Annotated in this window: 53 protein-coding genes and 1 pseudogene (1 of these 54 only partly in view); 22 read left to right on the top strand and 32 right to left on the bottom strand. The window is 73.5% G+C overall.

All coding sequences use genetic code 11. From position 1 onward, the window contains the following. Both ABLM29_RS02915 and ABLM29_RS02910 read left to right on the top strand, forming a co-directional pair. Positions 1 to 688: the 3' portion of a hypothetical protein gene (locus ABLM29_RS02915; protein ID WP_349712267.1), read on the top strand. The gene continues 359 nt to the left of window position 1, outside the view; the window shows 688 of its 1,047 coding nt (coding positions 360–1,047); its start codon lies beyond the left edge, outside the window; it ends in the stop codon at positions 686 to 688. A gap of 93 nt (positions 689 to 781) precedes the next feature. After that, on the top strand, positions 782 to 1,312 hold the full coding sequence (locus ABLM29_RS02910; protein ID WP_349712266.1) for a P-loop nucleotide/nucleoside kinase family protein: 531 nt from the start codon (positions 782 to 784) through the stop codon (positions 1,310 to 1,312). Positions 1,313 to 1,352: 40 nt separating this feature from the next. On the opposite strand, the gene ABLM29_RS02905 is transcribed toward ABLM29_RS02910, so the two are convergent. Then, positions 1,353 to 1,613, bottom strand: coding sequence for a metal-sensitive transcriptional regulator (locus tag ABLM29_RS02905; RefSeq protein WP_349712264.1), 261 nt, complete (start codon positions 1,611 to 1,613; stop codon positions 1,353 to 1,355). A gap of 220 nt (positions 1,614 to 1,833) precedes the next feature. Here ABLM29_RS02905 and ABLM29_RS02900 point away from each other — a divergent pair, with 220 nt between their 5' ends. Both ABLM29_RS02900 and ABLM29_RS02895 read left to right on the top strand, forming a co-directional pair. Then, positions 1,834 to 2,235, top strand: a complete 402-nt coding sequence (locus ABLM29_RS02900; RefSeq protein WP_349712262.1) for a carboxymuconolactone decarboxylase family protein — start codon at positions 1,834 to 1,836, stop codon at positions 2,233 to 2,235. A 50-nt stretch (positions 2,236 to 2,285) separates the two neighbouring features. Beyond that, positions 2,286 to 2,474: a DUF8730 family Cys-rich protein gene (locus tag ABLM29_RS02895; protein WP_349712259.1), complete on the top strand. Its 189-nt coding sequence runs from the start codon at positions 2,286 to 2,288 to the stop codon at positions 2,472 to 2,474. 9 nt (positions 2,475 to 2,483) lie between these two features. On the opposite strand, the gene ABLM29_RS02890 is transcribed toward ABLM29_RS02895, so the two are convergent. Then, complete coding sequence (locus tag ABLM29_RS02890) at positions 2,484 to 3,404, bottom strand: LysR family transcriptional regulator (protein WP_349712258.1); 921 nt, start codon at positions 3,402 to 3,404, stop codon at positions 2,484 to 2,486. A 75-nt stretch (positions 3,405 to 3,479) separates the two neighbouring features. Between ABLM29_RS02890 and ABLM29_RS02885 the strand changes: the two genes are divergently transcribed. From ABLM29_RS02885 to ABLM29_RS02875, 3 genes are all read left to right on the top strand, one after another. Continuing rightward, positions 3,480 to 4,835, top strand: a complete 1,356-nt coding sequence (locus tag ABLM29_RS02885; protein ID WP_349712256.1) for an FAD-dependent oxidoreductase — start codon at positions 3,480 to 3,482, stop codon at positions 4,833 to 4,835. A gap of 61 nt (positions 4,836 to 4,896) precedes the next feature. Beyond that, entirely contained in the window at positions 4,897 to 5,595 is a 699-nt protein-coding gene (locus ABLM29_RS02880; RefSeq protein WP_349712255.1) for a SatD family protein, read from the top strand. Then, positions 5,592 to 6,554, top strand: a complete 963-nt coding sequence (locus ABLM29_RS02875) for a 2-hydroxyacid dehydrogenase (protein WP_349712254.1) — start codon at positions 5,592 to 5,594, stop codon at positions 6,552 to 6,554. Before ABLM29_RS02880 ends, ABLM29_RS02875 begins: the two co-directional genes overlap by 4 nt. Before the next feature lie 107 nt (positions 6,555 to 6,661). Here ABLM29_RS02875 and ABLM29_RS02870 read toward each other — a convergent pair whose 3' ends face one another. Further along, entirely contained in the window at positions 6,662 to 7,615 is a 954-nt protein-coding gene (locus ABLM29_RS02870) for a carbohydrate kinase family protein (RefSeq protein ID WP_349712253.1), read from the bottom strand. A 158-nt stretch (positions 7,616 to 7,773) separates the two neighbouring features. On the opposite strand from ABLM29_RS02870, the gene ABLM29_RS02865 reads away from it, so the two are divergent. Continuing rightward, a complete protein-coding gene (locus ABLM29_RS02865) occupies positions 7,774 to 8,994 on the top strand; it encodes an AGE family epimerase/isomerase (protein WP_349712251.1) in 1,221 nt (406 codons plus the stop codon). 188 nt (positions 8,995 to 9,182) lie between these two features. Here the strand turns inward: ABLM29_RS02865 and ABLM29_RS02860 are convergent, their stop codons facing one another. Both ABLM29_RS02860 and ABLM29_RS02855 read right to left on the bottom strand, forming a co-directional pair. Next, positions 9,183 to 9,713, bottom strand: a complete 531-nt coding sequence (locus tag ABLM29_RS02860) for an RDD family protein (RefSeq protein ID WP_349712250.1) — start codon at positions 9,711 to 9,713, stop codon at positions 9,183 to 9,185. Further along, on the bottom strand, positions 9,710 to 10,201 hold the full coding sequence (locus ABLM29_RS02855) for a hypothetical protein (protein WP_349712249.1): 492 nt from the start codon (positions 10,199 to 10,201) through the stop codon (positions 9,710 to 9,712). The genes ABLM29_RS02860 and ABLM29_RS02855 overlap by 4 nt, the downstream gene beginning before the upstream one ends. Positions 10,202 to 10,270: 69 nt before the next feature. On the opposite strand from ABLM29_RS02855, the gene cls reads away from it, so the two are divergent. Next, the gene (gene cls, locus ABLM29_RS02850; protein WP_349712246.1) at positions 10,271 to 11,752 is read left to right on the top strand and encodes a cardiolipin synthase; all 1,482 of its coding nucleotides are present in this window, start codon (positions 10,271 to 10,273) and stop codon (positions 11,750 to 11,752) included. Between the two features lie 40 nt (positions 11,753 to 11,792). On the opposite strand, the gene ABLM29_RS02845 is transcribed toward cls, so the two are convergent. The 14 genes from ABLM29_RS02845 to ABLM29_RS02780 form a co-directional block, all read right to left on the bottom strand. Continuing rightward, complete coding sequence (locus ABLM29_RS02845; RefSeq protein WP_349712244.1) at positions 11,793 to 12,581, bottom strand: prepilin peptidase; 789 nt, start codon at positions 12,579 to 12,581, stop codon at positions 11,793 to 11,795. A 1-nt stretch (position 12,582) separates the two neighbouring features. Then, positions 12,583 to 14,844, bottom strand: coding sequence for a hypothetical protein (locus ABLM29_RS02840; RefSeq protein WP_349712243.1), 2,262 nt, complete (start codon positions 14,842 to 14,844; stop codon positions 12,583 to 12,585). Further along, entirely contained in the window at positions 14,841 to 15,539 is a 699-nt protein-coding gene (locus tag ABLM29_RS02835; protein ID WP_349712241.1) for a PulJ/GspJ family protein, read from the bottom strand. The genes ABLM29_RS02840 and ABLM29_RS02835 overlap by 4 nt, the downstream gene beginning before the upstream one ends. Continuing rightward, a complete protein-coding gene (locus ABLM29_RS02830) occupies positions 15,530 to 16,021 on the bottom strand; it encodes a type II secretion system protein (RefSeq protein WP_349712239.1) in 492 nt (163 codons plus the stop codon). The genes ABLM29_RS02835 and ABLM29_RS02830 overlap by 10 nt, the downstream gene beginning before the upstream one ends. After that, complete coding sequence (locus ABLM29_RS02825) at positions 16,018 to 17,223, bottom strand: type II secretion system F family protein (protein WP_349712237.1); 1,206 nt, start codon at positions 17,221 to 17,223, stop codon at positions 16,018 to 16,020. Before ABLM29_RS02825 ends, ABLM29_RS02830 begins: the two co-directional genes overlap by 4 nt. Position 17,224: 1 nt before the next feature. Beyond that, entirely contained in the window at positions 17,225 to 18,994 is a 1,770-nt protein-coding gene (locus ABLM29_RS02820) for a GspE/PulE family protein (RefSeq protein ID WP_349712236.1), read from the bottom strand. Then, positions 18,991 to 20,109 carry a type IV pilus twitching motility protein PilT gene (locus tag ABLM29_RS02815; protein ID WP_349712233.1) on the bottom strand — a complete coding sequence of 373 codons (1,119 nt, stop codon included), beginning with the start codon at positions 20,107 to 20,109 and terminating at the stop codon, positions 18,991 to 18,993. Before ABLM29_RS02815 ends, ABLM29_RS02820 begins: the two co-directional genes overlap by 4 nt. A gap of 84 nt (positions 20,110 to 20,193) precedes the next feature. Beyond that, positions 20,194 to 20,544: a competence type IV pilus major pilin ComGC gene (locus ABLM29_RS02810; protein WP_349712230.1), complete on the bottom strand. Its 351-nt coding sequence runs from the start codon at positions 20,542 to 20,544 to the stop codon at positions 20,194 to 20,196. Between the two features lie 206 nt (positions 20,545 to 20,750). Then, positions 20,751 to 21,866 carry an AI-2E family transporter gene (locus ABLM29_RS02805; RefSeq protein ID WP_349712228.1) on the bottom strand — a complete coding sequence of 372 codons (1,116 nt, stop codon included), beginning with the start codon at positions 21,864 to 21,866 and terminating at the stop codon, positions 20,751 to 20,753. Then, positions 21,863 to 22,453, bottom strand: coding sequence for a potassium channel family protein (locus ABLM29_RS02800; protein ID WP_349712226.1), 591 nt, complete (start codon positions 22,451 to 22,453; stop codon positions 21,863 to 21,865). Before ABLM29_RS02800 ends, ABLM29_RS02805 begins: the two co-directional genes overlap by 4 nt. Next, the gene (locus ABLM29_RS02795; protein ID WP_349712224.1) at positions 22,450 to 24,564 is read right to left on the bottom strand and encodes an alkaline phosphatase family protein; all 2,115 of its coding nucleotides are present in this window, start codon (positions 24,562 to 24,564) and stop codon (positions 22,450 to 22,452) included. Before ABLM29_RS02795 ends, ABLM29_RS02800 begins: the two co-directional genes overlap by 4 nt. A 77-nt stretch (positions 24,565 to 24,641) precedes the next feature. Further along, positions 24,642 to 25,655, bottom strand: a complete 1,014-nt coding sequence (locus tag ABLM29_RS02790; RefSeq protein ID WP_349712222.1) for a DUF389 domain-containing protein — start codon at positions 25,653 to 25,655, stop codon at positions 24,642 to 24,644. 109 nt (positions 25,656 to 25,764) lie between these two features. Next, positions 25,765 to 26,148: an SHOCT domain-containing protein gene (locus ABLM29_RS02785; protein WP_349712220.1), complete on the bottom strand. Its 384-nt coding sequence runs from the start codon at positions 26,146 to 26,148 to the stop codon at positions 25,765 to 25,767. Between the two features lie 165 nt (positions 26,149 to 26,313). Continuing rightward, positions 26,314 to 28,632 (bottom strand): molybdopterin-dependent oxidoreductase, encoded by a 2,319-nt coding sequence (locus tag ABLM29_RS02780; RefSeq protein ID WP_349712218.1) that lies wholly within the window; start codon positions 28,630 to 28,632, stop codon positions 26,314 to 26,316. A gap of 261 nt (positions 28,633 to 28,893) precedes the next feature. Between ABLM29_RS02780 and ABLM29_RS02775 the strand changes: the two genes are divergently transcribed. Next, positions 28,894 to 29,565 (top strand): nitroreductase, encoded by a 672-nt coding sequence (locus ABLM29_RS02775; RefSeq protein WP_349712216.1) that lies wholly within the window; start codon positions 28,894 to 28,896, stop codon positions 29,563 to 29,565. Further along, entirely contained in the window at positions 29,562 to 30,368 is an 807-nt protein-coding gene (locus tag ABLM29_RS02770; protein ID WP_349712214.1) for an enoyl-CoA hydratase-related protein, read from the top strand. Before ABLM29_RS02775 ends, ABLM29_RS02770 begins: the two co-directional genes overlap by 4 nt. A gap of 165 nt (positions 30,369 to 30,533) precedes the next feature. Here the strand turns inward: ABLM29_RS02770 and ABLM29_RS02765 are convergent, their stop codons facing one another. The 4 genes from ABLM29_RS02765 to ABLM29_RS02750 all read right to left on the bottom strand — a co-directional run bounded on the left by ABLM29_RS02765 (position 30,534) and on the right by ABLM29_RS02750 (position 33,856). Continuing rightward, complete coding sequence (locus tag ABLM29_RS02765) at positions 30,534 to 31,442, bottom strand: crotonase/enoyl-CoA hydratase family protein (RefSeq protein ID WP_349712212.1); 909 nt, start codon at positions 31,440 to 31,442, stop codon at positions 30,534 to 30,536. Between the two features lie 11 nt (positions 31,443 to 31,453). After that, positions 31,454 to 32,632, bottom strand: coding sequence for a thiolase family protein (locus ABLM29_RS02760; protein WP_349712210.1), 1,179 nt, complete (start codon positions 32,630 to 32,632; stop codon positions 31,454 to 31,456). A 152-nt stretch (positions 32,633 to 32,784) separates the two neighbouring features. After that, entirely contained in the window at positions 32,785 to 33,105 is a 321-nt protein-coding gene (locus ABLM29_RS02755; protein ID WP_349712208.1) for a branched-chain amino acid transporter permease, read from the bottom strand. Further along, positions 33,098 to 33,856, bottom strand: a complete 759-nt coding sequence (locus tag ABLM29_RS02750; RefSeq protein ID WP_349712206.1) for an AzlC family ABC transporter permease — start codon at positions 33,854 to 33,856, stop codon at positions 33,098 to 33,100. Before ABLM29_RS02750 ends, ABLM29_RS02755 begins: the two co-directional genes overlap by 8 nt. A gap of 80 nt (positions 33,857 to 33,936) precedes the next feature. Here ABLM29_RS02750 and ABLM29_RS02745 point away from each other — a divergent pair, with 80 nt between their 5' ends. Continuing rightward, positions 33,937 to 34,377 carry an Lrp/AsnC family transcriptional regulator gene (locus tag ABLM29_RS02745; protein ID WP_349712205.1) on the top strand — a complete coding sequence of 147 codons (441 nt, stop codon included), beginning with the start codon at positions 33,937 to 33,939 and terminating at the stop codon, positions 34,375 to 34,377. Between the two features lie 28 nt (positions 34,378 to 34,405). On the opposite strand, the gene ABLM29_RS02740 is transcribed toward ABLM29_RS02745, so the two are convergent. Beyond that, a complete protein-coding gene (locus ABLM29_RS02740) occupies positions 34,406 to 35,986 on the bottom strand; it encodes a cation:proton antiporter domain-containing protein (protein ID WP_349712203.1) in 1,581 nt (526 codons plus the stop codon). A gap of 138 nt (positions 35,987 to 36,124) precedes the next feature. Between ABLM29_RS02740 and ABLM29_RS02735 the strand changes: the two genes are divergently transcribed. Then, positions 36,125 to 37,222 carry an NAD(P)H-binding protein gene (locus ABLM29_RS02735; RefSeq protein ID WP_349712202.1) on the top strand — a complete coding sequence of 366 codons (1,098 nt, stop codon included), beginning with the start codon at positions 36,125 to 36,127 and terminating at the stop codon, positions 37,220 to 37,222. A 21-nt stretch (positions 37,223 to 37,243) separates the two neighbouring features. Here the strand turns inward: ABLM29_RS02735 and ABLM29_RS02730 are convergent, their stop codons facing one another. Together ABLM29_RS02730 and ABLM29_RS02725 are read right to left on the bottom strand one after the other, a co-directional pair. After that, a complete protein-coding gene (locus ABLM29_RS02730; protein WP_349712200.1) occupies positions 37,244 to 39,406 on the bottom strand; it encodes a DUF5005 domain-containing protein in 2,163 nt (720 codons plus the stop codon). A 10-nt stretch (positions 39,407 to 39,416) separates the two neighbouring features. Next, the gene (locus ABLM29_RS02725) at positions 39,417 to 39,980 is read right to left on the bottom strand and encodes a sugar O-acetyltransferase (RefSeq protein ID WP_349712199.1); all 564 of its coding nucleotides are present in this window, start codon (positions 39,978 to 39,980) and stop codon (positions 39,417 to 39,419) included. Positions 39,981 to 40,074: 94 nt separating this feature from the next. Here ABLM29_RS02725 and ABLM29_RS02720 point away from each other — a divergent pair, with 94 nt between their 5' ends. Next, the gene (locus ABLM29_RS02720) at positions 40,075 to 40,575 is read left to right on the top strand and encodes a pyridoxamine 5'-phosphate oxidase family protein (protein ID WP_349712198.1); all 501 of its coding nucleotides are present in this window, start codon (positions 40,075 to 40,077) and stop codon (positions 40,573 to 40,575) included. Between the two features lie 42 nt (positions 40,576 to 40,617). Next, on the top strand, positions 40,618 to 41,598 hold the full coding sequence (locus tag ABLM29_RS02715) for a DUF2332 domain-containing protein (protein WP_349712197.1): 981 nt from the start codon (positions 40,618 to 40,620) through the stop codon (positions 41,596 to 41,598). A 118-nt stretch (positions 41,599 to 41,716) separates the two neighbouring features. Here ABLM29_RS02715 and ABLM29_RS02710 read toward each other — a convergent pair whose 3' ends face one another. Together ABLM29_RS02710 and ABLM29_RS02705 are read right to left on the bottom strand one after the other, a co-directional pair. Continuing rightward, the gene (locus tag ABLM29_RS02710) at positions 41,717 to 43,309 is read right to left on the bottom strand and encodes a GMC oxidoreductase (protein ID WP_349712196.1); all 1,593 of its coding nucleotides are present in this window, start codon (positions 43,307 to 43,309) and stop codon (positions 41,717 to 41,719) included. A gap of 159 nt (positions 43,310 to 43,468) precedes the next feature. Beyond that, complete coding sequence (locus tag ABLM29_RS02705) at positions 43,469 to 44,956, bottom strand: long-chain-fatty-acid--CoA ligase (RefSeq protein WP_349712195.1); 1,488 nt, start codon at positions 44,954 to 44,956, stop codon at positions 43,469 to 43,471. A gap of 227 nt (positions 44,957 to 45,183) precedes the next feature. On the opposite strand from ABLM29_RS02705, the gene ABLM29_RS02700 reads away from it, so the two are divergent. Beyond that, positions 45,184 to 45,963, top strand: coding sequence for a MerR family transcriptional regulator (locus ABLM29_RS02700; protein WP_349712193.1), 780 nt, complete (start codon positions 45,184 to 45,186; stop codon positions 45,961 to 45,963). Positions 45,964 to 46,021: 58 nt separating this feature from the next. Here ABLM29_RS02700 and ABLM29_RS02695 read toward each other — a convergent pair whose 3' ends face one another. Both ABLM29_RS02695 and ABLM29_RS02690 read right to left on the bottom strand, forming a co-directional pair. Beyond that, positions 46,022 to 46,306, bottom strand: a complete 285-nt coding sequence (locus ABLM29_RS02695; protein WP_349712192.1) for a BBE domain-containing protein — start codon at positions 46,304 to 46,306, stop codon at positions 46,022 to 46,024. Positions 46,307 to 46,511: 205 nt separating this feature from the next. Further along, positions 46,512 to 47,144 (bottom strand): TetR/AcrR family transcriptional regulator, encoded by a 633-nt coding sequence (locus tag ABLM29_RS02690; protein WP_349712191.1) that lies wholly within the window; start codon positions 47,142 to 47,144, stop codon positions 46,512 to 46,514. Between the two features lie 46 nt (positions 47,145 to 47,190). Here ABLM29_RS02690 and ABLM29_RS02685 point away from each other — a divergent pair, with 46 nt between their 5' ends. Then, positions 47,191 to 48,747 carry an MFS transporter gene (locus ABLM29_RS02685; RefSeq protein ID WP_349712189.1) on the top strand — a complete coding sequence of 519 codons (1,557 nt, stop codon included), beginning with the start codon at positions 47,191 to 47,193 and terminating at the stop codon, positions 48,745 to 48,747. Between the two features lie 25 nt (positions 48,748 to 48,772). On the opposite strand, the gene ABLM29_RS02680 is transcribed toward ABLM29_RS02685, so the two are convergent. Continuing rightward, the gene (locus ABLM29_RS02680) at positions 48,773 to 50,296 is read right to left on the bottom strand and encodes a catalase (protein ID WP_349712188.1); all 1,524 of its coding nucleotides are present in this window, start codon (positions 50,294 to 50,296) and stop codon (positions 48,773 to 48,775) included. Between the two features lie 177 nt (positions 50,297 to 50,473). Continuing rightward, positions 50,474 to 51,790 carry an aspartate aminotransferase family protein gene (locus ABLM29_RS02675; protein ID WP_349712186.1) on the bottom strand — a complete coding sequence of 439 codons (1,317 nt, stop codon included), beginning with the start codon at positions 51,788 to 51,790 and terminating at the stop codon, positions 50,474 to 50,476. Positions 51,791 to 51,978: 188 nt separating this feature from the next. Here ABLM29_RS02675 and ABLM29_RS02670 point away from each other — a divergent pair, with 188 nt between their 5' ends. From ABLM29_RS02670 to ABLM29_RS02650, 5 genes and pseudogenes are all read left to right on the top strand, one after another. Next, on the top strand, positions 51,979 to 52,986 hold the full coding sequence (locus ABLM29_RS02670) for a phosphotransferase enzyme family protein (protein ID WP_349712184.1): 1,008 nt from the start codon (positions 51,979 to 51,981) through the stop codon (positions 52,984 to 52,986). A gap of 66 nt (positions 52,987 to 53,052) precedes the next feature. Then, a complete protein-coding gene (fabG, locus tag ABLM29_RS02665) occupies positions 53,053 to 53,838 on the top strand; it encodes a 3-oxoacyl-ACP reductase FabG (protein WP_349712181.1) in 786 nt (261 codons plus the stop codon). Between the two features lie 30 nt (positions 53,839 to 53,868). Then, on the top strand, positions 53,869 to 54,663 hold the full coding sequence (locus ABLM29_RS02660; protein ID WP_349712179.1) for a GntR family transcriptional regulator: 795 nt from the start codon (positions 53,869 to 53,871) through the stop codon (positions 54,661 to 54,663). A 143-nt stretch (positions 54,664 to 54,806) separates the two neighbouring features. Then, on the top strand, positions 54,807 to 55,463 hold the full coding sequence (locus ABLM29_RS02655) for a fasciclin domain-containing protein (RefSeq protein WP_349712176.1): 657 nt from the start codon (positions 54,807 to 54,809) through the stop codon (positions 55,461 to 55,463). A 127-nt stretch (positions 55,464 to 55,590) separates the two neighbouring features. Then, positions 55,591 to 55,977 (top strand): annotated as a pseudogene (locus ABLM29_RS02650) (hypothetical protein); the annotation flags it as partial.

Genomic DNA, 55,977 nt, shown 5'->3' with positions numbered 1-55,977 from the left:
GTGGAACACGCCTGAGCGGATCACGGTCGACTCCCGCGACTACGCCGCGCTCAAGGAAGCGACCCCGAGCGCCGACCTGGGTCCTTTCGAGCCGGGCGTGTCCTACCTGGACCTCGAGGCGGTGGCCGACGACAGCTCCGACCTCGTCGCGATCGTCGTCGGGCAGGGCGTACCCGACCTCCACCAGGTGGCCGACGACCTGCCCGAGTCGCTGGACGACGTCGAGCAGGACGACCGGACCATCACCGGGCGCGGACACTACGCCGACGTGATGGCCGCACTCGGTCAGGACGTGGAGCAGACCGCGCGCAGCGCGGCTGCGGGGCTTGCGCAGAACCTCGGCGTCGACGTCGACGAGCTCACCGAGCTGTACGTCGACTTCTACGGCGACGCCCCCACCGAGGTCACGATCGAGCTGGACGCCGAGGGCTCCCTCAGCTCGATCGGCTACACCGCCGACCTCTCGGACCTCTACGTGCGGGTCTTCGAGACGCCGGATCTCTTCACCCCCCGCCCCAGCGCGGAGGAGCTGGAACAGGCCCGGGACCTGGCGGGTGACACCGTGTGGATGCTGACCGTCCTGCAGCGCTACGACATCGATGACGACCTCGTGGTCAGTCCTGCGCCGGCGACCGACGACGACCGGACCGCCGAGTGGTTGGCGTTCCTGGACAACGCCGGCTTCTGAGATCCCGGCAGGACCCGCCCTCAGCCTCCCGGGGCCGGCGGGACGCGCGGCGGCGTACCGACCGAGGTCGCCGCCGCCGCCTATCGTCGGACCATGATCCTCTGGCTGAACGGAACGTTCGGGGTCGGCAAGACCACGACCGGCGCGCGGCTGGCGGAGGCCTCTCCCCGCTTCCGGCACTTCGATCCCGAATGGGTGGGCTACATGCTCGCCAACAACCTGGCGGACCACCAGGTGTCCGACTTCCAGCACTACCCGTCGTGGCGCCGGCTCGTTCCGGTGGTCGCCGACGAGATCGCCGGGTTCACCGGCCAGGACCTCGTCGCGGCCCAGTCCGTGCTCGTCGAGAGCTACTGGCACGAGATCCGGGGCGGTCTCGCCTCCCTCGGGCACGACGTCCTGCACGTGGTCCTCGACGCGGACGCGGCGACGCTCCACGCCCGCATCGACGCCGACGACGAGGAGCCCGAGCGCGTACGGCCGTGGCGGCACCGCCACGTCGACACCTACCGGTCCGCCAGGTCCTGGCTCGTGGACTCGGCCGACCTGGTCGTGGATACCGCGACGCACGACGCGGCCGCCACGGCGCACCGGATCATCGACGCCGTGGCCGCACGCCGGTGACCCGTCGCGGGCCGACCGGTCGCGCCGCCAGCGCCCAGGCTCACGCCATCGAGAGGAAGAGCTTCTCCAGCTTCTTGGCGTCGACGCTGTCGGGGCCGCCCTCGGTCATGCAGTGCTGCAGGCCGGTCGCGACGAGCGCGTAGCCGCTGCGGCTGATCGCCTTGTTCACGGCGGCCAGCTGGGTGAGCGCGTCCTCGCACTCCGCCCCCTCCTCCAGCATCCGGATGACGCTGGCCAGGTGGCCGTGGGCCCGCTTCATGCGGGTGATGATCGCCTTGGTGTCCTCAGGACCCAGCTGCATCGGGGTTCTCCTCGCCTCGTTCCACGGGCGCCAGCCTCCACTGCCTGTCGGCAGCCAGCGCCCGGGCCCGCGCTGGCGCTGCGAGAAGGATGCCACCCTCACGCGGCCGGACCGGCGGTCCCGCGCGGACTCGTGTCGATTCTACAACCCCCCAGGGGGTTGTGTTAGCCTGATGTTATCCCCCCAGGGGGTTAAAGTGCCAGCGAGAGAGGAAGCGTCCATGACCATCACCGCCACCGCGCCCGAGGCCGTCGGCCACGACCACGGCCGCGAGCTTCTCCGCGAGATGACCCCGATGCACCGCGAGCTGCGCCGCGCGATCCCGGACGTCTACCGCGGCTTCGGCGAGCTCTCGAGGGCGGCGTTCGCCGACGGCGTGCTGCCCAAGAAGACCAAGGAGCTGATCGCGCTCGCGATCGGCGTCATCGAGGGCTGCGACGGCTGCATCGCCTCCCACGCCCAGTCCGCCGTCCGCGCCGGCGCCACCCGCCAGGAGGCGGCCGAGGCGATCGGCGTGACCTTCCTGATGCACGGCGGCCCCGCCACCATCTACGGCGCCCGCGCCTACCGCGACTTCTGCGAGTTCGCCGACGCCCTCGAGGCCGGCGACGCCCCCGCCTGACCGACCGGCCAGCCGACACCGTCACACCCCACCACCGGAGGAGAACCTGCATGTGCCGTCCCGCCCGCTGCAAGACCTGTGACAAGACCACCTGGGCCGGCTGCGGCTCCCACGTCGCGCAGGTGAAGTCGATGGTCCCCAAGGACCAGTGGTGCGGCGGCAAGCACACCGCGCAGGAGATCGCCGCGGCCAAGGAGCAGTCCGGCGGCTCCTTCTGGGGACGCCTGCGCGGCCGCTGACCGACCGGCTCAGCGACCTGCCGCCCAGGCGACCAGGTCGCGCGCCGGCCCCTGCGGCGGGTGCTCACCGCCCCGCCACACGGCGTGCAGGCGGCGGGTCAGGTCCAGGCCGGTGACGGTCACGCTGACCAGCCGCCCGGTCACCAGGTCGTCGCGCACGGCGTGACGCCCCAGCGCGGCCGGCCCGGCGCCCGCGGCCACCGCGGCGCGCACCGCCGCGGTGCTGGAGAGCTCGAGGGCCGGCGCCGCCTGCCGCAGGCCTACCAGGGCCCGCTCGAGCACCAGGCGCGTGCCCGACCCCGGCTCGCGCACCACCAGCGGCGTCGTCGCGAGTGCCTCGGCGCTCACCCGCCGCCGCCCACGGCCCGCCCACGGGTGCGCCGGGCTCACGACGACCACCAGCTCGTCGGTCCCGACCAGGCGGCAACGCAGGCCCACCGGCGCGTCGGGGCCCTCGACGAACCCGAGCGCCACCTCGCCGGTCTCGACCAGCGCGGCCACCCGCTCGGAGTTGGTCGCGGTCATGGTCACCTCGGTCGGCGCCAGCCCGCGGCGTACCTGGTGGGCACGGAGGCCGACCAGCCAGCCGGGCAGCATGTGCTCGGCGATGGTCAGCGAGGCCGCGACCGCGAGGTGGCCGCGCCGGTCGGCGCGCAGCGCCGTGATGCCGGCGTCGAGCTCCTCGGCCGCCTCCAGCACCCGGCCGGCCCACTGCACCACCAGCTCCCCGGTCGGCGTCAGCTCGGACCCGCGCTTGCTGCGCAGCACCAGCGGCTCCCCGACCAACGACTCCATCGTCCGCAGCCGCGACGACGCGGCCTGCTGGCTGATGCCGAGCTCGGCGGCCGCGGCGCCCAGGCTGCCGAGGCGCGCGACGGCGGCGAGCAGCTCCAGCGCCCGCAGCTCGGGTACGTGGGACCCCAGGACCATGTCACAAGGCTAACTTGTGACAACCCAAGGACGACGTCGTTCCACGCCCGTCGGCGCGTCAGCAGACTTCTCGGCATGACTCTTCGTGTTGCCATCGTGGGCGGCGGCCCGGCCGGCATCTACGCCGCCGACCAGCTCATCAAGTCCGAGACCGACGTCTCCGTCGACCTGCTCGAGCGCCTGCCCGCCCCGTTCGGCCTGGTCCGCTACGGCGTCGCGCCCGACCACCCGCGGATCAAGGAGATCATCAAGGCCCTCCAGCGGGTGATCGCCCACCCGGACGTCCGCTTCCTCGGCAACGTCGAGCTCGGCGTCGACGTCAAGCTCGAGGACCTGCGCCAGTACTACGACGCCGTGGTCGTCGCCACCGGCGCGATGGCCGACCGCGACCTGGGCGTCCCCGGCGAGGACCTGGCCGGGTCGCACGGCGCCGCCGACTTCGTCTCCTGGTACGACGCCCACCCCGACGTGCCGCGCGCCTGGCCGCTGCAGGCGACCTCCGTCGCCGTCCTCGGCGTGGGCAACGTCGCCCTCGACGTGGCGCGGGTGCTGGCCAAGACGGGCGAGGAGATGCTGAGCACCGACATCCCCGAGCACGTCTACCAGGGGCTGCGGGACAAGACGATCACCGACGTGCACGTCTTCGCCCGCCGCGGACCGGCGTACGCGAAGTTCTCGCCGCTGGAGCTGCGGGAGCTGGCCCACTCCCCCAACGTGGACGTGATCGTGCACCCCGAGGGGTTCGAGGTCGACGAGCACTCGATGCAGCACATCCAGAAGAACAAGCAGTCCAAGATGGTGCTCGACACCCTGGCCAACTGGGTCGGCCGCGACCCCGAGGGCAAGCCGCACCGGATCCACCTGCACTTCCTGGAGCAGCCGGTGGAGATCCTCGAGGACGCCGACCGCCCCGGCACCGTGGGCGGGCTGCGCACCGAGCGCACCGAGCTGGTCGGCGACGGCTCCGTGGCCGGCACCGGCGAGATCACCGACTGGGACGTCCAGCAGGTCTACCGCGCGGTCGGCTACCGCAGCACCGCGCTGCCGGGCGTCCCCTTCGACCACACCGCCGCCGTCGTCCCGAACGACGGCGGCCGGGTGCTGGACCTGGACGGCGACGCGATCCCCGGCCTCTTCGTCACCGGCTGGATCAAGCGGGGGCCGGTCGGCCTGATCGGGCACACCAAGAGCGACGCCGCGGAGACCGTGGCCCACCTGCTCGCGACGACCACGCCGACCGCTCCCCTGCGCGCCCCCGCGGACGTCGACGCCTACTTCGCCGAGCGCCGGGTGGAGGTCGCCACCGGCGCCTCGTGGGAGCGGCTCGACCAGCACGAGATCGCCCTCGGCGAGCAGGCCGGACGGACCCGGATCAAGGTCGCGTCCCGCCGGGAGATGCTCGACATCGGGAGCACGGCCACGCCGGAGTGAGCATTTCACTTCACTCTCTCGATAGTTAGCATTATGCTTCACTATCGGGAGGTGAAGGACTATGCTGACGGCGACGCTGATCGGTGACGTCGTGGACTCGCGCGAGAGCGGAGACCGCGCACACCTCCACGAGCGTCTCACCGCCACCCTGGCCGGCGTCAACCGGCGCCACGCGCCCACGCTGCCGCTGCGGATCACCGTCGGCGACGAGTTCCAGGGCCGGTTCGGAACCGTCGCCCAGGCCCTGGCGGCGAGCCTCGAGCTGCGGTTGGCCCTGCTGCCCGCGCACGACCTGCGGCACGGCATCGGCTGGGGCGAGGTGACCGTCCTCGACGACGACCCGCGGGTCGAGGACGGTCCCGGCTGGTGGGCGGCGCGCGACGCCATCCACCACGTGCAGGAGGCCGAGGAGCGCCCCGCCAGCCGCTCCCGGCGCACGGCCTTCGTCGCCGCCCCCGCGGCCGGGTCCGAGCGCGGTCTCGCGGACGGGCTCGCGGACGCGCTCGCGGGAGCGGCCGGCGCCGTCAACGCCGCCCTGGTGCTGCGCGACCACGTCGTCGGCGGCCTCGACGAGCGGTCGCTGGCGATCCTGCGCGGGCTCCTGGCCGGCACCAGCCAGCGCGACCTCGCCGCCGGGCTCGGGGTCACCCCGTCCGCGATCTCCCAGCGCATCCGCGCCGACGGCCTGGCCGCCCTGGTCGAGTCCGAGCGGCTGCTCACCGGCGCCGTCCCCGGCGCGGACACTAGGTTGGCGCCGTGACCACCCACCACCCCGCGGGGGCCGTGCTCCGCGTCCCCCCGCTGCACCCGGGCACCCACGAGGCCGTCGCGGCGTCGTACCCGACGCTCGACCTGCCGGCGGAGGGGCGGGCGGAGTTCCTCGCGGCGCACGGCGAGGAGGTGGTCGCCATCGTCTGCTCCAACTTCTCCCCCGTCGACGCCGACCTGATCGAGGCCCTGCCGCGGCTCGGCATGATCGCGAACTTCGGGGTCGGCTACGACAACATCGACCTCGCCACGGCGCTGGACCGCGGGATCGCCGTCAGCAACACCCCGGGCGTGCTCGACCCCGCCGTCGCCGAGCACGCGGTGGCACTCCTGCTGGCGGTACGCCGGCAGGTGGTCGTCGCCGACCGGTACGTGCGCGAGGGCCGCTGGCCGGAGGGTCCCTTCCCGCTCACCGGGCAGGTCGCCGGGACCCGGGTGGGCATCCTCGGCCTGGGCCGGATCGGGCAGGCGGTCGCCACCCGCGTCGAGGCCCTCGGCGCGACCGTCAGCTACCACAACCGGCGCCCGGCGCCGGGCGTCCCGTACGCCTACCAGCCCTCGCCGGTCGCGCTCGCCGCCGCCGTGGACTCGCTGGTCGTCGTGGTGCCCGGCGGCGCCGCGACCGAGGGCCTGGTCGGCGCCGAGGTGCTCGCGGCGCTCGGCCCCGACGGCGTCCTGGTCAACGTCGCCCGCGGGTCGGTGGTCGACGAGGCCGCCCTGGTCGCAGCCCTCGAGGCGGGGACCCTCGGCGGGGCCGGACTGGACGTCTTCCGCGACGAGCCGCGGGTGCCGGCGGCGCTGCTCGGCCGCGACGAGGTGGTGCTGCAGCCGCACACCGCGTCGGGGACCGTCACCACGCGGGCCGCGATGGGGGCGCTCACCCTGGAGAACCTCGCGGCGTGGATGAGCGGCGAGCCGCTGATCACCCCGATCCCCGAGACCACCCGCTGACCGCGAGTCGGCAGAAACTGACGGCACCGGTCCAGACCAGTCCCCGCGAGTCGGCAGGAAGTTTCTGCCGACTCGCGCCGCGGGCGGTCAGTTCCCGCCGACTCGGGTCACCAGTGGTCGGCCGCGCCGAGCTCGTGCTCCCACGGCGGGTCCGCCCCGGGCCGCGACACGGTGATCGCGGCGACGTTCGCGCACCGCGCCAGCACCGAGCCCAGCGCCGACTCACCGATCCCCCGCAGGCCCTCGCGGTGCGCGGCGCCGAGCAGGTCGCGGGCCAGCAGGCCGTCGATCAGGGCCGCCATGAAGGAGTCGCCCGCACCCACGGTGTCCACGACGTCCACCGACGGCGAGGGCAGCTCCACCACGACGCCGGCGGCGGTCACCGCCCGCACCCCGTGGGCACCCCGGGTGAGCACCACCAACGACGGCCCCTGCCCGGCCCACTCCTCCAGGACCGCCTCCGGCGTGGCGTCGGGGCGCAGCCAGGCCAGGTCCTCGTCGCTGACCTTCACCACGTCGGAGAGGCCGACCAGCTCCTCCACGCGGGCGCGGACCGCGCCGGCGCTGCCCATCACCGCGGGCCGCAGGTTCGGGTCGTAGGAGATCGTCTCGTCCGCCCCGTGCCGCCGGACCATCGCCAGCACCTCGTCGCCGCCGGGCGCCACGGTGGCCGCCAGCGAGCCGGTGTGCACGTGGACCGCCCGCGACTCGACCCCGCCCGGCTCCGTCGACCCCGGCGGCAGCCGCCAGCTCAGGTCGAACGTGTACGACGCCGCGCCGGTCGCGTCGAGCGTCGCGATCGCCCGGGTGGTGCGCTCCGCCAGGCCCCCGCCGTCCGCGACGCGGACCCGGTTCTCGTGCAGGTGGCGGCGGACCAGCGCGCCGTCCTCGTCGTCGCCGAGCCACGTCACCAGCGTCGCGGCGCGACCGAGCCGCCCCAGCCCGAGGGCCACGTTGGCCGGGCTCCCGCCGGGGTGGGCCGCCGTCGTACCGTCCAGCGCGTTGACCACGTCGACCAGCGCCTCGCCCACCACCAGCACCGGCTGCTCACGTCCGACCACTGACCCACACCTCCCTGTCGGGTGGTTTCGAGGCTCGCTTCGCTCGCACCTCAACCACCGCCACCGGCTCGCTTCGCTCGCGCCTCAACCACCGCCAGCGGCTCGCGTCGCAGGCACCTCGGCCACCGGAACCGCCCCGTAGGGGTCAGGATGGCACGGTGACCCCCACGATGCTCGCACTCCTCGAGGCCGAGACCGATCGCCTGCTCTCGTTCGGACGCCGATCCCGGGTGCCCGGCGGGTTCGCCCGGCAGGCCGACGACGGCGCTCCGCTGGAGGGGCCGCGGGAGCTGTGGATCACCTGCCGGATGACGCACGTCCACGCGATCGGCCACCTGCTCGGGCGCCCCGGCTGCGCCGAGCTCGTCGACCACGGCATCGCGTCGCTGACCGGCCCGTTCGCCGACGACGAGCACGGCGGCTGGTACCCCGAGGTCGCCGCCGACGGTCCGCCGACGAGCACCACCAAGGCCGCGTACCCCCACGCTTTCGTGGTGCTCGCCGCCAGCAGCGCCGTCGCCGCCGACCGCCCCGACGCGGCGGCGCTCCTGTCCGCGGCACTGCGCGTGAGCGACGAGCGGTTCTGGGACGAGGACGCCGGGATGGTCGTCGAGGAGTGGGACCGCGCGTTCGCCGTGCTCGACGGCTACCGCGGCGTGAACGCCGCCATGCACACCGTCGAGGCCTACCTGGCGGCGGCCGACGTGACCGGGGAGGACCGGCTGCTCGACCGCGCGCTGCGCATGGTGGAGCGGGTCGCGCACGACCTCGCCCCCGCCCACGACGGCCGGATCCCGGAGCACTTCGACGACACCTGGACACCGCTGCTCGACTACCACGCCGACCTGCCCGACGACCCGTTCCGCCCGTTCGGGTCGACGCCCGGCCACGGACTGGAGTGGGCCCGGCTGACCCTGCACGCCCGGGCCGCGCTCTCGACGCGGGGACAGGAGGCCCCGGCGTGGATGGTGCCGGCCGCGGTCGCGCTCTACGACCGCGCCGTCGCCGACGGCTGGGCCGTCGACGGCGCGCCGGGGTTCGTCTACACGGTGGACTGGTCGGGCCGGCCGGTGGTCCGGCAGCGGTTCCACTGGGTGGCCGCCGAGGCGGTGGCGGCCGCGGCCGCGCTGCACCGGGCGACCGGCGAGCAGCGCTTCGCCGACGACCTGGACCGGTGGTGGGAGTACGTCACCCGCTACCACGTCGACCGCGCCGGCGGGTCGTGGTGGCACGAGCTCGACCCGGCCAACGCGGTGGCGCGCACCGTGTGGAAGGAGAAGGCCGACCTCTACCACGCGGTGCAGGCGACGTTGATCCCCCGGCTGCCGCTGGCTCCCGCGATCGCGCCCGCGCTGGCGTGGGGGCTGCTCGACCACTGAGGTGGTGGTTTCGAGGCTCGCTTCGCTCGCACCTCAACCACCGACAGGGCTCGCTTCGCTCGCACCTCAACCACCGACAGGGCTCGCTTCGCTCGCACCTCAACCACCGAAAGGGCTCGCTTCGCTCGCACCTCAACCACCGAAAGGGCTCGCTTCGCTCGCACCTCAACCACCGGTCGGCTCGCGGGCTAGGAGGTGCCGCCGTGCGTGTTCAGGTACGCCGACAGCGGGGCCGGCAGCTCGGCCGGCCGGTCGCCCCAGTCGTAGACCACGGCGGTCCGGGCGACCAGGTCGTGCAGCGCGCGGTGGTCGCGGCGCAGGACGATCAGCACCAGGCCGACCCCGAAGAACGACGTGCTCACCGGCAGCATCAGCACCCGCACCACCGCCTGGCCGCTGTGCAGCGGCTCGCCGTCGCGGCCCACCACCTTGAGGCCGACCAGCGCCTTGCCGACGGTCTTGCCGGCGACGGCGGTGGTGACGATCAGGTAGAAGCCGGCCCAGCCGAACAGCGCCAGGGTGGCCACGAGGCCCGAGGCCCAGTCGGTGCCGATCCCGAGCAGCACGTCGAGCAGGAAGCGGCCCACCCAGACGCCGACGGTGAAGCCGCCGATCACCACGCCGAGGTCGATCGCCGCGGCGACGGCACGGCTCACGCCGCCGGCGTACCGGCCCGAGACGGAGCCGCGGGAACCGGCCGTGCCCGCCGGAGCGGTCATCGGGGACCCACCAGGCCGGCCGGTCCGGGCTGCTCCAGCGGCGGGCGCCGCAGGACCCGGTCCACGAGGTTCGCGAGGACGGCGTCGAGCCCGACGATCTGACGGCGGGCCACGTCGAGGGTGCGGCCGGCCAGGGTCCCGGTGGTCTCCGCGACGATGTCGGGGATCCCCGCGCGGCGCACCACGCCCTCCAGGTCGACCCCCTCGAGCAGCGCCTGGATGTCGGCGCGCGCGAGCAGCCGGTCGATGTCGACCCGGTCCAGCAGGCCGTCGATGTCGATGCGGTCCAGCAGACGGTCGACCTCGATGCGGTCCAGCAGCCGGTTCGGGTCGACCCGGTCGAGCAGGTGGTTGATGTCGACGTGGTCGAGCAGCGCGTCGACGTCGATGTGGTCGAGCACCACCTCCGGCGGGACCGCGTCGACCACCCGGCCGGTCACGGCGCCGACCGCGCGGCCCAGGAAGCCCGGCTGGCTCTCGTCGCTCACGGAAGCAGACTCCCACGACTCTCGCCCGCTTGCCGGGACCCCGGTCGATCCAGCCCCTAGGGTTTCGCCATGGAACAGGACCTCGTGGCCATACTGGCACTGACGTTCGCCGCGCTCCTCATCATCCTCGCCGTGGGGCTGCGGGTCATCGCGCTGGGCGTCATCCCGGGCAACCGGAAGCCCTCGACGGGCATGGCCTGGCTGCTGCTGATCCTGATCGACCCCTTCCTCGGCTTCCTGTTCTTCCTGACCTTCGGTCGGATCCGGGTCGGCGGCAAGCGGATGCAGCGCCAGGCGGAGGCGCGCGCGGCGATCAGCGAGCCCGCCGCCGCGCTCCACCTCGCCTATGACGCGAGCGGGCAGCGGCCGGCGTACCGGACGGTCTTCGCGCTCAACGAGCGGCTCGGCGCGCTCCCGGTGACCGACGGCAACGAGGTCCAGCTGTGGCCGGACTACTACGGCGTGATCGACGAGATGGCCGCGGAGGTGGACCGGGCCCAGAGCCACGTGCACGCCGAGTTCTACATCACCGCGTGGGACGAGGTCACCGACCCGCTCTTCCAGGCGATGATCCGCGCCACGGAGCGCGGCGTCGCGGTGCGGTTCCTCTTCGACCACCTCGGCTCCCGCGGGCTCCCGGTCTACAAGGACATGCTCAAGCGCCTGGACCAGACCGACATCGAGTACCACCCGATGCTGCCGATCCAGCCCCTCAAGGGCACCTGGCGCCGCCCCGACCTGCGCAACCACCGCAAGCTGCTCGTGGTCGACGGCAGCGTCGGCTTCACCGGCTCCCTCAACATGACCGAGCGCGGCTACAACAAGCCGAAGAACCACAAGCTGGGACGGGAGTGGGTCGAGCTGATGGTGCGGCTGGAGGGTCCTGTCGTCGGCGCGCTGAACGCGGTCTTCGCCTCCGACTGGTACGTCGAGACCGGCGAGGTCGTCGACCTGGTCGCCGTCCACGGCGAGCCCGACGCCCGCGACACCGAGGTCTTCGACGTGCCGTGCCAGATCATCCCGAGCGGCCCCGGCATCGTCGCCGAGAACAACCTGCGGATGTTCACCGCGCTGATCTACGCCGCCAACGACCGGATCTCGCTCACCTCGCCGTACTTCGTGCCCGACGAGTCGCTGCTCTACGCCGTCACCACCGCCGCCCAGCGCGGGGTCGACGTGGAGCTCTTCGTCAGCGAGGTCTCCGACCAGTTCATGGTCGGCCACGCGCAGGCCTCCTACTACCGCGCGCTGCTGGAGGCGGGGGTGCGGATCTACCAGTACCCGGCGCCCCTCATCCTGCACAGCAAGCACTTCACCATCGACGACGACGTCGCGGTGGTCGGCTCCAGCAACATGGACCTGCGATCGTTCGCGCTCAACTTCGAGATCTCCCTGCTGATGCCGGACCCCAACGTGGTGACCAAGATGCGCGAGGTCGAGGACTCCTACCGCGCGCTCTCCAAGGAGCTCACGCTCGAGGAGTGGAAGCAGCGGCCGGCGCGGAAGAAGTACGTCGACAACGTCATGCGCCTCTCCGCAGCGCTGCAGTGACGCCGGAACGCGGGTCGTGTGCGGCCCATGTGGCGTGGCCTCAGAGGCCCACGGCGCCGAGGTAGGCGTCACCGAGCCGCCCGGCGCCGAGGATCGCCGCCCACGCGGCCAGCAGCATGAACGGCCCGAACGGCACCGCAGTGCGGCGGCCGGCGCGGCCGCCGGCGATGAGCAGCAGGCCGGCCAGGGCGCCGAGCACGAAGGCGCCGAGGGCGCCGACGAGGAACGTGCCCCAGGAGAGGTACGCCGTCAGCGCGCCCACGAGCGGGGCCAGCTTCACGTCGCCGAAGCCCATGCCGCCCGGCGCGAGCAGCCAGACCGCGAGGTAGAACGCGCCGAGCGCCAGCGCGCCGAGCAGCGCCCGGAGCAGCGCGCCCGGGTCGCCGGCGAGCAGGAGCAGCCCACCCAGCACCGGGTACGCCGGCCCGACGATCGCGTCCGGCAGCCGCCGTACGTCCAGGTCGATCAGCGCCAGCGCGATCGCGATCGCGGTGAAGGCGAGGTAGGCGGGCAGCAGCCGCAGCCCCTCGACGCCGCCGGGGTCGGTCGCGAACCGGAGCGCGACCAGCGCGAAGGCGACGCCGGTGCCGGCCTCGACCAGCGGGTAGCGGACGCCGATCGGCGCGGCGCAGTCGCGGCAGCGCCCCCGCAGCACCAGCCAGCCGAGCACCGGCACGTTGTGCCGGGCCCGGATCGGGGCGCCGCACGCCGGGCAGGCCGAGGGCGGGCTGACCACCGAGGCGCCGACCGGCACCCGGTGCGCGACCACGTTGAGGAACGACCCGATGGCGAGGCCGAGCAGCCCCGCGACGACGACCGGCGCGACCACGTCAGCGCTGCTCCGCCCAGCTGAGCACCTCGATCCGGCGGTTGCCCGCCGTGGGGAGGCCCTCGTCGCCGTACGGCGGATCGGTGATCTTCACCCGGGCGGTCAGGGCGCGGCTCCCCCCGGAGGAACAGGTGGCCGCGTCCGGGCAGACGTAGACCTCCAGGTCCACCACCGTGGTGAAGGCGCCGATGCCAGCGCCGAGGTCCGGGATCCCCGCGAGCGGGTAGCCGTAGCGCCCCCACTGGCCGCCGATCATGTCGATCGACCGGGCGGCGATGCCGCCGCGCACCGAGACCATCGGCCCGAAGGTGGGGTTGGTGAGCGTCAGGCCGTACTCGAGCGAGACGTCCCCGTTGCGGGCGTAGACCGCGCCGTTCACCACGAACCTCGGCCAGTTGTTGGGATAGCCCGACTGCCAGGGGTAGAAGATCTCGAGGAACGGATCCGCCGAGGGCGTGCTCCCGGCGTGGACCGCCGGGGGGTAGTACTCCAGCCGGAGCGAGGCCGCGTCCACGGTCAGGGTGCGCGCGGTCCCGATCGTCGGCGTGTAGGTGAGGTCGATGGTGGGCGCCCCGGCGGCGGGTGCACCGGCATGGACCCACGACGCGAGTGCACCGAGGCTCGCACCGGGCACGGTCACGGTGTCGGCGGCCGGCAGCGTGGTGCGCAACGGAAGGTCGACCGTGCCCGACATCCCGGTCACCTTGACCTTCACACGGTCGAGACCACCGGAGACCGCCTGGCTGACGACGATGCTCGCTCCCTTCAGCACCGATCCGGGCGGCGGTGCCGTGTCCGGGGCGAGGCCACCGAGCGAGAGCGCCGCCTTCTGCCCGGTCGCGGCCGCGCCGGTCCAGGTGGCGGCCAGCCGGGTCGGCGACTCGTCAGCGGCGGCCAGCGCCGACGCGGTGGCGCCGGCGAAGCCCGGCGTCGAGCCGGTGGTGGCGACCGTAGTCGCGGTGGCCGTCGTGGCCGACGGCGTGGAGGAGCCGTCGACGGGGGCGGCGCCCGCGGCCTGCTGCTGGATCACCACCGGCGGCTCGGTGGCACTGTAGGTGCCGCAGAGCTCGATCTTGGGGGTCTGGTTGTAGCGGGAGATGTCGAGGGCGGTGACCGGGACGATCGACTCCATCCGGCTGTTGCCGCCGAAGACGAAGCGGACGCCGTCCGCGGTGGGGTCGCTGAGCGGGCTGACGCACGCCCCCGGGATCAGGGTCGGGTTCCCCGGGGACCGGGTGCCGCCGATGATCGTGCGGGAGCCGGTGACCCGCCAGACGTTGTCGCCGCTCATCAGGCCGTTGCCCAGGCCGGCGGAGAGCTCGTTCTGGAAGTCGAAGTAGTACAGGCCGGGCCTGAACACCGAGACGCTGCAGGAGTTGACCCGGTCGCTGAGCGTCGTGGCGTTGTCGTAGTAGCCGGGGTCGAAGGTGCAGGTGCCGCTGACGTTCGCCACGGCGGAGGGGTCGCGCGGCGTGGCGTCGGTGAGGGCGGTGAGGGCGGTCAACGCGTCGGCGACCGTCGGGCTGGTCAGCGAGCCGCTGCTCGGCACGTCCGTGCACAGCTTCACCCCGGTGTAGCCGGACGGGCCGTTGCACCGGTAGGGAGCCTGTCCCTGCCCCGAGATGGTGAGCGCCGGGTTGTTGTAGGCGCGGTAGAACAGCGTGTGGTAGTACTTCGTCAGCCTCACGTCGCCGCTGGCCGCGACGCCGCCGCGGACCTCCAGCAGCCCGCCGCCGTCGTAGGTGATGTCGCCACCGAACGCCGTCAGCGCCCGGGGGAAGGTGTTCTGCGCGGTCTGGACGACGCCGCCGCCCCCGCCGTAGAGCCCGGTGCCGGCCACCTTGGTGCACTCCACCCGCGCCGAGGTCGGGGCCGCGCTCGCGTCCGCGGCGGGCAGGAGTCCGTTGAGCACCAGCGCGTCGCGGGCACTCCCACCGCTCAGGCCGAAGCACCCGGCACCGTCGCCGGCGTCGGTGTAGACCCAGTCGGCGGCGCTCGGAGAGCCGTCGCCATCGGGGTCGGGGGCGGTGATCCCGGGAGCCTTCCCACCCAGGCGCAGGTCGTTGATCGCGATCTTGGCCGCGGCGTCGGCGGCACCCGCCCGGTCGGCCACCCGCCCCAGCGCCACGGTCGCGCTCAGGTTGGTGGTGCCGTGGCTCAGCACCGCGGCCGTGACCACGGCGACGACGGTGACCACGATCAGCGCGATGATGAGCACCGCGCCCCTGTCCGGCTGCTCCCCGCCGATCCGTCCCCGCCTCATCGCTGCCTCCGCTCGGCGATCACGGTCGCGGTGTAGCCCGCCCCCTCGTTCGCGGCGTCCCTGATCTGCAGGGTGATCGCGACGGTCCGCGGCGGCGTGCTCGCCGCGCAGTCGGCACTCGCGCCGGCCGCGTCGGTGCAGGCGACCGTCGGCACCGCCGCCAGGTGCCGGGCGAGCACGTTGCGCTGCGCTGCTCCGCCGCCGCAGCGGACGCGGCTGAGCCGCAGTCCGCCGTCGACGGTGTCGGTGACGTACGCGGCCGCCGCGACCGCCGGGACCCACGCGTCGAGCGGGTCGGCCACCCCCACCGGGTAGTCGTTCCAGGCGAACCCGACCACCAGGTCGCCGCTCAGCCCGCTCCCGCAGGCGGACGGTACGTCGGCGGGCCCCGCCCCGGAGGTCCATACGCTCGGCCGGGTGGGCACCGGGTCGCCCGCGCTCGCCGGGGTGAAGTCGCGCAGACCCAGGCTGCCGACGTCCTGCTGCCAGTACGCCGAGACGAACTGCTGGTCCGTCGTCTCGTTGAGCCGCGCCTCGGTGTCCCGGGTGACCTTCAGGTGCTGGAGCACGATGCCGGTCAGCGGGACCACGATCACCCCGAGGATGGCGATCGCGAGGATCAGCTCCATCAGCGTGAAGCCGTCGTCGCCGCCGCGCCCGGCGGCCCGGGCGACCGGCATGCTGTTCAGGCGCACGGCGAGGCTCCCGCCGCGTCGCAGGACCGGCGCAGGACCAGGGTCGTCGACTCCTCGGCGCGCCCGTCCGCGCTGCGCACGGTGAGCCGCACCCGCTGCAGGCCGAGGTCGTTGCCGGCCGTGCAGTCGTCGGTCCAGGCGCTGCCGTTCCAGCGCCGCGCCCTCGCCTGGCTCGCCGTGTAGGAGGAGCCGAGGGTGTAGGAGCCCGCGACCGCGCTCGTGTAGTGGTCGGCCGCCGCGCACGGCGCGTAGCCGCCGTCGGCGACGTAGCGCTGGACCGCCTCGGCGAGGCTGCGCACCGTGGTCCCGCCGACGGCCTGCTTCCGGTTGATGTCGGAGACCTTCACCGAGGTCTGCAACCCAGCGAGAACGGCGACCCCGGCGACCGCCAGGATCGTCACAGCGACCAGGGTCTCGATCAGGGTGACGCCGTCGTCGGCGCGCCGCGACGCACGCAGCCGTCCGACCAGCCGCTCCCTCACGTACCCACCTGGCCGTAGACCGTGTACATGGCCTTCACGAGCGCGATGGCGACGAAGCCGACCATCCCGCCCATCACGACGATCACCAGCGGCTCGAACAGCGCGGTGAGCCGGGCGACCTTGTAGGTCAGCTCGGTCTCGTAGTACTCGGCGGTGACCTCGAGTTGGACGTCCATCGACCCGGTCTCCTCCCCCACCCGCAGCATCGCGGTGGCGGTGCCCGGGAAGAGGCGGGTGCGGGCCAGCGGGCCGGCGATCCCCTGGCCCTCCATCATCTGCTCGGTCACCTCGTCCAGGCGGCGGATGAAGACCCGGTTGTGCAGCGAGTCGGTGGCGGTTCGCATCGCCTCCTGGAGGCTGACGCCGGCGCCCACCATCGACGCCATGGTCCGGCAGAACCGCTCGACCAGCGCGTACTGGATCGTCTCCCCCAGCACCGGCACCTCCAGCAGGAAGGCGTCGCGCAGGTAGCGGCCGCGCTCGAAGCGGAGCAGGAAGGAGGTGAGCAGGGCCACCATCGCGACCACCCCGAGGATCGCCCACCACCAGCTCCCGAGGAAGTCCGTGACCGCCAGCAGCATCCGGGTCGGCAGCGGCAGCTCCGCGTCGAGCTCGGCGAAGAACTCCTTGAACTTCGGCAGGACGTAGACCGACAGCACCACCACGGTGAAGATCGACATCGCGGCCACGGCGCTCGGGTAGACCATCGCCGACTTGATCCGGCGCCGGGCCTCGAGGTCGCGCTCGATGTACAGCGCGAGCTGGGTCAGCGCGCCGTCCAGCTCGCCGGTGAGCTCGGCGGAGCGGACGATGGCGCGGTAGTAGTCGCCGAACACCTTGGGGTAGCGCTCCAGGGTGTCGGAGAACCGCTCGCCGGTGCGCAGGCCGTCCTCGATCGAGTGCATCATCCGGCGTACGGCGGAGCTCTCCGCCTCCGCGCCGATGCCGTGCACCGCGTCGAGGATGGGCAGCCCGGCACGCAGGAACGCCGCGATCTGCCGCGACAGGTGCATCACCTCGACCTTGGTGACCCGGGGCCCGCCGATCTCGTAGGCGAGCAGGCCCGGCTTCTCCGAGATCCGCAGGTCGCGCACGTCGCGCTCGTAGAGCGCCAGCTCCGCGGCCGCCCGGGTGTCGGCCTTGTGCGTGCCCTTGACCCGCTCGCCGTCCAGGTCGACGCCGACGTAGGCGTAGCGCGGCATCTCAGACCCCCGCCACGTAGATCGAGCGCATCACCTCGGCCGCGGTGGTGGTCCCCTCGGCGACCAGCCGGACCGCCTGCTCCTGCAGTGTGCGCATGCCCTGGCGGCGGGCCAGCCGGCGCATCTCGTCGTGCGGTGCCTGGGCGACGATCAGCGCGCGCACCTCGTCGCTGACCACCAGCATCTCGTAGACGCCGATCCGGTCCAGGAAGCCGGTGTGGGCGCAGAAGTGGCAACCGGCGCCGCGGCGGTAGCCGCCCTGGGGCTCCTCGCCGCCGACCGACTCCAGGAAGGCCCGCTCCTCGGCGGTCGGCCGGTAGGGCTCGAGGCAGGAGGTGCAGCTGCGCCGGACCAGCCGCTGGGCCATCACCGCGGTCACCGAGGAGGCGATCAGGAACGCCTCGATGCCCATGTCGAGCAGCCGGTAGAGCGCGGAGACCGCGTCGGTGGCGTGCAGCGAGGAGAGCACCAGGTGACCGGTCAGCGCCGACTGGACCGCGATCCGGGCGGTGTCGACGTCGCGGATCTCGCCGACCAGGATCACGTCCGGGTCCTGCCGCAGGATCGACTTGAGCCCGCCGGCGAAGGTGATCCCCGCCTGCTCGTTGATCTGGATCTGGTTGATCGAGTCGAAGGTGTACTCGACCGGGTCCTCGATCGTCATCAGGTTCTTGTCGGTGCTGTCCAGCTCGCCCAGCGAGGCGTAGAGGGTCGTGGTCTTGCCGCCGCCGGTCGGGCCCGCGCAGATCACCATGCCGAACGGCGAGCGGATCAGCCGGCCGTAGCGCTCGGCGACATCGGCCGGCATCCCGAGCTGGCCGAGGTCGAAGAGCGGTCGGCTCTTGTCCAGCACCCGGAGCACGACCTTCTCACCGCCGACCACCGACGTCGTGGAGACCCGGATGTCGACCTCGCGGCCCTCGATCTCCGTGCTGATCTGGCCGTCCTGCGGGCGTCGCCGCTCGACGATGTTCATGCCGCCGAGGATCTTCACGCGGCTCACGATCGCCGGGCCGATCGACTCCGGCAGGTCCAGCACCTCGACGAGCGCGCCGTCGATCCGGTAGCGGACCCGGACCCGCTTGCCGGCGGGCTCGACGTGGATGTCGGAGGCGCGGTCGCGCAGCGCCTGGGTGATGATCATCTGCACCACCCGGACCACCGGCGCGTCCTCGTTGGCGGCGACCGCCTCGAGCTGGGCGGCCTCGCGGCGCAGGGCGTCGCGGGCCTCGTAGACCTCGACCTGGTGGCGTACCTCCCGGGTCGCGCGGTAGGCCAGCTCGATGGCCCGGTCCAGGTCGCGCGGCGTCGCCACCACCGGCCGGACCGTGCGGCCCAGCGCCGCGTTCAGGCCGGCGAGCGCCTCCGGCGCCGGATCGAGGACGGCGACGGCGACGGACTCGACGGTCGGCGCGTCCCCGGCCTCGTCCGTCGGCGCTCCGAGGCCGACCGGGAGCGCGCGCAAGCTCCGCGCCTGCTCGAGGGTGAGCAGCGCCGCCGCCTGCGGGTCGACCTCCAGGGCGCGGAAGTCGGCGACCTCGGCCCCGTGGTGGTCGGCCAGCGCCGTGGCCACCGCGGCCTCGGTGACGATGCCCGCGACCACCAGCCGCTCGGCCAGCGTGTCGCCGTCGGCGCGCGCCGCGACGTCGAGCTGGTAGGGCTGGACCAGTCCGGCGCCGACCAGGACCCGGCCCAGGCGCTCGTCGGCGCTCTCGACCCGCGGGGCCAGGACCTCGCTGTCCGCCCCGCCCTTGCGCCTCTTCCGCCTCACCGGTGCCGTCCCACCGCCACCGGGGCGACCGTCGCGCTCAGCCGGGGCCGCGTGACGACGTCCTTCGGGTAGAGGCTGCGGGCGAGCGCCTCCTCCTCGCTGACCACGCCCTCCTGGACGAGGGAAGAGAGCGACTGCTCGAGCGTGACCATGCCGTCGCGCGTCCCGGTGACCAGGGCGTTGCGCAGCTGGTGGGTCTTGCCCTCCTTGATCAGGTTGCGCACCGCCGTCGTCGCCACCAGCACCTCGTGGGCGGCCACCAGTCCCCCGCCGATCCGCGGCAGCAGCCGCTGGTAGACGACGCAGGAGAGCGCCGACGCGAGCTGCACCCGCACCTGCTCCTGCTGCTCGGAGGGGAAGACGTCGATCATCCGGCCCAGCGACTGGGCGGTGTCGTTGGTGTGCAGCGTGGCGAAGACCAGGTGGCCGGTCTCGGCCAGCGTCAGCGCGAACGCGATGGACTCCAGGTCGCGCATCTCGCCGACCAGCAGCACGTCGGGGTCCTCGCGGAGCACCGAGCGCAGCGCGTCGTTGAAGCTCCAGGTGTCGGTGCCCACCTCGCGCTGGCTGACCGCCGAGCGCTTGTGCTCGTGGACGTACTCGATCGGGTCCTCGACGGTGACGATGTGGCAGGCCCGGTGGGTGTTGACCTGGTCGAGCATCGAGGCCAGCGTCGTCGACTTGCCCGAGCCGGTCGGGCCGGTGACCAGGACCAGGCCCTGCCGCTGGAGGGAGACCTCGCGCAGCACCGGCGGCAGCCCGAGCTCCTCGGGCGTGGGGATCGCGCGGGGCACCATCCGCAGCGCGATCGCGGTGGTGCCGCGCTGGGTGTAGGCGTTGCCGCGGACCCGGGCGTTCTCGCGCCAGGAGAACGCGAAGTCGAACTCGTGCTGGGTCGCCCAGGCGCCCTGCTGCTCGTGGCTGAGCAGCTCGGCGACCAGGCTGTCGGTGTCCGCCGCGGTGAGCACCGGGGCGCCGGGCATCGGGCCCAGCTCGCCGTCGACGCGGATCATCGGCGGCAGGCCGACCGTGAGCAGCAGGTCGGTGCCGCGCGACTGCCAGAGGATGGCGAGCAGCATGTCGATCCGCTCACCGACGCGACTCGCGTGGTGCATGGGTACCTCCGGGGCCCGAGGACGGGACGTGGGCGGGCCGCCGCCGGTGCGGCGGCGGCCCGCTACGGGATGGTGCGGGGTGGGTCAGCAGGCGGAGCCGCCGGTGACAGTGCCGCTCGCGGCGACGTAGGTCACCCGCACCGTCGCGTCGACCGCGGCGGCGCTCGGGTCCGACTTGAGGAAGTCGGGCACCAGCGCCGCCAGGCTGGCCGGGTTGCTGCCGTTCTGGGCGTAGAACGCCTCCACCGCCGTCTCGGCAGTGGACACGTTCGCCTCGCACGCGGCCGCCTCACCGGTGTCGTTGATGCCGCGCACCGAGAAGACCACGACCGCGGCCAGCACGCCGAGGATCACGATGACGATGAGGAGCTCGATCAGGGTGAAACCGGCCTGGTCGCGACGGGCGGCGCGGAGGCGGTCAAGGGGAGCAAGCATGCGGAAGTACCTCGCTGTGTTGGCGTCGGGGAGCACGCGCGCACCGGGTGTGACACGGTGTCGCGGGTGTTAACAGAGAACGATCCCGACGGCCTCTCGCGGGGCGAACTGCCGATCTCTTTACTTTCGGGCGGCGATGATCCCCAGAATCGATGAGGCCCGCCTCCCCAAGGATGAGGAGACGGGCCTGGTCGAAGGAGCGAGGGTCAGGCGCTGGCCGGCGGTGGCTCGGGGGGCGCCTCCGGGATCTCACCCGGCTCCAACGGCGAGCCGATCAGACCGGAGATCCAGCGCGCGTTGGGGTCGACGTCGATGAAGAGCGTCTTCACCAGCAGCGTCATCGGCACGGCGAGGATGGCGCCGAGCGGGCCCAGGATCCAGGCCCAGACCACCAGCGACAGGAAGGTGATGCTGGCCGAGATGCCGACCGCGTCGCCGACGACCTTCGGCTGGATCACCGACTGGATCACCACGTTGATGACGCAGTAGGCGATGATCACCCACAGCATCAGGCTCCACCCGCCCTCGAGCAGGGCGAGCACCGCCGGCGGGATCAGGCCGAGGATGAAGCCGATGTTGGGCACGTAGTTGGTGATGAACGCCAGCAGGCCCCACAGCACGGGCGCCGGCACGCCGAGCGCCCACAGCACGGCCGTGTCGATCACCGCGACGATCAGGCCGAAGACGGTCGACACGATCAGGTAGCGGCGGGTGCCGCGGGCGAACGAGCTGAGCGCCCCGGCGAACTCCGCGTGGTCCGCGTGCATCGTGCGCAGGTAGGTGACGAACGGGTCCGCGTCGACGGCGAGGAACAGGATCAGCGCCGCGATGAAGAAGACGTCGGTGCCCAGCGACAGGATCGCGCCGAGCAGGCCGCCGAGCAGGTCGGTCAACCTGCCGAGGTCGAAGGAGCTCAGCATCGTGCTGATCTCGGCGCTGTCGACCCCGAACCTCTCGAGGGCGTCCCGGCCGTTGGCGAGCACCGCGTTGAGCTCGTCCTGGTAGCCGGGGACCAGCGCCGCGAACCGGGCCAGCGACACGATCATCGCGCCGATGAAGAGGAGCAGGCCGACGTACACGACCACGATGGTGACGACGGTGCCGAGCCAGCGCGGCCACCCCTTGTCCACCAGCCAGGCGCGCAGCGGGTCGGCGGCGATGGCCAGCATCAGTGCCAGCGCGGCCGGCGCGAGGATGCCCGCCACCGCCTTCATGCCCGCCACCGCGACCACCGCCGAGGCGAGGCCGAGCAGGATCAGCACGCCCCGGGGCAGGCCCGATCCCATCGATCCGGCGCGTGCCGGCTCAGGTTCCACCGTCATGCTTCCTCCTTCGTCTCGCTCATTCTGGCCTCCGGTACGTCGTCGGCGGGGGCGTTCTCGCCGGTCGGCGCGGCGTGCGGGCGGCCCGACATCTGGTCCCGCACCGCGCTCACCAGGACGGAGCCGCCCGCGGCGACGAAGACGAGGTCGAACACCATCTGCACGGCCACCATCGCGCGGGCCGTCTGGCCCACCGCGTGCACGTCGCCGAGGCCGACGGTCGTCAGCACCTGCAGGGTGAAGTACAGCGCATCGGTGCGGGTCTCGAGCTGGGCCATCTGACCGGGCTCGAGCGTCTCCAGCGCGTAGTAGCCGAAGGCGAAGACCGCCAGCACGAGCGTCGCCAGGCTCGCCAGGAACGGCAGCCGGACCTCCTGGTCGCTCATGCTGCGGCGGACCTGCGCCACGATCACCCAGGCCAGCACCACCACCCCGGCCATCGTGAGCGCCGCCGGGCCGATCACCTCCGCGCCGGAGACCCGTAGCGGGATGGCGTAGTAGATGACCAGCACGCTGACGGCGCTGATCGCCACGCGCACCCACGGGTGCCGCGGCGGCTGCCGGATCCAGGCCGCGACGCGGCTCACCGCTCCGCCTCCGCGGGCTCGGTCGCCGCTCCGGGCAGGTCGGTCCGGTGCCCGAGCCGCTCCAGCATCCCGACCAGCAGCCGGTGCAGCTGGGCCGCGCCGACGATCGGCTCCGCGCCGTCGAGCAGCCGGGACGGCGCGACCAGGACGCCGCGGTCCTGCCAACCGCCGAGGCCGCCGTGGGAGCCGACCATCTCCTCGAACGCGCTCACCTCGCCGGTCGCGGGGTCGACCGCACCCAGCACGTACAGGTCCGGCGCCTTGTCGTGGCCGAGGGCCTCGGCCAGCATCGCCGGCCCGTGGGGCGGCAGCCCGGCCATCGGGTCCGCGCCGGCCACCTCCCCCGTGGCCAGGTTCCGCCGGCCGCCCGCACCGATCGCCCACGGCGCCCCGTCCGCGTCGACGCCGGCGACGGCCTCGACGCCGGGGTGCGCGGCCAGGCCGGGCACCAGCTCGGGCCAGTGCGCGTCCACCTCGGCCAGGCTCATCCTCCGGTCGTAGCCGACGTTCTGACCGGCATAGACCAGCCCGAGGCTGCCGGAGCCGATCACCACCGGGTCGGCCTTCGCGTCGACGCCCTCCCCGCCGGCGCCCTCCCCGCCGGGGGCACGGCCCTCCCCCGCGTCCGCCTCGGCCCGGCGTGAGATGCGCCGCGACATCGAGCCGGCGGCGCGCTCGCCGAACGTGTCCGCGCCGGCGGCGTCGTCGACGATGCTCGCCACCCGGCCCCACGACTCGACCGACCGCCCCGCCCAGGTGACGTCCTCGTGCATCAGCCGGCGGCAGACCTCGGCCAGGTCCTCGCCGTGCGCCTGCTCGAACGGCGTCCCGAGCACCTGCCCGTGGTCGGAGAGCAGCACGATCTCGTAGGGGCGCGGCGCGTGCGCCGCGATCTGCTCCAGCATCGCGACCAGCTGGTCCAGCTCGGCGAGGACGTCGAGCGCCTCCAGCCGCAGCGGACCCGCGTGGTGGGCCACCTCGTCGTAATCGACGAAGTCGACGTAGATCGAGCGCCGCCCCGCCATCAGCTCCCGCGCGACCACGGCGAGCGCGACGTCGCGGACCAGCCCGTTGGTCGCCGCCCGCAGGCCCGTGAACGACCACGGCCGCTCCACCCGCGGCACCACCTGCCGGTAGCGCTGCCGGCGCGCCTGGAACCGCTCCCGGCTGATCTCGGCCACCGCCCGGCCCAGGCTCCGGGCGAAGCCGTCGGGGCGGACGAAGAACCAGCCCAGCGCCCGGCGGGTCTCGAACTGGCCGCGGGCGACCTCGATCCGGCTCCACACCATCGAGCTGCGCTCGGCGTCGCCGGAGAACAGGTTCGCGACCGAGATCCCGTCGTCGGCGAGCAGCCCGCGCCCGTCGGAGACGCGCTCCTCGATCAGCCGCGCGTCGCCGGCGCGGTTGGCCACGACCACCCGGCCCACGTCGCGGTCGTACCACCGGAAGGCCGGCACGCCGTCGTACGAGCCGTGCAGGATGCCGAGCTGGCTCGCCGGGGTGGTGCATGGCAGCTGGACCAGCCACTCGCGGACCTCGTGGCTGCCCGCCCCGACCCAGCGGCGCACGGTCGGCATCAGCCCGGCCGCCATCGCCCACTCCAGGATCGGCGCCGGTACGCCGTCGAGCTGGACGAACAGCATGCCGGTCAGCCCGTCCTCGGCCGGCGCCGCGCCCCTGCGGTTGCCGACCAGCGCGGCCACCAGCGACTCCGGCGTACCGGCCGTGACGAGCCAGCCGAGGAACGTGCCCAGCAGCGCCGACACCCAGGCCGCGGCCAGGGAGGTCCAGAACGTGACCCCGGTGATGCCCGGGATGAGGTAGAGCGAGACCTGGATGATCACGCCCTGGCCGGCGAGGGCGATGGCCAGCACGCCGACCCACCCGACGAGCGCGGCGGCATAGACCAGCGCCGGGCGCAGCAGGGCGCCGACCACGCCGGCGACGGCGGCCGCGGCCGCCCAGTCCCACGGCGAGTCCGCCCGCAGCCCCGGCAGCAGCGCGCCGGCCGCCGCGAGCGCCACCGTGCTCGTCGCCCAGGTGACCGCCATCCGGCCGAGGTCGCCGAGGCGCCACCGCCACGGCGTCATGGGCGAGAACGGTTCGCGCACGCCCCCACCCTCTCGCACCGGCGCGGCCCGCGGCGGCACCCCGGCGGATTCAGGCGCGCCGCCACGCGATCCGCGGGTCAGGCGACGGCCGTCGCCGTCCGGGAGCCCCCGAGGACCAGGGTCACCTCGACCTCGTCGACCCCACCGACCCCGGCCTCGTCCAGCTCGTCCCTCAGGTCGTCCACGCCGAGCCGGTTGTCCGGCTTCAGCCCGAGCGCCACCACGTGCAGGGTGGTGCCGCGCACGTAGACGTCGCTGAGCTCCCAGCCGCGGGCGTCCGCCCAGTCCCGGGCGACCGTCTTCGACTGCGCCAGCAGCGTCTGCTGGCGCAGCACGGTCGCGCTGCCGGCCGAGAGCGGGCCGACCAGGAGCAGCAGCGACGCCGCCACCACCAGCAGCGTCCGGCCGCGCAGCTCCCCGACGCGGAGGCCGGCCCCCTGCGCGGCGCCGCGCAGCCCGACGGCGAGCAGCACGCCGGTGCCGGTCGCGATGATCGCCGCGACGTTCGTGCCGAACAGCAGCAGCGCGCCCACGGCCTCGTCGGGCGCCCCCGACTCCAGCGTCAGCCCGACCACCGCCAGCGGCGGCACGAGCGAGATCGCGATGGCCACGCCGGGCAGCGTGTCCGAGATGTCGGAGCGGGCCACGGCGAAGGCGCCGACCAGCCCGGTCGCGATCGCCGCCAGCAGGTCGATCAGGCCGGGGGTGACCCGACCGGCGACCTCGCTGTTGGTGGCCGCGGTGACCGGCAGCTGCATCAGGAGGCCGATCAGGTAGCCGACCACCACCACCGCCAGCGAGGCGGCGCTGACCACCGCGACGTTGCGCAGGACCTGGCGGTGGTCGGCCAGGACGATCGCGAGCGCGGTGCCCAGGATCGGGGTCATCAGCGGCGCCACGATCATCGCGCCGATCACGGTCGCGGTCGAGGTCGCGACCACGCCCGCCGTCGCGATCACGCCGGAGAGGACCAGCAGGATGGTGAACGAGGAGTAGTTCCGTCGGCGGTCGCCGCGGTCCAGGAACAGGCGGTCGACGATCCGCGTGGCGTCGGCGCCGTTGGCGCGGAACACGTCGGCCCAGGTGGTCATGGGCACAGTGTGCCGCGCCCGTCCGGGCCGTGCGGGGAAGCCGCCCCGAACGTGCGCGACGCCTGACCGCCGCGGCGGTCAGGCGTCGTACGGGTGACGCGTCAGCCGGTCAGCCGAGCGCCTTGGCCTTGAGGGCGGCGAACTCCGCGTCGTCGATGACGCCCGCGTCGTGCAGGCTCTTGGCGCGTGCGATCTCGTCGGCCGGCGATCCGGCTCCGGCGGAGACCGATCGGATGTAGGACTCCGCGTCGGCCTGGGCCGCGCGGGCGGACGCCAGGTTGCGCTCCGCCATCCCCTTGCCGCGGAAGATCAGGTAGACCAGCGCGGTGAGGAACGGGACGAAGAGCAGGAAGAGGATCCAGACGGCCTTGAACCAGCCGCTCAGCTCCTGGTCGCGGAAGAGGTCGCCGATGATCTGGAAGAGCACGATCAGGTAGGCGACGAAGAAGAAGATCGAGATAGAGAGCCAGAAGAAGTCCCAGAAACTGTCCACGGGAACACTAAAGCGCAGGTCAGGCCGTTAGTACAGTGGCAATTCGCCCTCATTCTCCGGGCCAGAGGGCCCGGTCGACGGCCAGGCACAGATCGGTGAGCACGTCGACCTTCCGCAGCGTCGACGTCGAGATCGTCCGGCAGGGGCCGCGGGCCGGCTCGACCGCTACCGGTACGAGCGGCCGCGGACGGCGTAGGCCGCGCCCGCCCTGACCTCGCTCGCCGCCCCGACCGGCGCCGGCACGGGCTCCGGCGCCGACGACCACGCCCACTGAGGCCACTGCGGCACCGGCGCGGAGGCACGCCCCTCACGCGCCGTCGCGCGGCCCGCGACCGGCTCGATCGTGACCGGTACCCCGGTCAGGTGGGACATCCCGGCCAGGCGCTCCACCTCCCCCGCCGACGCGGAGATCAGCCGGTTGACGTTCGGCCCGCCGGCGTCGACGGCGCGGCGCCAGCCGCCCTCGTGCCCCCACCCGTGCGGCACGGCGACCGTGCCCGGCCCGACCTCGTCGGTGACGCGGGCCTCGGTCTCGATCTCCCCGAACCGCGACCGGATCCGGACCGTGGCGCCGTCGACCACCCCCGCGGCGGCGGCGTCGGCGGGGTGGATCCGCGCCCGATGGGTGCGCCCGGCGCCCTTCATCAGGGTGGCGCTGTTGTGCATCCACGAGTTGAGCGAGCGCATCTCGCGCAGCGGGACCAGCCGCAGCGGGAACGCCTCGTCCTCGCGGTGGCGGTCGCCCAGGCGCGCCACCTCGGCGACGATCTCCGGCGGGTCCAGGCGAACCCGGTGATCCGGCAGCCGGACCACCTCCTCCCGCAGGCCCGTCGGCGCGTGCTCGGCGAGGACCATCCCGTGCCCCGCCGCACGCACCTCCGCGGCGGACAGCCCCCGCCGCCGCAGGCCGAAGCGGTCGCCGTACGGCCCCAGGCGCAGCAGCGCGTCGAGCGCCCGGCGCGGAGTCAGGCCCAGGCGACCCACCACGCGGCCGGCGCGGCCGGGCGCGAACGGGCCGCGGCCGGCGGCCCGCAGCACGTCGTCGAGGATCCGCCACTCCGGACGCGCCTCGCCGTAGGCCGGGACCACCGCGTCCGTGGCCTGCACGAACGGCTGGCCGGCGTTGGCGAGCATCACCGTCACGTCCTCGCGCTCCAGGAACGTGGTCGCCGGCAGCACGTAGTCGGCGTGCCGGTTCGTCTCGTTCAGGTAGAGGTCGATCGAGACGTGCAGGTCGAGCTCGCCCAGCGCGGCGACCAGACGCTCGGGGTCCGGTGTCGACGAGGCCGGGTTGCCGGCCACGGTGAACAGCGCGCGCAGGCGGCCGGGCCCCGGCGTGGTGATCTCGTCGGCCATCACCGCCCCCGGCAGCATCCCGAAGACGTCCGGGAAGCCGCCGACGCGGGAGCGGGTGGCGCCGTAGGTCGCCTGGCCCGAGCGCTCCGCCATCTCCTCCAGCGGTACGACGCCGCGGGTGAAGAGCCATCCGCCCGGGCGGTCCAGGTTGCCGGTGACCAGGTTGAGGGCGTCGATGAGGTAGTTCGCCAGGGTGCCGTGCCGGCCCAGGCACACCCCGAGCCGGCCGTAGGCCACCGCGGACGGGGCGCCGGCGAAGGCGCGGGCCAGCCGGCGTACGTCCGCGGCGGGGACGCCGGTGATCGACTCGGTCTCCTCGGGCGGGTGGGCGGCGACCGCCTCGCGCACGAACGCGACGCCGGTGCTCTGCTCCGCGATCGCCCGGGCGTCCTCCAACCCCTCGTCGAGGATCACGTGCAGCAGCGAGAGCAGCAGCCACACGTCGGAGTCCGGCCGCACCGGGAGGTGCTCGTGCGCGCGGGCCGTCTCCGTGCGCCGCGGGTCCACGACCACCACCCGGCCACCGCGGTCGACGATGCCGCGCAGCACCTCCTTGACCCGCGGCACCCGGACCAGGCTCATGTGCGAGACCAGCGGGTTGGCGCCCAGCATCAGCAGGAAGTCGGTGCGCCACAGGTCGGGGAACGGCGTCTGGGTGAGCGCGCCGTAGAGGAGCTTGTTGGCGACCATCCGGCTGTTGGAGTCCTGCGACCCGGGGCTGTAGATCTGGGGCGCGCCGAGCGCGCCGCGGAAGGCGCCCAGCCACAGCGAGAGCTCGCTGTTGAAGCCGGCCGGGTTGCCGACGTACATGCCGACGGAGCCGCCGCCGTCCTCGTCGAGCACCCGGGCCAGGCGGGCGCCGATCCCGGCCAGCGCGTCCTCCCAGGAGACCCGGCGGAACGTGCCGTCCGCGGCGCGGCGCAGCGGGTGCAGGACGCGGTCGTCGTCGTTCTGGATCTCGGTGAAGGCGATCCCCTTGGGACAGACCTGCCCCCGCGAGAGCGGGTGGGCGGGGTCCGGCGCGAGCCGGACCAGGCGGCCGTCCTCGACGGTGGCGATGAGCCCGCACAGGGGCTCGCACATCCTGCAGTACGTCGCGCGCTCCTGCGGAGCCTGCGCAGCAGTCATCCCCATGTCCCCCAGCACCATTGCCGACGACCGAGCACGGGCCTGACGGCCCGATGGGCACCGATGCTAGGCGCTGGAGCGCCGGACGGATAGGCCCCCGACGCCGCCCGTTCACCGGAAGGTCGACCGTTGGGAACGCGGATCGGTGCCACCCTTGACCGACGCCGCACGGCGGGGCAGGCTGCGCAAGGATCCGAACGATTGTTCGGAAGTCGGGAGCGTCGCGCGCGGGTTCGGCGCGGAGGAAGGAGAGGGTGCCACGTGGACTTCGGCACGCTGATGGAGAGCCGGTGGAGCTGCCGGGCGTACCGCGCCGAGCCGCTGCCCGAGGAGCTGCTGACCGAGGTGCTGGCGACCGCGCAGCGCACCCCCTCGTGGTGCAACACCCAGCCGTGGCAGGTGCACCTGCTCGGCGGCGAGGCGCTGGAGTGGTTCCGCAAGGAGCTGACCGCGCGGGTGGTCGCCGACCCGATGGGCGTCAGCAGCGACCTGCCGCTGCCCGGGGGCTACTTCGGGGTGTACGACGAGCGGCGCCGCGAGGCCGGCTACGCGCTCTACGCGTCGTTGGGGATCGAGCGCTCGGACCGCGCCGCGCGGGCCGCGGCGATGCTGCAGAACTTCGACTTCTTCGGCGCCCCGCACGCCCTGATCGTGACCACCGACAAGGTGCACGGCACCTACGGCGCGGTCGACTGCGGCGCCTACGTGACCAACCTGATGAACGCCGCCCTGGACCGCGGGATCGGCTCGATCGCCCAGGGCGCGATCGGCATCCAGGCCGGCGTCGTACGGGAGCTGCTGGACCTGCCCGAGGACCGCCTGGTGGTCTGCGCGGTGGCGCTCGGCTGGCCCGCCGAGGAGCACCCGGTCAACGGCTTCCGCACCTCCCGGGCGGGGCTGCCCGACGTGGTGCACGTGGTCGAGCGGCCGTGACCGCCCCGGACCGCCCCGCCCCGGACCGCCCCGCCCCGGACCGCCTCGCGCCGGAGGGCCCGCTGCGGGTGGCGCGCGACGGCGGCGTGCTGGTGCTGACGCTGAACCGGCCGCGCAAGCGCAACGCGCTGGACCGGTCCCTGACCGACGCGCTCTCCGCCGCGCTGGACGAGCTCGACGACGACCCCTCGCTGCACGTCGGGATCATCGCCGCGGAGGGGCCCGTCTTCAGCGCCGGGACCGACCTCACCGAGTCCGCCAGCCCGGCCACGGACCGCGGGGGCGAGTACGGGCTGGTACGACGCCGCCGGACCACCCCGCTGATCGCCGCCGTCGACGGGCCGGCCCTCGGCGGCGGGTTCGAGCTCGTGCTCGCCTGCGACCTCGTGGTCGCGGGAGCGGGTGCGCGGTTCGGCCTGCCCGAGGTGGCCCGGGGCCTGGTGCCCACCTGCGCCGGGCTGTTCCGCACCCCCGACCGGCTGCCGCCGACGATCGCGGCCGAGCTGGTGCTGACCGGCGACCCGATCGACGCCGACCGCGCCCACCGGGTGGGCCTGGTCAACGTGCTGACCGAGGAGGGCGGCGCGCTGGCCGGCGCCCGCCGCCTCGCGGAGCGGATCGGGGCCAACTCCCCCGACGCCGTCTCCGCCGCGCTGCGGGCGCTGCACGACGCCCGCGGGCCGGCCGAGGCCGCCGGCTGGACCGCGACCGACCTGGCGATCGAGCGGATGCTCCGCTCCCCCGACGTGGCCGAGGGCGTGACCGCGTTCTTCGAGAGGCGCCCGCCCCGCTGGTTCCGCTGACCCCCGTTCGCCGAGTTGGGGGATCCCGACGTGCGAGTTGGGGGGTCGCGACGTGCGAGTTGGGGAAAAGCGACCGTTCGGTGTCGCCTTCCCCCAACTCGCGTGTCGCCTTCCCCCAACTCGCATGTCGCCAACCCCCATCTCGCGGGTCGGGGTTGGCTTGGGTCAGCCGAGGTTGGCCGGGTCGAACTCCGGCGCCGGGAACGCGGCGAGCACGTCGGGCACGTCGTCGGGCACCCGCCCCGTGAACTCCGGCGCCCGCTTCTCCAGGAAGGCGACGATCCCCTCCTTGGCGTCGTCGCTGACGCCGCGGTGGTTGAGCCCGATCGTCTCCGCGGTGTGCGCGACCACCGGGTGCTCGGCACCGAGCATCCGCCACATCATCCGCCGCGAGAGCGCCACGGAGACCGGGGCCGCGTGGTCGGCGATCTCCCGGGCCAGCGCGTAGGCGGCGGGCAGCAGGTCGTCCGGCTCGTGCAGCGACCGCACCAGCCCCTTCGCCAGCGCCTCCTCCGCGCCGAAGACCCGACCGGTGTAGACCCACTCCAGCGCCGTCTGCATCGGCACCACCCGCGGCAAGAACCACGTCGAGCAGGTCTCGGGCACGAAGCCGCGCCGGTTGAAGACGAAACCGAACCGCGCGGCCGTCGAGGCCAGGCGGACGTCGCAGGGCAACGTCACCGTCGAGCCGATGCCGACCGCGGCGCCGTTCACCGCGGCGATCACCGGCTTGTCGAGGTCGAACAGCCGCAGGGCGATCCGGCCGCCGCCGTCGCGCCGCACGGGGAGCTCCTCGCCCGGGACGTCGAAGACGACCCCCTCGGGAGCATCGGGATCCTTCCGCCAGACCTCGAACGAGGAGGCGGAGCCGGACAGGTCCATCCCGGCGCAGAACGCCTTGCCGCGCCCGGTCAGCACCACCGCCCGGACCTCAGGATCCGCGTCCACGGCATCGAGCGCCGCAAGCAGGCTCGACTCCCCCTCGGTGGTGAGGGCGTTGAGCGCCTCGGGGCGATCCAGCCAGATCGTGGCGATGCCGTCGGCCACGTCCAGGGAGACGTGGGTCAGCTCCATGGGACGGCCCATCAGAGGCGCTCGATGATGGTGGCGTTGGCCATGCCGCCGCCCTCGCACATCGTCTGCAGGCCGTAGCGGCCGCCGGTCGCCTCGAGGTGGTTGAGCAGCGTGGTCATGATCCGCGTGCCGGAGGCGCCGAGCGGGTGGCCGAGCGCAATCGCGCCGCCGCGCGGGTTCAGCTTGGCGGGGTCGGCGCCGAACTCCTTCGCCCAGGCCAGCGGCACCGGCGCGAACGCCTCGTTCACCTCGTAGGCGTCGAGCTGGTCGATGGTCAGGCCCGAGCGCTTGAGGGCCAGGTGGGTGGCCGGGATGACGCCGTCGAGCATCGTCACCGGCTCGGAGCCGGTCACCGCGAACGTGTGGAAGCGGGCGCGCGGGGTGAGCCCGAGCTCGCTCGCCTTCTCCTCGCTCATCACCAGCATCGCCGACGCCCCGTCGGTGAGCGGGCTGGAGTTGCCGGGCGTGATCCGCCAGTCGATCTCCGGGAAGGCGGTGCCCCAGCGCTCGTCGGTGAAGGCCGCCCGCAGGCCGGCGAGGCCCTCGGCGGTGGTGGAGGCGCGGACCGTCTCGTCGACCGTGTGGGTGCCGCCCGACGGCAGCGCGACCGGGACGATCTCGTTGTCGAAGGAGCCGTCGGCGGCGTACGACGCCGCGCGCTGGTGCGAGCGGGCGCTGAATGCGTCGAGGTCCTCTCGCGAGAAGCCGGCACGGGCGGCGATCAGCTCGGCGCCGATGCCCTGGTGCGGCAGGCCCTCGGGGAAGCGCTCGGCGAGCGGGCCGAACGGGTCGCCGCCGGCCGCGTTGGTGCCCATCGGCACGCGGCTCATCGACTCGACGCCGCAGGCGATGGCGATGTCGTACGCCCCGGCGATGACGCCCTGGGCGGCGAAGTGCGCGGCCTGCTGGGAGGAGCCGCACTGGCGGTCGACGGTGGTGGCGGGGACCGAGATCGGGTAGCCGGCGTGCAGCAGCGCGGTGCGGCCGATGTTGAGCGCCTGGTCGTTGACCTGGATGACGCAGCCGGCGATCACGTCGTCGACGAGCGCGGGGTCGAGGTCATTGCGCTCGGTGACTGCGCGCAGCACCGTCGAGAGGAGCTCGACCGGGTGCACCTCGGAGAGCGCACCCCCGGGCTTGCCCTTGCCGGAGGCGGTGCGGACGGCGTCGACGATGACAGCAGAGGTCATGGGTGCTCTCCTCGGTGCACGGGAACGCCCCTGCGTCCGCGCCAGCGGGTCACGAACCGAACGAGCGTTCAGATGTGCATCCGAGAGTGCCACCGCGGCACTGTGACGTCAACCACCCCACCGAAACCCCCACCCACCGCGCGCATGGAGGGTCAGAGGTTCAGCAGGGCGACGCAGGTGATCGAGCCGGCGAGGATGGAGAGCGCGCCGTTGCGCCGCCACAGGTGCATGCCGACGGTCACGCCCACGCCGAGCAGCCGGGCGGTCGCGCCCGACACGTCGCCGAGGTCGATCTGGGCGAGGCAGTAGACGACGAGGATGACCACGACGCCGAGCGGCATCCACCGGGCGAGGTCCGCCAGGAGGGCGGAGCCGCGGAGCGCGTCGGCGACGGCGAACGGGATCGCCCGCGTCGCCACCGTCACCGCGACGGCGACGGCGAGGCCGGCGGCGAGGTACAGGGGGTCAGGCACCGACGGCCCCGAGCGGTCGACGGTCGGGGCGGGCGCGGTGGCCCGCATGGTGGCGGACCACCATGGCCGCGCCGAAGGCGACCATCGCGACCAGCATCATCGCGCCCGGGAAGAGCACGAGCGCGGCGGTGCCCGCGGCGACCGCGACCACCAGGCCGACCCGGTCGGGCCCCGCCTTGAAGGCGTCGAGGGCGAGCACGATGAACAGCGCCGTGAGCACGAAGTCGAGGCCCTGGACGCCCCGCAGGAGCGAGGCGCCGAGCAGGCTGCCGACCAGCGAGCCGCCGACCCACGACAGGTGCGTGCCGGCCTGGGTCCACAGGATGCGCCCGCTGCTGAGCTCGCGCGCCTCCTTGGTGCCGAGCATCGCGTACGCCTCGTCGGTGAGCGCGAAGACGCTGTAGGCCCTGCCCAGCCGTCCGCGGACGTGCCGCAGCGGGAACGAGAGCCCGTAGAAGAGGTGGCGGGCGTTGACCATGAACGTCGTCGTGCCGACCGCGACCAGCGGTGCGCCGACCGCCCACATGCCGATCAGCAGGAACTCGGCCGAGCCCGCGAACAGCACCAGGGAGACCAGCGGCGAGAACCACCACGGGAAGCCGCTGCCGACCGAGAGCACGCCGAGGCCGACGCCGATCGCGCCGACCCCGATCCACACCGGGGCCGCCTCGGCCGCGGCGGTCGCCAGGCCCGACGCGGCACCCGCGGCGGGTCGCCGCCGCGGCGTCGTCGGGGCCTGGTCGAGAAGCATGGGCGAACGCTAGGGGGAATCGCACGCAATGTGCTGTCCCGAAGTTGCTCGATCCTCGTTGTACGCGCACGATTTGATGCGTGGATGATCTTGACCGCGCAATCATCGAGCACCTGCGGCGCGATGGGCGCCTCAGCAACCAGGAACTGGCCTCCCGCGTCGGCCTCACCCCGGCCCCCTGCCTGCGCCGGGTACGGCGCCTCGAGGCGGACGGCGTCATCCTCGGCTACGGAGCCCGCATCGACGAGGCGGCACTCGGCCGCGGCCTGGAGGTGATCATCAACGCCGACCTCGTCGCCAAGGACCTGGCCACCGTCCAGGCGTTCGAGGAGCGGGTGGCCGCCCTGCCCGAGGTGGCCGAGCTGCGCCGCATGTTCGGCCTGCCCGACTACCAGCTGCGGGTGCGGACCGCCGACTTCGCCTCCTACGAGCGGTGGCTGACCGGCAAGCTCCTCGGCGACCCGGCCATCGCGCGCGTCGACTCGCGGCTGACGATGAAGATCGTCAAGACCGGCCCCTGACCGCCGAGCCGACGACGGCCCCGTCGGCTCAGCCCTCGCCGGGCACCCCGGCCGCGGCGACGGCCCGGTCGGCCAGCTCGGTGCCGGCGCCGTCGTACAGCTGGAAGCCGGTGTCCGCGCCGCGCTCGGTGGCCTGGGCGAGGTCCTCGTCGAACTGGGCGACCACGGCGACCGTGCCCGGGTAGCCGCTCTCCCGCAGCCGGCCGAGCACCGCCAGGTTGCTGCCGTGGAACGGCATCGCCAGCAGCACCATCCGGGTGCCGTGGAAGGCGTCGGCCGTCCACATCTCCGGGTCCGTCGCGTCGCCCTCGACCACGTGGTAGCCGGCGTCGACCAGGCGCTGGCAGCGCTCCCGGTCGGTCTCGATGCCCATCACCCGCAGGCCGAACTCGTCGCGCAGCCGCTCGTAGGCGGAGCGGCCGACCCTCCCCATCCCCAGTACGACGGCCTGCGTGTCGCCCACGTCGAGCAGCCGGTCCTCGGGGTGGATCCGGTCCAGCGGCCGGTCCGGCAGCAGCCGGCGCAGCAGGCGGACCAGCCCGTCGCCGCGGAACGGGATCGCCGAGAGGACGAAGCTCGCGGCGACGGCGGTGCCCAGGATCTGGGTCCAGTCCTCGGAGAGCAGGCCCGCGGGCGCGGCGACCACGACGATGAGGCCGAACTCGGAGAAGTTGGCCAGGCCGAGCCCGGTGAGCACCGCGGTCCGGCGGCGGAACCGGAACAGCCAGAACAGCAGGGCGAACCCGAGCGCCTGCAGCGGCAGCAGGAGCAGCAGCACCGCCGCGACCAGGATCTCCGAGGCGCTCGGCAGGCCGGCCAGGCCGATCGAGACGAAGAAGCCGACCAGGAGCAGGTCCTTGAGGGTGAAGAGGCTCTTGGCCAGCTCGCCTGAGCGCGGCGCGGTCGCCAGCAGCATGCCCATCACCAGCGCGCCGAGGTCGCCCTTCACCCCGACCGAGTCGAAGAGCCAGTACCCGGGGACGAAGGCCAGCACGACGCCGTACAACGGGAGGAGCTCGTCGTGGCCGAGGCGGGCGAGGAAGAGCCGGAGCAGGGGCGCGGCCGGCAGCACCAGGAGCAGCAGCACCGCCCAGGGGCTCGGCGGGTGTCCCTCGCCGATCGCGATGAACGCGACCGCGGCGAGGTCCTGGATGACCAGCACGCCGATCGCCGTGCGCCCGCTCAGCGACCTGGTCGCGTTGCGCTCCTCGAGGAGCTTGACCACCAGCACCGTGCTGGAGAAGGAGAGGGCGAACCCGACGAAGAGCCACCCCTTCCACCCCGCGTCGGCGGCGGCCGCGATGCCGACCAGCGCGAGCACGCCGACCAGCGCGGCGCCGACGACGGTGCTCACCGCCATGTGCAGCGACGTGGTGGCCCAGACCTCCCGCCGCACGAGTGCCCGCAGGTCCACCTTGAGGCCGACGCCGAAGAGCAGCACGGTGACGCCGAGGTCGGCGATCGTCTCGATCGACGGGGTGACCTCGACACCGAGGGGGCTCAGCACGAAGCCGGCCGCCAGGAATCCCGCCAGCGGCGGCAGGCGCAGCGCGGTGGCCACGGCGCCGCCGATCAGGGCGGCGAGGACGATCACCTCGGTGTCGTGCACGGACGGACCCCTCCTCGGCTCGGGTGCCCCGATCCTCCCAGCCCCGTGTTTCGTGCTCGGCACAACCTCCGAAACCGGCGCGCCGTGTCGACCCGGACCGGGCCGCACGGCGACCGTAGATCATATATTCTCGGCTCCATGGCCTTCACCACCATCACCGACCTCGACGCGGCCGCCGCGCAGGCGCGCAGCCACGACCTCCGCAAGCGGCTCCTCACCACCGAGTCGACCACGTACGCCGCCGGCCCCACCGGGACCGGGAACGGCGAGCGGGTGCTGGTGCTCGGCGGGACGGGCTACATCGGCCGCGCCCTGATACCTGAGCTCGCCCGCCGCGGCTACACGCCGGTCGTGCTGGCCCGCGGCGTCGAGGCCGCCGAGGACCCGGCGTTCGCGGACGCCGAGGTGATCGTCGGCGACCCCACCCGCCCCGGCGACGTGGCCGGCGCGGTCGCCTCCGGCGACACCGCCGTCGTGGTCTCGCTGCTCAGCGGCCGGCGCCCCAACGACGCCGACGAGTGCCGCCTCGTCGACCACGAGGCCGTCGTCAACGGCATCCGGGCCGCCGTCGAGCACCGCGTCCGGCAGTTCATCCACGTGAGCGACTTCGGGGCCTACCGCCCCGAGCTGATCCCGCAGGTCTACAAGCTCCAGGTCGAGGGCGAGCTGATGGGCCAGCACCACGGCCCGCTCCCCTGGACGATCATCCGGCCGACGGCCTACTTCCCCTACCTGTCGATGACGTTCGGCGACGTGAAGAACGGGCTGGCCTACCGGATCTTCGACCACGGCGAGTACAACGTGGTCAACCCGATCGCGCGCGAGGACCTCGCCGAGTTCATCACCAACCAGGTGCTCTCCGCCGACGCGCTGGGCCGGGTCCTCCCGGTCGGCGGTCCGTGGGTGCCGGAGAACGTCGTCACCCTCAAGGACGCCGGGCAGATGATGTTCGACATCACCGGCCGCGAGCCGCAGTGGGACGTGGTGCCGATGGCCACCTGGGACAAGAAGATCGCCCGCCTGGTCCGGATCGGGCGGATGAGCGCGAAGGTCCGGCCGGTCGCCTACTACCTCGAGGCCGCCAAGTACTGGTCCGTCGTCGACCACGTCGCCCCGGCGTACGGCGAGCGCACGCTGCGCGGCTTCATGGAGAGGCTCAAGGACCGCGAGTTCCCGACCGGCAGCTTCCGGGAGCGGATGAAGAGCGGCACCAACATGATGCCGACCGACATCTGACCCGCCGGCGGCAGCCAGCACTCAGGACGCCGGCAGCGGCACCCGCAGGAACCGCGGCCGGTAGAGCAGCGGGTTGCGCATCACCTTGCCGAAGTCGGTGCTGTTGCGGCTGTAGGAGACCAGCACCGAGCCCTTGCGCGGCAGCAGGTCGGGATGGGCCAGCGGCATGTAGCGCAGCTGGCCCGTGGCACCGTCGCTGGGCAGCTCGGCGACCGGCGGCTGTGCCGTGAACGGACCGGTCGGCGACGACGCGGTCCAGAAGACCAGGTCGCTGCCGAAGACCTCGTCGCGCTTGCTGAACGCGTACCAGGTGCCGTCGCGCTCGAAGACGCTGAGCGTCTGCGAGACGCCGTCCCGGTACGGGATCAGCGTGGCCGCGTCCTCCGCGCTCCCCGACCAGCGCGAGCCGTCCCAGAACCGCCAGCGCCGCAGGTCGCCGACCTCGTCGGGGCGCACCCGCGCCACGTGCAGCGCGAAGCCGGTGAACACCTCGCCCTCCTCCGGCCGGGACGTGCCGTAGGCGTAGAGCCACCCGCCCGCGCGGACGCTGGCGGCGCCCCACATCGGCCGCGCGGTGTCGGCGTCGTCGCGGCCGAGGTCGCGCACCTCGAGCAGCTGCGGCGTACCGCCGACGGGGACCAGGTACGTCGCCACCGCCGGCCCCAGGATCTCGAAGTCGAACACGCTGCTGGTGCCCGTCTGCCGGACCCGCTGAGCGAAGACGGTGACCAGGTCGTAGCCCGGGTAGCCGGTCGTGGTCAGCGACATCGGCCAGTACCCGACCTTGCCCCGGTCGGGGATCACCGCCCCACCGTTCTCGGGGAGCACCACCTGCAGGCAGTCCTCGCCCAGCAGCAGCATCGAGTTGCGGACCAGCGTGTCGCCGCCGTCGGCCCGGCGCAGGGTGTCGCCGAACATCCAGACCGCGCGCGGGCCCTGGAGGATCGTCTCCGCGCCGATGTCGCCGCCCTGGAACTCGGGCGACCCGCGGAGCCGGGTGAGCCGGTTGAGGTCCTTCGGCGTCTCCAGGCTGCCCGTCGCGGTGCAGGAGGTGCTGGCGGCGAGGCTGACCATGCCCAGCGGCGTCGGGTCCGCGGTCGGGGTGAGCGCCAGCACCGGCGCGGCCACCGCCAGCACGGCCAGCAGTCCGACCAGGATCCGTGCCCGCCACCGCGCGGGCGCGACGCCCTCGGGCGCGGAGGCGTCCGCCCCGGCGTCCGCTCCGGCCGCCGGCAGGCGGCGCTCGGCGCGGATCGCCGCGGTCCGGCACAGCGCGATCACGATCAGCGCCAGGACCACGCTGCCGACCAGCAGCACCATCGGGACCAGGAGCGCGTGGTCCTCGGCGGAGACGAGGCCGGCCAGGGCGTCGTTCCCGGCGCCCAGCGCGGTCCAGGGCGCGACGGCGCCGGCCGGCCCGCCGAGCAGCACCTCGCTGCCCGAGATGACGAGCGGCGCCGGCAGCACCAGCAGCAGCAGCCCGGCCAGCGCCAGCCCGTGCAGCCGCAGCAGCACCTCCCAGGCGAGCGTGACCAGGCCGGCGCCCAGGGCGACCAGGGCGACCACGCCCGCCACCCCCGCCGGCGGGGCGTCGGGACTCGTCGCCGGCCGGAGCCCGGGCACCGCCAGCGCCACCGCCGCGGCGACCGCCGCCAGGGCCACCACCAGCGAGATCCGCACCAGGCCGCGGACGAGATTCCGCGGCACCGGCCCCCACAGCAGCGACATCACCGCGACCAGCAGGAAGCCCGCCAGGACCGCCACCACCGAGGCACGCAACGCGGCCACGTCCGGCACCGCACGACCCGGTACGGCGGTCACCTCGACCGTGCGCCCGAACCGCGTCGAGAGCGCCTCGGTCCCCTCGACCACCCGCTCCCGCACGCGCGGGTGCAGGCCGTCGCGGATCAGCAGCCGGTCCTCGGTCGAGCGCAGGTCGAGCACCAGCGCGCCGACGACGTCCCCCCGCGCCACCGCGTCGCGGGCCCGCCGCGGGCTGGTGACCACGCCCGGGTCCATCGGCTCGCCCGGCAGGCCCGCGGCCGCGCTCGCCAGCGGCTGGGCGACCACCTCGGGGCCGACCAGCAGGACCGGGGCACGGTGCAGGTCGACGCCCCGGCCGGCGACCACCGCCGGGGTGACCCACGCGACCGCCGCCGCGGCGAGCGCCAGCAGGGCCAGCACCCGCCACGCCCTAGAGCTCACGCACCACCCGCGCCGGGGAGCCGACGGCGATCACGCCGGCGGGGAGGTCCCGGGTCACCACCGAGCCGGCGCCCACGACCGTGTCCGCCCCGATGCTCACCCCCGGGCACACGATCACGCCGCCGCCGAGCCAGACGTTGTCGCCGACGGTGATCGGCTCCGCCGACTCCCACTTGTCGCGGCGCGGCCCCGGCTCCAGCGGGTGGGTCGCGGTGAGCAGCTGCACGCGCGGGCCGATCTGCACGTCCTCCCCCACCGCCACCCGGGCGACGTCGAGGACCACCAGCCCGAAGTTGGCGAACGACCGCGCGCCGAACCGGATCTGGTGGCCGTAGTCGCAGTGGAACGGCGGCCGGATCTCGGCGTCCGCGCCGTACTCCCCGAGCAGCTCGGCGAAGAGCGCCCGGACGGTGGTCCGGTCGGTCGGGTCGCAGGTGTTGATGCGGTGGGTCAGCTGCTGAGCCCTTGCGAGGTCGGCGGCGATCTCCGGGTCCTCGGCGCGGTACAGGTCCCCCGCGAGCATCCGCTCGCGCATGCTCGGCCCGTCGGTCATGTCCTCAACCTAGGTGGTGGAACCGTGCCGATGGGGAGTGCGAGCGCTGCTAGTTTCGGCGGGCCTTCATCCCCGACGCCGAGGACGGACACCGATGGGCACCAATCAGCGCTCCCAGGTCGCCATGACCGACGAGGAGGTCGCCGCCTTCATCGCCGGCAAGCGCACCGCCACCCTGGTCACCGTCGGCGCGACCGGCCAGCCGCACGCGGTCGCGATGTGGTTCGCGCTGCTCGACGGCGTGCTCTGGTTCGAGACCAAGGCCAAGGCGCAGAAGGCGGTCAACCTGCGCCGCGACCCGCGGGCGACGGTCCTGCTGGAGGACGGCCTCACCTACGACACCCTGCGCGGGGTGTCGATGGAGGGGACCTGCGAGATCCTCGACGACCGCGCGGCGCTGTGGGCGGTCGGCGTCGACGTCTGGGAGCGCTACACCGGCCCGTACTCGGAGGAGGTGCGGCCGTTCGTGGAGACCATGCTGCACAACCGGGTCGCGGTGCGCTTCGACGTCTCCCGGACCCGCTCGTGGGACCACCGCAAGCTCGGCCTGCCCACGATGCCGCTGGGCGGCACCACCGCGCCCGGAGCGGACTGACCGCGCCCTGACCGCGCCCGGACCGCCTCGTAGGGTGGCCGGATGGAGCCGTATCTCGGGGTCGCCGACTCCTACCGCGACTTCGCCGGGTACGCCGGGGACTCGCCGACGTTCGAGGCCTGGGCCCGGGCGGTCGCCGAGGACGAGGAGGTGATCGCCTGGATCGCCACCCTGCCGCCGATCAAGCAGCAGCCGAACCTGGTCTTCGCGGCCGCCCGCTGGCACGGCGTCCCCGCCCCCGGCCCGTACGACGGCCTGCGGGACGCGCTGCTGGGCGACTCCGGCCGCATCCGGGCGACGATCCTGGCCCGCGCCACGCAGACCAACGAGGTCGGCCGGCTGGCGACCCTCGCCCCGGCGTTCGCCGGGTTCGACGGGCCGCTCGCCCTGGTCGAGGTCGGCGCCTCCGCCGGCCTCTGCCTCTACCCGGATCGCTGGGGCTACGCCTGGCAGCACCGCGACGACGGCGGGGTCACCGGCCTGGGGCCCGAGCCGCGCCTGCCCTGCCGGGTCTCCGGGCCGGCCCCGCTGCCGACCGCCCTGCCCGAGGTCGCCTTCCGCGCCGGGATCGACCTCAACCCGCTCGACGTCACCGACGCCGACGCGATGGCGTGGCTGACCAACCTCGTCTGGCCCGAGCAGGAGGACCGTCGCGAGCGGCTGCGCCACGGCATCGAGGTGGCCCGCGCCGACCCGCCGTCGATCCGCGCGGGCAACCTGCTGACCGGTCTGCCGGACCTGGTCGAGGAAGCGTCGGCGTACGGGACGGTGGTGGTCTTCCACAGCGCCGTGATCGCCTACCTGGAGCCCGACGACCGGCTGCGGTTCGACACCCTGGTCCGCGACCTGGTCGCCGACGGCGCCTGCCACTGGGTCAGCAACGAGGGCAAGCAGGTGCTGCCGTCGGTCACCGCGACCGGGCCGCCGATCGCGTCGGACCGCCCGACGTTCGTGCTCGGCGTCGACGGCCGGATGGTGGCGCGCACGCACGGCCACGGGCGCAGCCTCACCTGGACCGCCTGAGCCGAGCCGGTTCGCCAGGTGAGCCCGCGCAGGTGGTGGGTCGTGTGCCTCAGACCCCTCCATGCGCGGGTGTCAGGCACACGACCCGCCCCCGCCCCGGCGAGCCGGCGCCGCGCCCCTAGATGATCCGCCCGACGTCGCGCCGCACGATCCGCTTCATCGCCCGCTCGGCGAGCGCCGCGATCGTCATCGAGGGGTTGCAGGCGGCCGCGCTGCCCGGCAGCAGGGCGCCGTCGAGCACGTAGAGCCCGCGCTGGCCCTTGACCCGGCCGTTGAGGTCGCACACCGAGCCCAGGTTCGCCCCGCCCATCGGGTGCCAGGTCGACGGCACGATGCCGGTGGTGTCGGTGAGGATCGACAGGCGTCCGGCGACCGCCTCGATCCGCGGCCCGATCCGGGACTCCTGGATGACGTGGTCGGCCTCCTTCTTCCAGTGCAGCCGGACGTCGTCGTCGGCCCCGTGGTAGCGGAAGCGCCCGCGCGCCTTGCTGACGCCGTAGCCGACCAGGACGGTGCTGTTGGGGTCGACCTGGGAGCCGCCGAGCAGGATCGGCGGCATCGAGGCCTGGATGATCGTGTTCGCGAGCGCCGGGTCGCTCCAGTCCTTGCTGCCGTACACCACCGGGCCGCCCTGGAGCGGGCCGAGCCGCTCGGTGAGGCTGGTCCAGAGGTAGATGCGGTCGGCGTTGCTGCCCCAGCCGGCGCCGAGGTCGTCGGGCAGGTCGGGGATGTCGTCCAGCGCGCCGGCGCGGACCAGCATCCTCGTCGTGCCGGCGCTTCCGGCGCCCATGATCAGCGTGGGCGTGGTGATGAGCAGCTGCCGCTTCGTCCGGCCCGCGAGGTCGGTCCGGTCGACCGCGACCTCCCAGTCGCCCGACCTCTTGCGGCGGATGCCGGTGACCCGGTGCAGGGTGCGCGCCTCGACGAGCCCGGTGCGCTCGGCGCGGCGCAGGTAGTTGGTGTCCAGCGAGTGCTTGCCGCCGTTGTTGACGCCGATCGCGCCGTCACCGTTGGTGTAGGTCGGCGCCATCTCCCCCTTCAGCTCGCGCAGCGCGAAGTCCCAGTTGATCGGCATCGGGATCTTCTCGACGTCGAACCCGGCCTCCTCGGCGCGCTCCTTGAAGATCCGCGCGACCTTGTAGTTCGGCGAGTCGATGAGCTCGTCCGGCGCGGTCTCCAGCCGGAGCATCCGGGCCACGGTCCGGTAGTGCTCGCGGTGCATCTCGTCGTAGTCGATGCCCGCGGGGAACTCCTCCTCGAAGACCGCGCGTGACGGCTCAAGCGTCATCCCCTGGTAGGTGAGCGAGCCGCCGCCCCAGCCGCAGCCCGCCATGATCGTCATGTTCTCGCTGTAGGTCGCGTGGAACAGGCCGGCGTACGGCTTCACCTCCAGCCGCCGGCCGAACAGCTCGGGGTAGGAGGTGTAGAAGAGGGCGCGCCGATCGAGATCGCTGACCCGCGGGAACGTGTCGGCGTCGGGTCCCGACGGCCAGCGCTTGCCCTGCTCCAGGATCGTCACCGGTACGCCGGCGCGGGTCAGGCGCAGGGCGGCGACCGCGCCGCCGAACCCGGCGCCGATGATCACCACCCGTCGCCTGATCCGGCGCAGCGGCACGGCGCCGACCCGGGTCGGGACGAAGGCGGCGCCCGCGGCGAGCCCGGAGGCGGTCGCGGAGGCGCGCAGGACGGTGCGGCGAGAGGCTGTGACCACGTGAGCTCCCCAAAGCTGTCGGTCAGGTGAGTGGTGACAGCCAAACGAGCATGGAGTGACGCGCGTCACGCTCGGTCTAGACAGGCCGCGGGGAACCCCCGAAAAACAGAGCGAGGGGGCACCGTCGCGGTACCCCCTCGCCTCAGCGATCGAACGAGGTCAGCCCTCGATCTTGATCTCGCGCTTGAGGATCTTGCCGGTCGGGCCCAGCGGCAGGGCCTCGACGAAGCGGATGATGCGCGGGTACTTGTACGCCGCCACGCGCTCCTTGGCGTAGTCGCGGATCTCGTCCTCGGTCACCTCGTGGCCCGGCTTGAGCGTGATCACCGCGGCGACCTCCTCGCCGTGGGTCTCGTGCGGGACGCCGATGACGGCGGCCGAGGCCACGGCCGGGTGCTCGTAGAGCACCTCCTCGATCTCGCGGGGGTACACGTTGTAGCCGCCGCGGATGATCATGTCCTTGGCCCGGTCGACGATGTAGTAGTAGCCCTCGTCGTCGCGCTTGGCGAGGTCACCGGTGCGGAACCAGCCGTCGTGGATGGAGTTGGCCGTGGCGTCGGGGTTGCCGAAGTAGCCCTTCATCACGTTCGGGCCGGAGATCGCGATCTCGCCGATCTCGCCCTCGGGGACCTCGTTCCACTCGGCGTCGATCAGCTTCATCGAGACGCCGTCGAGCGGCTGGCCGATCGAGCCGGCCTTGCGCTCGCGGTCGGCGTGGTTGAAGGAGGCCACCGGGGAGGTCTCCGAGAGGCCGTAGCCCTCGAGGATCGGGGCGTGGTACACGTCCTCGAACGCCTTGAGCACCTCGACCGGCAGCGCGGCGCCGCCGGAGACGCAGCGGCGCAGTGCCGAGGTGTCGTAGTCGCCGGGGTTCGGGTACTGCGCGAGCGCGACGTACATGGTCGGCACGCCGCCCATCACGGTGACCTTGTCGCGGGCGATGACCTCGAGCGCCTTGGCCGGGTCGAAGCGCGGCAGCAGGGTGAGGGTGGCACCGGTGAGCACGGCGACGTTCATCATGCAGGTCTGGCCGAAGACGTGGAACAGCGGGAGGCCGCCGAAGATCACGTCGCCCACGGTCACGCCGATCAGGTTGTCGGCCGACGAGGCGGCGGCGTTGCTCATCATGTTGCTGTGGGTCAGCTCGGCGCCCTTGGGCGAGCCGGTGGTGCCCGAGGTGTACAGGATGACCGCGGTGTCGTCGGCCTGGCGGCTGACCAGCTCGATGGCCTCGTGACCCATCAGCTCGCCGGTGAAGGTGGCCGGGTCGACCTCGACGTAGGTCGCGCCCGCCTCGGCGGCGCCCTTGCTGGCCTCCTCGCCGACACCGTTCCAGGCGAAGATCGCCTTGGCGTCGCTGTCGCGCAGCACGTGCGCGAACTCGCGGGACTTGTAGAGCGGGTTGGTCGGCACCACGACGCCGCCGGCCAGCAGGATGCCGTAGTAGAGGATCGGCATGTGCGGGATGTTCGGCAGCGAGACGGCCACCCGGTCGCCCGGCTGGACGCCCAGCTCACGGACCCAGCCGGCGGCCTTCGCGGCCGCGCCGGCCAGCTGCGCGTAGGTCAGCTCGACGTCGTCCAGCTTCACGGCGACCACGTCGGGGTTCTTGGCCGCGGTCGCGGTCAGGTTCTCTGCGATGTTCATGCTGCTCTTCCTCGAATCTGGTTGCCGTCGAGCCTGATACACCCGGCCGCGGGGCCGATGGCCGGATGGCCCGACGATCACGCTGGTGCGGCCGGCGTACGTCTCCGCACAGCCTAGGCGCCAGGGGTGTCCTCGGTCACAGGTGACAGTAATCACTGTAAGATGCCATCGTCAAGTGACGAAAGAAGTCCGCGTCACATCCGCCTCCGCCCTGATTGGATGAAGCCATGACCTCCTCCGCCCCCAGCCACCACGGTCGGGAGCTGACCCTGGCCGAGGTCGAGCGCGAGACGGGGATCGCCGCGCGGACGGTCCGCTACTACCAGTCGGAGGGCCTGCTGCACCGCCCCGCGCGACGGGCGGGCAAGGCCGTGTACGGCGAGCAGCACCTCGACCGGCTCCGGGCGATCTCGTCGCTGCAGGACCAGGGGCTGCGGCTGCAGACGATCCGGCAGGTGCTCGGCGACGCCGCCGAGCCGGCCAACGACGTGGTCGACCTCCTCGGGCCGGCGATCACCGGGACCGGCTGGCTGGCCACCTCCGCCCGCACCCTGGACGAGGGCGAGCTCGCCGACCTCCTCGGCGACAACTACCCCGACCAGGTGCCCGCGCTGGTCAGCACCGGCTACCTGGAACGGCGGACGGGCCCCGACGGCCGGCGGTCCTGGTACGCCCCCAGCGTCCCCCAGCTGCGGGGCGCGCTGGAGCTGTTCGAGATCGGCACCGACTTCACGCTCAGCCGCTGGGCGTCGGACACCATGCGGGACCGGATCCGCGAGCTGTGCGAGCTGCTCGTCGCCCGGTGGGTCGCCGAGGCCGGCACCCTGTACGACGGTGAGGGCACCAGCGCCGGCCTCGAGCGCAACCTCGAGCGGCTCCGCTCCGTCGCCTGGCAGACGGCGGCCCACCTGGTGGCCGAGGAGATCGGCGCCGCGATCAGCCATGCGGACGAGATCCGCGCCCGCGTGGAGGCCGGGGAGTTCAGCGCCGAGGATCTCGGGCGCTGACCCCGGTGGTTGAGGTGCGAGCGCAGCGAGCCTCGAAACCACCCTGCGGTGCCCCGGATCAGGCACGGAGCGCGTGACCCAGCCGGAACACGTTCCCGGGGTCGACCGCCCTCTTCACTGCGAGCAACCGGTCGCGCACGCCCGGCGTCCACGCGCCGGCGACCTCCTCCGCGCCGGCGCTGGCGCCGAGCCAGTTGAGCAGCGCCGTGCCGGTCGCCCACGGCCGCATCGCCGCGGCCACCGCGTCGCACGCGGCCGGGACGACCTCCTCCAGCCCCGGGGCCAGTACGCCGAGGGCGAGCAGGGTGTAGGCGCCCTCACGGCCGGCCACGGCGTTGGGCACCCGCGGCGGCCGTGAGATCGCGCCGCGCAGGCCGGGGCTGGCCTTCGTCCCGCTCGCCGACGCGCCCCCGTCGCCACTGGCGCTGGCCTGGCCGCGGGACCGGCCGACCCCGGCGGCGCAGGCGCTGGCCCGAGCTGTCGCCCGCCGACGCCCCGGCGGCTGAGGCGCGCGCGGCGAGGCTCGGCGACCGCTGGACCCGGCGCCCTCACGCCCCCTCGGACACGGCGGCCGCCGCCGGCTCGGCGTCCTGAGGGAGGTCGACGGTCAGGTAGTGGGCCAGCACGGGCCCCAGGAGTCCGGCGAGGGTCTCGCGGTCGGCGTCGACGAGGGCCGGTAGTCCGACGATGTGCCGGGCCAGCACCAGGCCGGCGATCTGGGACCCCATCAGACTGGCCCGCAGCTCGGCGTGGTCGGTGCCGAGTCGGCTCGCCAACGGCAGCAGCAGCTGACCGACGAGCCGGTCACGCACCATGGCGGCGGCCTGGTCCTCCGACGCGGCTGCGCGCAGCATGCCCGTCATCACCTGCCGGCCCGGGGGCGAGTCGAGGATGTCCAGGACGAAGCCGGCCAGCCGCTCGCCGAGACCGGCCGGGCCCGGTGCCAGCAACATGTCGAACGTCGACTCCGGGTCGAAGGGCAGCTCCACCGCGGCGACGAAGAGATCACCCTTGGAGCCGAAGTAGTGGCTGACCAGCCGTACGTCGACGCCGGCCGCCGTCGCGATCTGTCGCAGCGACGTTCCCGCGAAGCCGTCCTCGCCGAACAACCGGCGTGCCGCCGTGAGGATCTCCTCGCGCGTGTCCGAGCCGCCCGGCCGCCGGCCGCGACGGCTACTCATCGGTACCCCTTGACAAAATTCATCAGGTGGAGAATATCATTTCATCATGCGTAGAAATACCACCATCGCCGTGACGCCGACCGGACGGATCATGCCCGTCATCGGCATCTCGCTGATGACGATCGTCTCCGCCGTGGTCGGCCTCAACGTGGCCCTTCCCGACATCGCCCGCGCCACCGGCGCGACCCAGACCCAGCTGACCTGGATCATCGATGCCTACACGGTCGTCTTCGCCGCCCTGCTCTTCTTCGCCGGGGCGCTCGGCGACCGGTTCGGCCGCAAGCCGCTGCTGCTGGCCGGCCTGACGATCTTCGGGCTGGCCGCCGTCGCCGGAGCCTTCGTCGACACCCCGACCGGGCTCATCGCGGTGCGCGCCGCGATGGGACTCGGTGCCGCCGCGGTCATGCCCACGACGCTGTCGGTCATCACCACCTCCTTCCCCGAGGAGGAGCGGCCGCGGGCGATCGGGGTGTGGGTCGGCATCGCCGGCGCCGGCGCGGTCGTCGGGCTCTTCATCACCGCGATCATGCTGGAGCTCTTCGCCTGGCAGTCCTTCTTCTGGCTCAACGCCGCCCTCGCCGCGGTGTCCGTGGTCGGCACGCTGGTCGTCGTACCCGACTCCGTCGACGAGCACCCGCCGGCGGTCGACGTGGTGGGCGGGGTCCTCACCCTGGTCGGGATGGGCCTGCTGGTCTTCGGCATCATCGAGGGACCCGAGCGCGGCTGGACCGACTCGATCACGCTGGTCGCCCTCGTCGGCGGCGCCGCGGGCCTGGCCGCCTTCGTGTGGTGGGAGCTGCGGCGCGAGCAGCCGCTGCTGGACCCCCGGCTCTTCGCGGTCAGGGGCTTCTCGGTCGGCAGCCTGGCGATCGCGGTGACGTTCTTCTGCTGGTTCGGGCTGATCTTCTCGATCCTGCAGTACCTGCAGTTCGTCATCGCGCTGAGCCCGCTGGAGGCCGCGCTGCGGATGCTGCCCATCCCGTTCCTGCTGATCCCCACCGCCCGCATGGCGCCCCGGCTGGCGGCCCGGTTCGGCTTCCGCCACCTGGTGCCGCTCGGGATGGTGCTGCTGGCGGTGGGCCTGTACGTCGTCAGCCTCTCCCAGGTCGACCTGAACTACCCGGTGTTCGCCCTCGGGCTGCTGATCGGCGCCGCGGGCATGGGCCTGTCCGGCACGCCGGCCACCACGGCGGTGACCGAGGCGCTGCCGGCCTCCAAGCAGGGTGTCGCGTCGGCGATGAACGACACCGCCCGCGAGCTGGGATCGGCGCTCGGCATCGCCGTGCTCGGCTCCACCCTCAACCAGGTCTACCGGGACGGCCTGGTCGACCAGGTCGCCGGACTTCCGCAGCAGGCCGCCGACGCGATCCTGGGCTCGGTCGCCTTCACCACCTCACCCGAGCTGGCGCAGCTCGGCGAGCGGGGACAGCAACTCGCCGAGCTGGCCCGCCAGTCCTTCGTCGACGGCGTCAGCGCCGCCCTGGTGGTCGCCGCCGGCGTCGCCCTGGTGACCGCGGCCCTGGTCCTGGCCTTCGCGCCGAGGCGCGACCGCCAGGGCGTGGATGCCCCGGTCCGGGCGGACGGGGATGCACCGCGCCGGTGAGCGCGTGGTGCATCCCCGAGACCGGTCAGGCCTTGGACTGCGCCGACGACCGCGCCGGGTTCCCCTGCTCCCCCGCCTTGGGGTCCTTCTCGTCCTGCTTCTCCCGCACGCCCGCCTCGACCCGGTCCCCCAGGTCCTTGTCGACGTTGCGCCAGTACTCGAACGCCCGCGCCAGGATCGGCTCGCTCACCCCGTTGAGCAGGTGGCCGACGATGTTGTCGACCAGGCGCGCGCGAGCCTCGTCGTCGAGCACCTCGCGGACCAGCGTGCCCGCCTGGCCCCAGTCGTCGTCGTCCTCGCGGAGCGTGTACGCCGCGCGGACCATGTCGCCGTCGGCCGCCCAGCGGCCGCCGTCGTCCGTGCGCGCCGGGTCGGCCGCGGGCCCGCCGTACGAGTTCGGTGCGTAGACCGGGTCCGAGACCGGCTTGACCCGCATCGCGCCGTCCTTGGAGTAGGAGTAGACGGGACACCTCGGCTCGTTGACGGGGATCTGCTGGTAGTTCGCGCCGAGCCGGGCGCGGTGCGCGTCGGCGTAGCTGAACCCGCGGGCCAGCAGCATCTTGTCCGGGGAGAGCCCCGTGCCGGCGACCAGGTTGTTCGGCTGGAAGGCGGCCTGCTCCATCTGGGTGTGGTAGTCGGTCACGTTGCGGTTCAGCGTGAGCCGGCCGACCTCGTGGAGCGGGTAGTCCGCGTGCGGCCAGACCTTCGTCAGGTCGAACGGGTTGTAGCGGTAGGTCTTCGCGTCCTCGAACGGCATCACCTGCACGTGCAGGGTCCAGCTCGGGAACTCCTCGCCCTCGATGTGCTCGAACAGGTCGCGCTGGTGGTAGTCGGTGTCGATCGAGGCCATCTGGTCGGCCTCGTCCTGCGTGAAGCACTCGATGCCCTGGTCGGTCTTGAAGTGGTACTTCACCCAGAACATCTCGCCGTCGGCGTTGATCCACGAGTAGGTGTGGCTGGAGTACCCGTTCATGTGCCGCCAGGTGCGCGGGATGCCGCGATCGCCCATCAGCCACGTCACCTGGTGGGCAGACTCCGGCGAGAGCGTCCAGAAGTCCCACTGCATGTCGTGGTCGCGCAGGTTGTTGGCGGCGCGGCGCTTCTGGGAGCGGATGAAGTGCTGGAACTTCATCGGGTCGCGCAGGAAGAAGACCGGCGTGTTGTTGCCGACCAGGTCGAAGTTGCCCTCGTCGGTGTAGAACTTCAGCGCGAAGCCGCGCGGGTCGCGCCACGTGTCCGGGCTGCCCCGCTCCCCCGCGACGGTGGAGAACCGGGCGAGCACCTCGGTCCTCTTGCCGGGCTGGAGGAAGTCCGCGCGGGTCCAGGCGCTGACGTCCTGGGTGACCTCGAACTCGCCGAACGCGCCGCCGCCCTTGGCGTGCGGCTGGCGCTCGGGGATCCGCTCGCGGTTGAACTGCGCCATCTGCTCGATCAGGTAGTGGTCCTGGAGCAGCAGCGGGCCGTCGGGACCGACCGAGAGCGAGTGCTCGTCGGAGGCGACCGGTACGCCGGCGTCGGTGGTGGTCGGGTGGCTGTTCTCGGCGTTCATCGTGCTCCCCTCCGGCCCGGATCGCTGGGGAGCCCCGGGCCGTAATCTTGATTGATTCCGATAAAGCCGTCCTATCCAGCCCTGGCGGACCCAAACACGATCCGTCGATTTCTTCGCCGGCGCACAGCCCGCGACCCCGGGGGTGCGCACGTCACGACGCGGCGGATGCGGGGCGGGTCAGAGCACGCCGGCGAGGGCCTCGGCGAAGCGGTCGGCGTCGGCGGGGCTGAACACCAGGGGCGGGCGGACCTTGAGGGTGGAGCCGAACGGGCCGCACACGGAGCAGAGCACGCCCTCGCGGCGCAGCCCGTTGACCACGTCCCGGGCGCGGGCGGTGCCGGGCTCGGTGCCGCCCGGCTCGGCGACCAGCTCGATGCCGACGTAGAGCCCATCGCCGCGCACGTCGGCGATCTCCGGGTGGTCCGCGGCGAGCTCGCGCACGTGGCGGCGGAGGCGCTCGCCGACCGCGGCCGCGTTGGCGCGCAGCCCCTCCTCCTCGATCACCGCGAGCACGGTCCGGGCGGCCGCCACCGAGACGTGGTTGCCGCCGAAGGTGTTGAAGTACGGCACCGCGGAGGCGAAGGCGTCGATCACCGCGGCGCGCCCCACCACGGCCGCGATCGGCATCCCGTTGCCCATCGGCTTGCCCAGCGTGGCCAGCTCCGGCGCGAGCCCGTGCCGCTCGAAGCCCCAGAACGCCGAGCCCGTCCGGGCGAAGCCGGGCTGCACCTCGTCGGCGATCAGCAGGCCGCCCGCGGCGCGGACCTCGGCCACCGCCCCGGCGAGCAGCCCGGCCGGGTGGGTGTGCACGCCGTCCGAGGAGAGCGCGGTGTCGACCAGCAGGGCCGCGGGGCGTACGCCGGCGGCGGCCATCTCGTCCAGCACCCGGCGTACCTCGGCGGCCAGCGCGGCGCCGGGGTCCTCGTCCGCGCGCCGGACCGGGTCCGGCGCGGCGACGGTCCACACGTGCGGCCCGAGCTCGGCGCCCGAGCCGAGGGACGGCGACAGGCCGGTCACCAGGTCGGTGTTGCCGTGGTAGGCCTCGGCCGTGACGATCACGCCGGTGCCACCGGTGGCGCGCCGGGCGATCCGGACGGCCAGGTCGTTGGCCTCCGACCCGGTGCACGTGAACATCACCTGGTCCATGCCTGCCGGGAACGTGCCCAGGAGCTCCTCGGCGTACCCGACGAGCAGCTCGTCCAGGTAGCGGGTGTGGGTGTTCAGCGTCGCCGCCTGCTCGGCGACGGCCGCCACCACCCGCGGGTGGGCGTGCCCGACGCTCGCCACGTTGTTGTAGGCGTCCAGGTAGGCGCGTCCGTCGGCGTCCCACAGCGTCGTGCCGCTGCCCCGGACCAGGTGCACGGGCTCGTCGTAGAAGAGCCGGTACGCCGGCCCCAGCGCCCGCTGCCGGCGGGCGACCAGCGGGTCGTCGCCGCCCGGGCGGTCCGGGTCGGGCCGGTAGGCGTTCGCGTCCAGGATGGTCGAGCTGCGCACCCGGCCCCACACCCTCTCGATTTGGTCTGCCCGGCGACCCGGGCCTCGCTGCGGCGGTCCCAGAAGACTAAGGAAGCCCCGTAACAAGCCTGTGAACACTGGGTTTGATTTGGTCTGCCCGGGGTCTCGGCGCGGTCTACTGGTGGCGCCCGGCTCCCCCACCGGGCCCGCCGGAAGGAGACCCGCCGATGCTGACCGAGGCCGTCGCCACGGCCGCCGCCCGACGCGCGCTGGCCCACTACGACATCGGCGAGCCCGCCGAGCTGCGGCTGATCAGCCTCTCCGAGAACGGCACCTACCTGGTCCGCCACGGATCGGCCGGCGCCGCCCCGGGGACGCTGGTGCTCCGGGTGCACCGCCCGGGCTACCAGACGCGCACCTCCATCCACTCCGAGCTGGCCTGGATGGACCGGCTGCGCGAGGACGCGGGGATCACCACGCCCGAGGTGGTCCCGACCGCGTCCGGGGACCGCGTGGTCGACCTCGGCGAGGGCGAGTCCGCCCGGTTCGTGGTCGCCTTCACCCTCGTCGACGGCGTCACCGGGGAGGAGGCGGCGGACCGGCTCTCGATGACCGAGCTCGGCCGGATCACCGCCGGCATGCACCGCCACGTCGCGTCCTGGACCGCGCCCGAGGAGTTCGACCGCTTCTCCTGGGACGTCGAGGAGTGCCTCGGCACGGCCGCCCGCTGGGGCACGTACGCCGACGGCCCCGGCGTCGCGCCCGCGGACCTGCCGGCGCTCGGCGCGGCCGCGGCCCGCGTGCGGGAGCGGCTGGCGGCGTACGGGCGCGCCGCCGACCGGTACGGCCTGATCCATGCCGACCTGCGCCTGGCGAACCTGATGATCGACCCGGCGTCGGCGCTCACCGTGATCGACTTCGACGACTGCGGCTACGGCTGGTTCGTCTACGACCTCGCCGCCGCGATCTCGTGGCTGGAGCACGAGCCCGACACGGCCGCGGCCGTCGCCGCGTGGCTGGACGGCTACCAGCAGGTCCGCCCGCTCTCGGCCGAGGACCTGGCGATGATCCCGACCTTCGTCATGCTGCGCCGGCTGATGCTCACCGCCTGGCTCGGCACGCACCCCGACTCCCCGCCCGCCCAGGAGTGGGGCGTCGAGTACGGCGCCGGCACCGTCGACCTGGCACGCGCCTACCTCGACGACCCGGCCTGGTACCGGTTCCCGCTCGCCTGACCCGTCCTCCCCCACGCGCACCCACCTGCACGCCCCCACCTGCACGCCCCACCAGAAGGAGCAGTCATGTTCGACCTCGCCGACGTCCGCGTCCTCGTCACCGGAGGGTCCCGCGGCATCGGGCTCGGGATCGCCCGGGTCTTCGCGAAGGCCGGCGCCGCGGTCGCCATCACCGCCCGCACCCCCGAACAGCTCGAGGCCGCGGCGGCGACGCTCAAGGAGCTCGGCGCCGCGAGGGTGGTCACCGTCGCCGCGGACATCGCCGGCCGGGCCGGCGCGACCGCCGCGGTCGCCGAGGCGGCCGAGGCACTCGGCGGCCTGGACGTGCTCTGCGCCAACGCCGGGATCTTCCCCGAGGCGCCCCTGGCCACCATGACCGAGGACGACCTGGACACCGTCCTCGGCGTCAACGTCAAGGGCACCGTCTGGGCCGTGCAGGCGGCGCTGCCGTTCCTGGAGGCCTCGGGCCGAGGCCGGGTGGTGCTCACCTCCTCCATCACCGGGCCGACCACCGGCTTCCCGGGCTGGTCCCACTACGGCGCCTCGAAGGCCGCGCAGCTCGGCTTCATGCGCACCGCCGCGATCGAGCTGGCGCCGGCCGGGATCACGGTCAACGCGGTGCTGCCCGGCAACGTGCTGACCGAGGGGCTGGCCGACCTGGGCGAGGACTACCTCGCCCAGATGGCCGCCTCGATCCCGCTCGGCGAGCTCGGCACCCCCGAGGACATCGGCCACGCCGCCGCGTTCCTGGCCACCCGCGAGGCCCGGTACATCACCGGCCACGCGATGGTCGTCGACGGCGGCCAGATCCTGCCCGAGTCGGCGGAGGCCGTGACGCCGAGCGCGTCCTAGCCTGGCGGGTGTGGGCGCGGTGAACCCGGGATGAGGGCGGCGGAGGAGTCCGAGGGCGGCGTCGTCGCGGAGGACGTGCGCCGGCGGATCCTGCGGATGCTGGCCTCGGGGGCGCTGCGGCCGGGCGACCGGCTCGGCACCGAGCGGGAGATGGCCGCGCGCTTCTCGGTCTCCCGGACCACGCTGCGCAGCGCGCTGGTGCCGCTCAGCCGCGCCGGGGTGCTCGAACGGCGCACGGGGCGCTCCGGAGGGACGTTCGTGCGTCGCGACGTCGTCGAGCGCGAGGCGGCCGAGCTGCTCGGCGTACCGGACCTGCTGGCCTCGGCGGGCCACCGGTCCGCCACCGTGCTCCGCTCCGCGCTCGTCCGCCCGGCGACCGACGTCGAGCGGGCAGCGCTGGCGCACGACGGGCCGCAGGTGGTGGAGGTGGCCCGGACCCGGTACGCCGACGGCATCCCGCTCTCGCTGGAGAGCGCCCGGTTCCCGGCGGACCTGGTGCCCGGCCTCCCCGGGCGCGACCTGACCGGCTCGCTCTACCGGCTGCTGGCCGACGACTACGGGCTGGCGGTCGGCGCCACCGAGGAGCAGATCACGGTCGTGCTCGCGAGCGCCGCGGAGGCGAAGGAGCTCGAGGTGCCGCCGGGCTCGCCCCTGCTCCACATCTCCCGCGTCTCCACGACGCCCGGCGGGGTGCCGTTCGAGTGCTCCGAGGACCTCTTCCGCGCCGACCGGGTGCGGCTGACCGCGCGGCGGCGCACGGTCGACCCGGACACCGGGGGGAGCCCCGGCGGCCCGCTCGTCGAGATCCCCCTCGGGGACGGCTGAGGCGACGGGCCGCACCGGAGCGCGCCGCGGGCGTGCGCCCGGGGATCGAAAAAAGATTGGTGGATATGCCAACCGTCTGGCCGACGGCAACGAACAACGGTCAACGGGCGGCAAACGGCGGCCCCTCACGCAAGGACTGATCAATGAAGATGCGAAGCCTTGTCACCACCGGCGCGACCGTCGCGCTCACGGCGTCCCTCCTTCTGGCCCCGGGCACGGCCGAAGCAGCGCCCGCGAAGGCCGCCGCCAAGGGCACCACCAGCCTGGCCGAGGTGCTCACGTCCGACGGCAACAGGTTCGACAAGCGGGGCCGCGACTACGACATCGTCACCGAGGCCGTGCTGGCCGTGCTCGACGCGAAGCCCTCCAGCCCGGTCGCCGTGCTCGCCGACGGCACGGTCAAGCTCACGGCGTTCATCCCGAACGACGCCTCCTTCCGCCGCCTCGCCAAGGAGCTCACCGGCGACTGGATCCGGTCGGAGCGGAAGGTGTTCAAGACGCTCGTCAGCGCCGTCGGCGTGGACGCGATCGAGCAGGTGCTGCTCTACCACGTCGTGCCGGGCGCGACGATCACCTCGTCGAAGGCGCTCGCGGCGGACGGCGCCGAGCTGACCACCGCGCAGGGATCGACCTTCGAGGTGGACGTCATCTACAAGCGGCTGCCCCTGGTCCAGCTGCGCGACCAGGACACCGACGACATCGACCCGTTCCTCGACCCGTCGGCCCTCGACATCAACAAGGGCAACAAGCAGGTCGCGCACGGCATCATCTTCGTGCTGCGTCCGCTCGACCTGCCCTGACCCCCGCCGGTCGGTGGCCGGCTGGGGCGACCGGGCGCTTTGTCCCGGCGGTCGCCGTCACCCGACACAATCCCTTCTCCGTCGGGGCCCTGTCCGAGGATGGGGCCCCGACGGAAGGGGGGTTCGGATGGCCGAGGATCCCCGCGGCCTCACGCTCGAGCACGCTCGTGCCGTGGCCAGGCGGGCCCACGACGGGCAGGTGGACGAGCTCGGCGTGGCCGCCATCGAGCACGCCGAGGCGGTGGCCGACGCCCTGGCCGGGTTCGACCCCGAGGTCCAGGTCGCCGGCGTGCTGCACGCGGTGGTCGACGACTCCACCCTGACCCCGCTCCAGCTGCGCGAGGCCGGGGTCTCCGACCGCTCCCTGGCCGCGATCGAGCCGCGCTGCCCGCGCCGCGCGGCACACGACGCCCGTACCGTCGGTGGTGGTGACCGCGTCGTCGGCGGCGACCACGCGGAAGGCGTTCTCGTGGCCCGCGTAGTAGGAGAACGGCGGGGTGTAGGTGCGGCCCAC

The sequence above is a fragment of the Nocardioides sp. YIM 152588 genome, assembly GCF_040191335.1.
Lineage (GTDB): Bacteria > Actinomycetota > Actinomycetes > Propionibacteriales > Nocardioidaceae > Nocardioides.
This window is presented reverse-complemented; position numbering and strand designations above follow the sequence as displayed.

What these genes read in the sequence shown, in the direction of transcription:
- ABLM29_RS02905 (WP_349712264.1), bottom strand. Translation starts at nt 1,613, where the DNA reads ATGCAGCTGGGTCCTGAGGACACCAAGGCGATCATCACCCGCATGAAG.
- ABLM29_RS02910 (WP_349712266.1), top strand. Translation starts at nt 782, where the DNA reads ATGATCCTCTGGCTGAACGGAACGTTCGGGGTCGGCAAGACCACGACC.
- ABLM29_RS02715 (WP_349712197.1), top strand. Translation starts at nt 40,618, where the DNA reads ATGGAGCCGTATCTCGGGGTCGCCGACTCCTACCGCGACTTCGCCGGG.
- ABLM29_RS02735 (WP_349712202.1), top strand. Translation starts at nt 36,125, where the DNA reads ATGGCCTTCACCACCATCACCGACCTCGACGCGGCCGCCGCGCAGGCG.
- ABLM29_RS02885 (WP_349712256.1), top strand. Translation starts at nt 3,480, where the DNA reads ATGACTCTTCGTGTTGCCATCGTGGGCGGCGGCCCGGCCGGCATCTAC.
- ABLM29_RS02815 (WP_349712233.1), bottom strand. Translation starts at nt 20,109, where the DNA reads ATGCACCACGCGAGTCGCGTCGGTGAGCGGATCGACATGCTGCTCGCC.
- ABLM29_RS02810 (WP_349712230.1), bottom strand. Translation starts at nt 20,544, where the DNA reads ATGCTTGCTCCCCTTGACCGCCTCCGCGCCGCCCGTCGCGACCAGGCC.
- ABLM29_RS02765 (WP_349712212.1), bottom strand. Translation starts at nt 31,442, where the DNA reads ATGGAGCTGACCCACGTCTCCCTGGACGTGGCCGACGGCATCGCCACG.
- ABLM29_RS02690 (WP_349712191.1), bottom strand. Translation starts at nt 47,144, where the DNA reads ATGAGTAGCCGTCGCGGCCGGCGGCCGGGCGGCTCGGACACGCGCGAG.
- ABLM29_RS02880 (WP_349712255.1), top strand. Translation starts at nt 4,897, where the DNA reads ATGCTGACGGCGACGCTGATCGGTGACGTCGTGGACTCGCGCGAGAGC.
- fabG (WP_349712181.1), top strand. Translation starts at nt 53,053, where the DNA reads ATGTTCGACCTCGCCGACGTCCGCGTCCTCGTCACCGGAGGGTCCCGC.
- ABLM29_RS02685 (WP_349712189.1), top strand. Translation starts at nt 47,191, where the DNA reads ATGCGTAGAAATACCACCATCGCCGTGACGCCGACCGGACGGATCATG.
- ABLM29_RS02655 (WP_349712176.1), top strand. Translation starts at nt 54,807, where the DNA reads ATGAAGATGCGAAGCCTTGTCACCACCGGCGCGACCGTCGCGCTCACG.
- ABLM29_RS02725 (WP_349712199.1), bottom strand. Translation starts at nt 39,980, where the DNA reads ATGACCGACGGGCCGAGCATGCGCGAGCGGATGCTCGCGGGGGACCTG.
- ABLM29_RS02680 (WP_349712188.1), bottom strand. Translation starts at nt 50,296, where the DNA reads ATGAACGCCGAGAACAGCCACCCGACCACCACCGACGCCGGCGTACCG.
- cls (WP_349712246.1), top strand. Translation starts at nt 10,271, where the DNA reads ATGGAACAGGACCTCGTGGCCATACTGGCACTGACGTTCGCCGCGCTC.
- ABLM29_RS02900 (WP_349712262.1), top strand. Translation starts at nt 1,834, where the DNA reads ATGACCATCACCGCCACCGCGCCCGAGGCCGTCGGCCACGACCACGGC.
- ABLM29_RS02860 (WP_349712250.1), bottom strand. Translation starts at nt 9,713, where the DNA reads ATGACCGCTCCGGCGGGCACGGCCGGTTCCCGCGGCTCCGTCTCGGGC.
- ABLM29_RS02720 (WP_349712198.1), top strand. Translation starts at nt 40,075, where the DNA reads ATGGGCACCAATCAGCGCTCCCAGGTCGCCATGACCGACGAGGAGGTC.
- ABLM29_RS02750 (WP_349712206.1), bottom strand. Translation starts at nt 33,856, where the DNA reads ATGCTTCTCGACCAGGCCCCGACGACGCCGCGGCGGCGACCCGCCGCG.
- ABLM29_RS02840 (WP_349712243.1), bottom strand. Translation starts at nt 14,844, where the DNA reads ATGAGGCGGGGACGGATCGGCGGGGAGCAGCCGGACAGGGGCGCGGTG.
- ABLM29_RS02890 (WP_349712258.1), bottom strand. Translation starts at nt 3,404, where the DNA reads ATGGTCCTGGGGTCCCACGTACCCGAGCTGCGGGCGCTGGAGCTGCTC.
- ABLM29_RS02705 (WP_349712195.1), bottom strand. Translation starts at nt 44,956, where the DNA reads ATGAACATCGCAGAGAACCTGACCGCGACCGCGGCCAAGAACCCCGAC.
- ABLM29_RS02805 (WP_349712228.1), bottom strand. Translation starts at nt 21,866, where the DNA reads ATGACGGTGGAACCTGAGCCGGCACGCGCCGGATCGATGGGATCGGGC.
- ABLM29_RS02660 (WP_349712179.1), top strand. Translation starts at nt 53,869, where the DNA reads ATGAGGGCGGCGGAGGAGTCCGAGGGCGGCGTCGTCGCGGAGGACGTG.
- ABLM29_RS02780 (WP_349712218.1), bottom strand. Translation starts at nt 28,632, where the DNA reads ATGACTGCTGCGCAGGCTCCGCAGGAGCGCGCGACGTACTGCAGGATG.
- ABLM29_RS02760 (WP_349712210.1), bottom strand. Translation starts at nt 32,632, where the DNA reads ATGACCTCTGCTGTCATCGTCGACGCCGTCCGCACCGCCTCCGGCAAG.
- ABLM29_RS02790 (WP_349712222.1), bottom strand. Translation starts at nt 25,655, where the DNA reads ATGACCACCTGGGCCGACGTGTTCCGCGCCAACGGCGCCGACGCCACG.
- ABLM29_RS02700 (WP_349712193.1), top strand. Translation starts at nt 45,184, where the DNA reads ATGACCTCCTCCGCCCCCAGCCACCACGGTCGGGAGCTGACCCTGGCC.
- ABLM29_RS02670 (WP_349712184.1), top strand. Translation starts at nt 51,979, where the DNA reads ATGCTGACCGAGGCCGTCGCCACGGCCGCCGCCCGACGCGCGCTGGCC.
- ABLM29_RS02895 (WP_349712259.1), top strand. Translation starts at nt 2,286, where the DNA reads ATGTGCCGTCCCGCCCGCTGCAAGACCTGTGACAAGACCACCTGGGCC.
- ABLM29_RS02825 (WP_349712237.1), bottom strand. Translation starts at nt 17,223, where the DNA reads ATGCCGCGCTACGCCTACGTCGGCGTCGACCTGGACGGCGAGCGGGTC.